Consider the following 40,444-nt stretch of genomic DNA (forward strand, 5'->3'; position numbering starts at 1 on the left):
GTTCTCAAAGGTCTTTGCCTCTCTTAAGACAACTCCTATATTCTAGCAAATCTAGAATAACTTGTCAACACTTTTTTCGAAGTTTTTTCACTTCTCGTGTTCGCCGCCTCTTCCGAAGCAGCTTATTTATAATATCATCTCTGACTTATCTTGTCAATAACTTTTTTAAAGTTTTTTTCAAACTTTTTTCAGTTACTGAACAATTTCCTTGAGACTTTATTAGTCTATCAAGTTTGTGAACCAATGTCAATACTTATTTTCTATCCAAAAAGTGAAAGGAAAAAGAAGATCTCTAGTATCTCCTTTTTTCTATTTTTTATAGAGCTGCTCGCATGCGTGCTTGTGAATTTTCGACATTTCGTATTGAGCGCGGTAAGAACGCACGGATGTCATCTTCTTTATAACCCACTTGCAATCTCTTATCATCAATTAAGATTGGACTTTTCAAGATTCTTGGGTTTTCTTGAATCAAATCAATCACTTCACTAACACTGAGCTCGTCGATATCACAATTTAGAGCTTTAGCATAGCGATTTTTTGATGAAACAATGCTCTCAACACCATTCTCTGTTTTTGATAGGATGTTTAAGATTTCTTCTTTTGTAAGTGGTTCTTTACCAAGGTTTTGTTCTTTATAAGGAAGTTGATGGTTGTTCAACCATGTTTTTGCTTTTTTACAACTTGTACAACTTGAGATTGTATAAATCTTAATCATGTTAATTCTCTCTTTCTGTCACATGATACTATTATCTTATCATTGTCCTTAGTTTAAGAAATCGGTCTAGCGACCTATTTTGAATCTAAGGGGACTTTTTCAATTATCATAGATCCTTTTTTACTTAGATTAAATCAAAGAGAAAAAGAGCTCTTCGGCTCTTTTACGCTTATTCTTCAATTTCAATGGTTGAATCAAGGTCCAAAACAAGTTCATCAGATGTTTCTTCAACTTGTGCTTCTTCAACACCATCCTCTTCATCTGGTTCAATCAAACCATAGTGTACACGTACTTTATGATCAATTTCTTCAAAAATATCTGGATGATCTGCCAAATATTTTTTAGCATTTTCAGATCCTTGACCAATCTTCTCTCCATTATATGAGAACCATGCTCCGGCTTTTTGAATAATTCCTAAATCACTAGCGATTTTTACAAGCTCACCTGTTTGTGAAATCCCTTCACCATACATAATTTCGACAAAGGCTTCTTTAAATGGTGGGGCAACCTTGTTTTTGACAACCTTGATTTTAGTTTCCTTACCAACATTTTGATCTTTTTTATCACCAGTCCCTTTGATTTGCGTATTTCCACGTACATCAAGACGTACTGATGCATAAAATTTCAGAGCACGTCCACCAGGGGTCGTTTCTGGATTACCAAACATAATACCAACTTTTTCACGCAATTGGTTAATGAAGATAGCAATTGTTTTTGTTTTATTAATAGATGCAGATAGCTTACGCATGGCTTGACTCATCATACGCGCTTGAAGCCCAACATGACTGTCACCAATATCTCCATCAATTTCTGCACGTGGTACCAAGGCCGCAACTGAGTCAACAACAACCAAATCAACTGCACCAGAGTCAATCAGCTTACCTGCAATTTCGAGACCTTGCTCACCTGAATCAGGTTGTGACAAAAGAAGCTCATCGATATTAACACCTAGGGCTGCCGCATAAGCAGGGTCAAGGGCATGCTCTGCATCGATAAAGGCAGCGATTCCGCCTTCTTTTTGTGTCTGAGCAACAGCATGGAGGGCTACAGTCGTTTTACCTGATGATTCTGGTCCGTAAATTTCGATAATACGGCCTTTAGGATAACCACCTGCACCAAGAGCAATATCCAAAGCTAGCGAGCCCGAGCTCATAACCTGAACCTTCTGCTCTGCACGCTCACCAAGACGCATAACTGCACCCTTACCAAAATCTTTTTCAATATTCTTCAAAGCATCATCAAGTGCTTTACGACGCTCATCTCCAAATTTCTTTGTAATTTCTTCTGTTTTCTTTGTTTTCTTAGCCACTTCTTTTCCTCTTCTTTCTATAGTTAAAGACAAACTTAAATCAAGTTGTCTCTTGTAATAAAGCTTGGCGAACTAAGTTAAAGGCATAGAGGGTACTAATATATCTAACATCAGAACGACTTCTTCCACCTATAACAACCTTGATTGACCTTACTTGATTCCTATCAGCAATACCAATAAATACTGTACCTGCTGGGTGTCCTTCTAATGAATCTGGTCCAGCTACTCCGGTAAGTGCAATTCCGTAATCGCTATCTGTTTTAGCTCGGGCACCTTCAGCCATTTTTTCTGCAGTAAAATGACTGACAACACCATGTTTTTCTAGTTGCGACAAGGGAATATCCAACATTTTAGATTTTTCTTCAATGCTGTAAGTAACAAAACCGCCTTTAAATACTTGTGAGGCTCCTGAAAAATCAGCAATACTAGCCTGAAATAAACCTGCTGTTAGGCTTTCAGCTGCTGTGATAGTCTTGCCATGGTTCTTAAGCAAACGGAAAGTTTCAAAGGCTAAACTATTAGACTCTCCATATCCATAAATAAAATCAGATAAGGTTTTGCCATCTAGAGTTTTAGTAGAACAAATTTGTTTTTCTAAAACATCTAGTTTTTTATCTGCTTCTTCTCGTGAAGAAGCCTTTGTTGACAAGCGAAGTGTTACTTCCCCCACTTTAGCGTATGGAGCTATGGTTGGATCTGTTTGGTTAACAATAAAATCCTTCAGAATAGTCACCAATTGACTTTCTCCAACGCCAAAGAATCTTAGGACTCTCGAATAAAGACTTGCGTGATTCTCAGTAAGTGCTGGAACAAGTTCCTGATTCACCATAGGTTTAAGTTCACTTGGTGGCCCAGGTAGGACTACATAGGTCACCCCTTGAGTAGTAATGACACCTCCAACTGCAAGACCTGTAGGATTTTGCAAGGGGATAGCCCCCTCAACAATTTGCGCTTGACGTTCATTATTAGGCGTTCGTGTGTGTTTAGGGCGAGTAGCAAAGAAACTGTCCAGCTTTTTACTGGCCTCCTCATCAAAAACAAGTTTTTTTCCTAAGAACTTAGCTAGGGTTTGCTTGGTTAAATCGTCCTCCGTAGGGCCAAGTCCACCACAAAGTATGACTAAGTCACTACGTCTACTAGCTTGGTCTAGAACTGAGAGTAGGCGGTTTTCATTGTCTCCTACTGCTGTGTGAAAATACACATCGATTCCTAGTTCAGCTAGTTTCTCAGATAAAAATTGGGCATTGGTATTGGTGATTTGCCCGGTTAGGATTTCGGTTCCTACTGCAATCAATTCAGCTTTCATTGGTTCACCTATATTACTATTCGTAAAATAATCTCAAAATCATGTTCGTTTATAAACTAACATGTTTTTCTCGTCTTGTCAATCAAATCCACTCATTTATTTGAAGTCACAGTTATTTTCATGATCATTCACAAATCCTGCGGCTTGTAAAAATGAATATATAGTAGTCGGTCCTAAAAATTTGAACCCTCTCTTTTTTAGATTTTTGGCAATCTGTTGGGATAAATCAGTTGATGATGGGACGCCCTTATATGTGGGAACATAATTTATCAAGGGCTTTCCGTCAAAGAAATGCCAAAAATAATGAGACAGGGAGCCAAATTCATCTTGGAGTTTTAGTACTTGTTTGGCATTGTTTACGGTTGCTTCTAACTTAAGTTTGTGACGAATAATATCTGGATTTTGAAGCGCTTCTTCAAGTTCACTTAGGCTAAACTGGGCAACACGCTCAATATCATAGTTATGAAAAACACGATTAAAGGCCTGACGTTTATTTAAAACAGTTAACCAAGAAAGTCCTGACTGATAACTTTCTAAGCAAAGCAGCTCAAAAAGTTTTTGATCGTCACCAATAGGCTTTCCCCACTCCTTGTCATGATAATCACAATATAATTTATTGTTTGTTGGAACCCAACGACAACGATTGACCATTGCTTACCTCATTTCATCAACATCTTAAGAGCTGATTTAATGTATTGCTCTGCCGTTTCATTAGTACCTTCGAAGAAGGCTTTGATTTTCTTAAGTTCTGCAGCTTTATAACCAAGAGCAAGCAAGGCTTCCATAGCCTCATCCAACTGATGATTCCCTTCAGGTTGACTTGGTATCGTCTTGGTCGTTTCTGTTGGTAACTCTGCAAATTTCCCTGCCAAGTCCAAAACCATTTGCTGGGCTGTCTTTTTACCAATCTTTGGAAACTTCATCAGGTACTTGATGTCACTATTATCAATGGCAGCCACCAAGCCTTGATTATCATCTACAGCAACAATGGCTAGAGCAGTCGTCGGACCTATTCCAGAAACTGAAATAAGCTTAAGGAAGACCTCTTTTTCATCTTCAGTATGGAAACCAAAAAGAAGGTGGGCGTCATCCCTAATAACCTGATGAAGGTAGACTTGGATAGTCTGATTCATCTGGTCAGAAAAACTATAGGGGTTCGCTACAGTGACTATATAACCTAAGCCGTTTGCTTCTATAACAATATACTTGGCGGTAATTTTCACTAGAGTTCCCTTGATGTAATCATACATAGCGTGTGATTTCCTTTCTCGTTCGTATCTTCAACGGATTGCTTTGTTATTTTATACTTATAAGATAGTTGTCTTGAGTGTTTATTTTGTCACCTCAAGCACTGCTGTACTATTGTAACAAAAAATCCACTCGAAAGTGGATTATGTTTGCTCTATTTTAAGGATGACTACTCGTCTTTAAAGTATCTGTAATCATCTTCAAGCCTAATAGAATATATGTTACAACGCCTAAAGTAAAGGCAATGCTAGAAACATTTACTAGGGCATTCTCCAAACTTGGTCGACCTAACCAAGCCAAAATATAGAAAATCAAGCTAGTCGCTAACAATGTTAAGCCAACAAGTAAAAAGTGTTTATTAGTTTTTGTTAGGTGTCTCATCACTCTACCTCCTAACTTAAAAATCAGTCAACCATCCTACAATGATGTGCTAAAACATTAGAAGATTCCTTGTCTTCACCACTATTATAAATCTAACATTCCTATTCGTAAAGTAAGACGAAAAAAAGTTTTAATACTTTCCTAAGTCACGTAGACTGGTATGATTTTCTTGAATTCGACGGAACATTTTTTCCATATCAGACTTTGTAAAGTTGACAAGTACAGGACGTCCGTGAGGGCAATTGTAGGGGTTTTTACACTGGGCAAGCTGTACTAGAAGATCACGCGCAGAGTAATCATCGAGAGCATGATTGGCCTTGATTGAACGTTTACAACTCATCATGATGGCTAACTCTGCACGATAGGTCTTGACAGACACTTCATTCGTCAAAAGAAGCATGTCGCACATCTCATAGACTGCAGATTCAATCTCTTCTTCCTTCATCCAGATAGGATGTTCACGAAGAATAAAGGTGTTATTCCCATAAGGCTCTAAATAGATACCAACCTGGTTAAGAAGAGGCATTTTTTCTTGTAAACTAATGTAATCCGAACCTGAAAATTCAAAGAGATAGGGAACCAAAAGCTGTTGTAAACTACTGTCAACCTCACCAATCTTTTCGCGATAGTACTCATACTTGACACGTTCTTGGGCAGCATGCTGGTCAATGATGTAAAGTCCACCTTGTCCTTGAGCAAAGAGATAGGTTCCATGCATTTGACCAAAAAACTCCAACTCAGGGAAGGTTGATGTTTCCTCATTGTCCAGATTTTCAAGCATGCGCTTCATTTTCGACTTGTTTTTATAATCAAGTTTTTCGTGTTCGCTATCACTATCATCTGCTAAACGTTTTGCCTGTTTAACAGTAGGTTGCGGTTTGTTTTCTACCGATGAAACTGAAGACTCTGACTCTAATACAAGAGATTTGATATCTTCTTGGACAGTCTCTGGTTTGACAAAGAAATCATTACGACTGCTATCATAGTAAAGATTGGTCTGTTTGAGTGGTAAACTCGTTTGAACCGGTTTAGATACACCTCTAGTACTTGACTTGGCTAGATTTTCAAGGGCATCTGGAATTAAATCCTGCTCTCTAAGACTTTGAGCAATGGCAGAGCTGATGAGGGCCATAAGCTCCTTTTCTTTAGAGATACGTACTTCCTGTTTTGTTGGGTGAACATTGACATCAGCCAAATAGGGATCAATTTGAATATCAATAACCGCAATAGGGAAGCGTCCTACCATGAGTTTAGAACCATAACCATCAAAAATAGAACGGTTAAGCAGGAAGTTTTTTATATAGCGTCCGTTAATGAGAATTGTGATGTAGTTACGATTTGCACGAGTTAATTCAGGAAGGCTGACATAGCCAGAAACTTCAAAATCAAGGTCAGAATTTGAAATTTCCACCATTTTTTTAGCCGTTGTCAAACCATAAATCCCGGCAATAGCTTGACGGAGGTCTCCAGTACCTGAGGTCTGTGTCAACTGACGACCGTCATTAAGCAAGGTGAAGGCAACTTCGGGATGAGCTAGACTCAGACGATTGACAACATCGACAATATGAGCCAACTCGGCCTGTAAACTCTTCATATACTTGAGACGAGCAGGGGTATTATAAAATAAGTTTTCAACGGTAATCTTTGTTCCAACTGGTGTTGAAATAGGATCCTGACTCTCAATTTCCCCACCCTTGGCAACCAGTTTAGTCCCATAGGCTTCTCCATCAGCCGCCGTCACAATGGTAAGATGACTGATAGAAGCTATCGATGGCAGGGCCTCACCTCGAAAACCAAGAGTTCGAATACGAAAGAGGTCTCCTTGATTTTTGATTTTACTTGTTGCATGACGGCGCAAACTCATGGCTACATCAGCTTGAGCCATTCCTTCGCCATTGTCTGTAATTTGAATTTTTGAGAGGCCTGATTCTTCAACTTCAATAGTAATCTGGGTGCTGCCTGCATCAATAGCATTTTCCACCAGCTCTTTAACTACACTAGCTGGTCGCTCTACGACCTCTCCAGCAGCAATCTGATTGGCTAGAACTTCAGGCAATTCGATGATTTTTGGCATAATTATTTTTTCTCCCTTCTAAAAGGTTGATAAATTCACTGGTGCTGACTGTTACTTATGCTTACTGTAAAGCCACAACTCACACACAACTGTTAGCCAAGATAAGGCTGTAGCTATAACAATCATATCCCCATGACGAAGGTTGAACCAAATGAGCCCAGAAAAAATCAAGAGGTAGATGATTTGGAAAATCCATTGGTAGGTTTTAGGCGATCTTGTAGAATCCATAAACTGCTTAACAAAGAAATAAAACAAGAGCAAGTTCAGTGTTAGTGCCTTTTCAAAAGGTGTAAAAGAGCTCAAAAGCAAGCTAAAAGCAAGAAAAATTCCTGTTAACCATTTCATTATAGATTTCATGTGATTACCTCGTCAGTGCGTTTTCATTAAGTATAGGGGTTTTCTAAAATATTTTCAACCACTTAGACACCATATAGGACCACATAGACAAGTGCTATTGCTGTGGGCTAGTAAATAGTGTTTAATAAAGGTGTGAAAGGGAGGAGGCCTCCTCAATTACAAACAAGAAAGGATCGTTATGAAAATAAAAGTTCAGATTGACTCGGTATTTCAAGAAGAGACGTTGCAGATTCAGGCACCTAGTCGGACGCCAAAGATTCAGCAAGTCGTCGAGTTTGTCGAAAGTTTGGATGACAACCACCGACTCAAAGGAAAAAAAGATGGAGAAACTTATCTTATCGAACCCAAAGCTATTTCCAGAATTTACATCGAAAATCGACAAGTTCTAGCTGAAACTATTCAAGGAGAGTACCCCTTAGGCTTACGTCTCTATCAAGTTTTAGAAAAACTGCCATCTTACTTTATCAAAATTTCACAATCAGAGATTGTCAACCTCAAAGAAATTGAACGCTTCAACATCACCCCTAACGGCCTCGTAGAAATTCACCTTAAAAACAAGGAAACTACCTACTCATCACGCCGTTACCTCAAAGCAATAAAGGAGAAATTACAATGAAAAAACAATTTTTTAAATCAGGCACAAGTGGCATCCTTATTGGATTAGCTGTATCTATGATTATGTCTCTTATCTGGGCGCCAAGCTACATGCCTCTTAATCCTCACTCAGCCATTGGGCAATGGATGACATCACATCAGGTTCACGGATCTATAGTATTGGCCTACTGCCTCATCACTTGGTTTGCTATCGGTATTCTTTTTGAAGTCGCTAGTTATATCTTCCGTAAGGCTGAGTGGAGTTTGCTTCGTGCAACCCTCACTCACTACGCCTTGACCTGTCTAGGTTTCATCCCACTAGCTACCCTCAGCGGATGGTTCCCTCTACGTTTGACTTTCTACTTGGAGCTAGTCATTGAATTCAGCCTTATCTATCTCCTCGTTTGGGTTTTCTCTTATTGGAAAATGAAAAAGGATATTGAACAACTCAACCAAGAATTGAAACACCTATAAAAGAAGCCTGTCAATTGACAAGCTTCTTTTATAGTTTCTGTTTTAAATCTGCTACAGCCATCATGACTTGCATAGGTGTCATGTTGTAAATATCTAAATCACGCAACTCTTGAAGAACTGGATTTTCAGTAAAATCATCAAAGAGAGAGATTTGCTCGTTGACATGCGTTTCAGTGGCAGGTTTCTCTTGAGGCGATACCTTTTCCTGAGGTTGGATGGTAACTGTATCGCCCTCTAGTTGTGTCAAGATGGTGTCAGCACGTTCCAGTAAATCTGCTGGTAAACCTGCAATCTTAGCCACATGAATACCATAAGATTTGTCAGCTGGGCCATCGACAATTTTGTGAAGGAAAGTCACCTCACCATCCTTTTCAAGTGTCGCCACATGAACGTTGACAAGGTGTGTCAAACTGTTTGACAAGGCTGTCAACTCATGATAATGGGTCGCAAACATGGTCTTAGCCCCCACCTTGTCATGAATAAACTCAATAATAGACTGAGCCAGAGCCATACCATCATAAGTGGCTGTCCCACGTCCCAACTCATCAAAAATAATCAAGGAATTAGGTGTCGCCCGCTTAATAGCCTGGTTAGCCTCCATCATCTCAACCATGAAGGTCGACTGGCCTGAAATCAGGTCATCTGCAGCACCAATACGTGTATAGATAGCATCAAAAACTGGCAAATCAATACTATCTGCTGGCACGTAAGACCCCATCTGAGCCATAACTACTGATAAGGCTAACTGACGCATATAGGTGGATTTACCACTCATATTTGGTCCTGTGATGAGCTGAATATTGGTCTGACTGTCAAAGGTAATCGTGTTTGGAATGTATTCCTGAACGCCCATAACCTTCTCAACCACTGCATGACGGCCTTGATCAATAACAATACGATGCTCATCATTGAACACAGGACGAACATAATGATTAGTCTCTGCTGTAACAGCCAGACTCTGAAGCACATCGACTGTCGCAATAGCCTTAGCCAAAGATTGCAAACGGTCAATATAGCGTTCAACCTGTTCACGGACACGCATGAAAATATCATACTCTAGCGTTGATGATTTTTCACGCGCCTCAAGCATCTCACCTTCAATTTTAGCCAACTCAGCAGTTCCAAAGCGCTCTGAATTTTTCAGAGTTGCCTTGCGGAAGAAATGGTCAGGAACCAAGCTAAGGTTAGAGTTGGTCACATGGAAGTAATAACCATCTTTACGGTTATAATCAATCTTTAGTGTTGTAATACCAGACGCTTCACGTTCCTTGGCTTCGATATCTGCGATCCATGACGTTCCCTCACTCATCACCTTGCGATACTTGTCCAAGGTCTCATCAAAACCAACACGGATAATGCCACCTTCTGTAATGGTTGCAGGAGCATCAGGATCAATAGCCGACCGAATCAAACTCTCTAATTCTGGCAGAGCATCTAACTCTTGTAAAAGACGTGACAAGGCCTCATCATTAAAAGACTCCAAAATCGCCTTAATGACCGGTACTTGAGCCAAAGTATGACCTAGCTGAATCAAATCTTTTGGATTAGCCTTGCCAAAGGAAACACGACTGGCCAGGCGCTCAATATCGTAAACACCTTTTAGACTCTCAGTCAAGTCACTACGCTCAAAGAAATTGTCCAAGAAAACTTGGATGATATTCTGACGCTCGGTGATAGTGGCTTGATTCACTAAAGGACGATCAATCCAAGTTCGCAAGAGACGCATTCCCATAGCTGTCTTGGTTTCATCCAAGAGCCAGAAAAGAGATCCGTGTTTCTTGCCCGTCCTAGCATTTTCCAGTAAATCCAAACTTGACTTGGTCGCATAGGACATCTGCAAGTAATCTTTAATCTCATAGTGCTGAGCCTTTTGTAAATGACTGAGCTCTCGCATCTGAGTTCGATGAACATACTGGAGAAGTTTACCCGCCACACTGCTTTCCAAATCTGTCAAACTAGTGTCAATCAAGTGGACATCATCGTAAACCTCTGTTTCCTTGGAGAGAAGCAGGTTGAGTTGCTTTACCAAAACTTGTTCATCAGCTTTAGGTAAATCATACCCAACGACTACTTCACGTGCCTTAAGATTCTGAATTTCACTGCAAACTGAACTAAAATCATCCAACTCTGTCGCAAAAAATTCACCCGTTGATACATCCATATAGGCCAGACCGAATCGACTTCCAACCTTGTCAATGGCTACTAAGAAATTGTTGGCATTATCAGGTTTAGAGCTGTCAACCACTGTCCCTGGCGTGATAACCTGAACCACCTCACGCTTGACCACGCCAACAGCCTGTTTAGGGTCCTCCATCTGCTCAGCAATGGCTACTTTGTAGCCCATCTCAACCAAGACATCAATATAGGCTTGAGCCGAATGATAAGGAACACCTGCCATAGGAATGGGATTATCTGCGTTCTTATTACGACTGGTTAGGCTAATTTCCAATATTTGGGCAGCCTTAACGGCATCATCGTAAAATAATTCGTAAAAATCCCCCATCCGAAACAGCAAAAAAGCATCTGGATAATTTTCCTTGATATCCAAATACTGCTGCATTCCTGGAGATATCTTTTCCTTAGCCATGTCTTAACTCCTCGTTAATCTTTTCTTCGATTGACTTGGTCACATATTGAATCAAGTCACTGGCATCTTGCATCTTTTGACGGTAATCCTGAACAATAGGCAAATTTTCCAACTCATTCTGAATCAAATCTGCCTGCTCACCTGCCTCCTCATAGGCACGTTGTTTCTCAATTTTTTGAAAAAGCACCGCTTCTTGTTGATAAGCCTTCATCTGTCCAGCCATAGAACTAATCTGAGGGATCTGTCCAATAGCTTTCTCAGCCTCTTGAAAAGCAAGAACCGCCTCATGGTGTTTGAGGAGGTCGATTAACTCTTCTTTGGCTTTTTGGAAATCCTGATGGGGAGTCTTCATCAGTGAAACTCACTTTCCAATCTTTCAGCAACCACTGCGTCCTTACAGATTACCAATAGGGTATCTGCGCCAGCAACGGTTCCTAAAATTTCAGGATTGCCGTCACTATCAATCAGGTTAGCCAAAACATCTGCTTCACCCAATTCTGTATGGAGAACCAGCATAAACTGGGCACGGGAAACTGATTTGACATAGTCCTTAACCGTAGGATCCAAACTTGAAAGCACATGCTCAGACAAACTATAGTAAAGTTTACCTTCCTCATCACGAAGCTTCAACAGGCCAATCTCACGCAAATCACGTGACAAGGTAGCCTGTGTAACCGTGATACCTTCCGCCTCTAGGCGTTGCTTAATTTCCTCTTGTGTCCCAATCTTATCTCTTGAAATCATCTGTTTGATAACAGCTTGACGATCTCTCTTCATTATCTTTCCTCTTTTTATGTATATTCCTTGCATATTATAACAGAATTTTTGTATTTTTTCATGAAATACTTCTTGAGAGATACTTTCTTGTCTCTACCCTATTAACTAAAATAATGGTAAAATAGGTATGAATGACAAGATTTGAAATGGAGTACCTATGAATACTAAAGAACTCATCGCAGCAGAAATTGCCAAAGTTGTTCCCGAATTGGAACAAGAAAACATTCAAAATCTGCTTGAAACCCCTAAAAATGCTGACATGGGAGACCTCGCCTTTCCTGCCTTCTCATTGGCTAAAGTCTTGCGCAAGGCCCCTCAAATGATTGCAGCAGACATCGCTGAAAAAATTGATGCTTCAAACTTTGAAAAAGTTGAAGCTGTTGGTCCTTACATCAACTTCTTCCTTGATAAATCAAAAATCTCGGCGGACGTTCTTGGACAAGTCATCGCTCAAGGCAGCCACTACGCTGACCAAAACATCGGTCACGGACGTAACATTGCCTTTGATATGTCTAGTCCTAACATCGCTAAACCTTTCTCTATCGGTCACTTGCGTTCAACAGTTATCGCTGACGCTCTTGCCAACATCGTAGCTAAACAAGGCTACAAACCAGTCCGCATCAATCACTTGGGTGACTGGGGTAAACAGTTTGGAATGCTAATTGTTGCCTATAAGAAATGGGGTAGCGAGGAAGCTGTCAAAGCCAACCCTATCAATGAACTCCTTCAACTTTATGTGCGTATCAATGCTGAAGCTGAAAAAGACCCATCTGTAGACGAAGAGGCTCGTGAATGGTTCCGTAAATTGGAGGCTGGTGACGAGGAAGCAACTGCCCTCTGGCAATGGTTCCGTGACGAAAGCTTAGTAGAATTCAACCGTCTCTATGATGAACTTGGTGTTTCATTTGATAGCTACAACGGTGAAGCCTTCTACAATGATAAGATGGACGAAGTCGTTGACATCTTGACAGAAAAAGGACTTCTCCAAGAATCTCAAGGTGCCCAAGTGGTTAACCTTGAAAAATACGGTATCGAACACCCAGCCCTCATCAAAAAATCAGATGGTGCAACACTCTACATCACACGTGACTTGGCTGCTGCCCTCTACCGTAAACGTACTTACGACTTTGCCAAAGCTATCTATGTGGTTGGTAATGAACAATCTGCCCACTTCAAACAGTTGAAAGCTGTTCTTAAAGAAATGGGCTACGACTGGTCTGACGATATGACTCACGTCGCCTTTGGTCTTGTAACTAAGAACGGTAAGAAATTGTCAACCCGTAAGGGTAACGTAATCTTGCTTGAGCCAACTATCGCTGAAGCTGTTAACCGTGCCCAAGCTCAAATCGAAGCTAAAAACCCAAACTTACCTAACAAGGAAGCTGTTGCTCACGCTGTTGGTGTCGGAGCTATCAAGTTCTACGACCTTAAAACAGACCGCATGAATGGTTATGACTTTGATCTTGACGCTATGGTATCCTTCGAAGGAGAAACTGGACCTTACGTTCAATATGCACACGCTCGTATCCAATCTATCTTGCGCAAGGCTGACTTCACGCCATCTGCAGATGCTACATACAGCCTAAACGACGTTGAGAGCTGGGAAATCATCAAACATATCCAAGACTTCCCACGTATCATCAACCGTGCATCAGACAACTTTGAACCATCTATCGTTGCTAAATTTGCTATCAGCTTGGCACAAGCCTTTAACAAATACTATGCGCACACACGTATCTTGGACGAAAGCCCAGAACGTGACAGCCGTTTGGCTCTTTGCTACGCAACAGCAACAGTCCTCAAAGAAGCTCTTCGTCTTCTCGGTGTTGAAGCTCCAGACGAAATGTAATCTATACTTAAAACGCCTAAGGGCGTTTTTTTAGTAACCAAAAAAAGAACCCAACACGTCAGGTTGAGCTCTTTTGGAGATTATGAAAAAGAAAAGTTCGTTGTTCTACAAAAAGTATAAGCCAACGAGACTTACTGAACAGCGTTCAGTAAAAGTTATTTAGGAGACTTAAAGTATAACCTCCCTACCTTAAAGAAACCTTAAATCGCAGAAAAAAATCCCCTCAGGGATTTTCACAGCAGCCCAGAGACCACTGAAAAGATACGATTGTACAGGCTTCCCAACCTCTTCTTCCTAATCCTCCAAGGTGACCGCTTGTCCAATAGAATCTTTATATAACTATATTACCTTGTTTTGGAAGGGTTTTCAAGTGTTTTCTTAAAATATCCTAATAAAACCTCAAAAAAGAAGAAAAAGCCTAGATTTCTAGACTTTCTTCGGGGAGATTTGTTATGAAAAAATTATGTTTACCTCTAGCTCACAAAAGCTAGCTGCTTTATTAGGATGGTTATAATATATCCTCATAAACTTAAAAGTAGCTTAAGAATAGAAATTCTAAATTAAATTGGTAAACAATACAATGTGAAATTATAATACCACTTTCACAGAGTGATTCTGTCACCTATCGTCCACGTCTAGCTAAATCTGTTCCAAATTTATATCCTGAACTAAATGATGCAACTGCTAGACTTCCTAAACCAATAGCAACCATAATTGGTGCAACACCTCCTTGAATTTCCTGTAATTCTTTTTTACTCAACTCATATTTTTTAGACATCTTTTTCTCCTAGCATTTTCAAAATTAATATAATCAAGATTAAGAGCAACGCTATATTTGGAACATCGATGGATAACATCCATGATGGAACTTTAATATAACCCAAATCGCTCATCATTCGTGCAATATTATAGAGCAGGCTTATTAAAAGAATAATTAACTCTGGTAGATATTTTACAAGCTCTTTAAACATTGTCTGCCTCCAATGATTCTTGAATGTTAAGGACGATTAGCATAATAACCTGCTGCAATCCCTGCAGCACCACTTGCTGCTATAACACCTGCAACGCCACCAATGACCTTCCAACCTACGACAACTCCACCAATTACAATCGGTGCAAGACCTCCGTTAACCATCATCAATTCTTCATCTTGAAGAGTAACACAGTTTACATTTTCTAAATTCAATACCATCCAATTCTCCTTTTCTATTTTTAGAATTATAATAACGAGTGTCATTATTCTTTCCACTCGCTAGCTCGTTGGTATTCTCTCGAGCTATGTTATTATTATAATTTGTCAATCAAACAAAAAATAGTGACATAAATGTCACCATCAAAAAAAGCAGGTCTGCCCTGCTTTTTTACTGTATTGCTTCAATTAGTCACCCAAACCGATGCGTTCGAAGATTTCATCCACACGTTTAGTGTAGTAAACAGGGTTGAAGATCTCGTCGATTTCTTCTTGAGTGAGACGTGAAGTTACCTCTGGATCTGCTTCAAGAAGTGGTTTGAAGTCTACTTGGTTATCCCATGATTGGGCAGTCTTTGGTTGAACAAGGTCGTAAGCTTGCTCACGCGTCATGCCTTTTTCAATCAAAGTAAGCATGGCACGTTGGCTGAAGATCAAACCAAATGTAGAGTTCATGTTGCGGATCATGTTTTCTGGGAAGACCGTCAAGTTCTTGACGATATTTCCAAAACGGTTAAGCATGTAGTCAATCAAGATGGTTGTATCTGGTGTGATGATACGCTCAGCTGATGAGTGAGAGATATCACGTTCATGCCAAAGAGCAACATTTTCATAGGCTGTTACCATGTGACCACGGATAACACGTGCAAGACCTGTCATGTTTTCAGAACCGATAGGGTTACGTTTGTGAGGCATTGCTGAAGAACCTTTTTGACCTTTGGCAAAGAACTCTTCCACTTCACGTTGTTCAGATTTTTGAAGACCACGGATTTCCGTTGCCATACGCTCGATCGAAGTTGCGATGCTAGCAAGAACCGCAAAGTACTCAGCGTGAAGGTCACGAGGAAGGACCTGTGTAGAGATTTCTTGAGCACGGATACCAAGCTTGTCGCAGACGTATTTTTCAACGAATGGTGGGATGTTGGCAAAGTTCCCAACCGCACCAGAAATCTTACCAGCTTCTACACCAGCAGCCGCATGCTCGAAACGCTCGATGTTACGCTTCATTTCGCTGTACCAAGTCGCCAATTTAAGACCAAAAGTTGTAGGCTCAGCATGCACACCGTGGGTACGACCCATCATGATGGTGAACTTGTGTTCTTTCGCTTTGTCAGCGATGATGTTAAGGAAGTTTTCAAGGTCCTTGCGGATGATATCGTTGGCTTGTTTGTAGAGATAACCGTAGGCAGTATCTACCACGTCAGTAGAAGTCAACCCATAGTGAACCCACTTACGTTCTTCACCAAGCGTTTCAGAAACCGCACGTGTGAAGGCAACCACATCGTGACGTGTTTGCTGCTCGATTTCAAGAATACGGTCGATGTCAAAGTCTGCTTTTTCACGAATCAAAGCCACATCTTCCTTAGGAATTTCTCCCAACTCAGCCCATGCTTCGTCAGCCAAGATTTCCACCTCAAGCCAAGCACGGTATTTATTTTCTTCAGTCCAAATGTTCGCCATTTCAGGGCGGCTATATCTATCAATCATGTTTTCTTTTCCTTTCTTTTGATGTTTCACTTAAGTAGGGCGGACGTCAGCAGCTTCCTTCGGAATCTCATGACTAAATCTTGAGCCTGAAGTCTCAAAATTTCCGTCGCTTACGCTTTCCCCACGGCGTGAAACATCGGTTTATCAACTAAAAATTACCTTATTCAAATTCTTCTTTCCCAATCCACACAGATGGATAATGATCCAGTGTATTCAATTCCGTATCTAGCGGGACATCATAGATAGCCAAATAGTTATCAGGATATTGTGCAACTAGCTCTCCATACTTCGCTTTCACTTTTTCGTGATCGCTACTAGCATACAAAATTTCGACGACTGCCCCCGTCTTATCTTTTTCAACAAATGCATTAACGATGAGTTGAATCATAAAACCTCCTAAATCGAAATTCCCTTCATGTTTGCTTCTAGAATGGGCATCTTCACACCTAACTCCTGACCGGTCTGATAAACACTTTGACAACAGTAGAAGATGTCCTGTTTATCATTGTGCAAGGTCATAATTTTTCGTGTCAGCTCATTTTTCGCAAACATGACTTTCATGGCTTTTCCTGCAATCCAAGCGGGAATTTTGTATGGCAAGAGTTCTGCCTTATAAAGCTTCAAATTTACGCCACGCGCATCTACCACTTTCAAAGCTTCCCGAATGGCCTTGATGGCTAATGATAATTCCGAAGAACTATTCATCAAGTTCAAAGCCAATTCTTCTGGGTTTTCCAATTTTCCTGAACGAGCAGCTGTCGAAGTAACACCCGCATTAATCGCCATGTGAATCCAAATCCACTCGACCATATCATGAGGAACTTCCCACTTCAAATCTGCAGAAGTCAATAAATCTGTCAGATCAGCATAGTTAGAAATGTCTGCTTTTTGCTCACCTTCTAGCATTAAATGGTCGAACAAGACACCATCCAAATGGTCCTCCTGCATATGACCGCCCGCTGTCGGAAAAGCCAGAATATAGTCGTAATCTCCTGCCCACTCTTGGACCTCTTTTCGAGTATTCCAGAAATTGCAGAAGAAAACGAGGGTGCCTTTGATATTATTTTTTCGCAAGGTTTCCACAGCTTCTTTGACAAAGCCATGACGCACACTGAGAAAAATAAAATCATATTCCGAATGAGCTTCTGCCACATGAACTTCATAGGTGTCGTGTTTGTTTTCACCCTTGGAATGATAGCGACCATCTAGCAAATCAACCAAGAGGGATTTTGGAGCATTGTTTCGCTTACTGTCTCTAAGTACGTGTTCTACTTGATGACCTGCTTTTTGAAAAGCGTAGGCGTAAGTGGTCCCGATAACTCCGAGTCCTAGGATTGCTATTCTCACCTAAAAATCAATTCCTTTCCCAAACTCAACCACACTGTCTGGCTCATCACTAAACAAAGTCACATGCCCCATTTTGCGGTTGTGCTTCGCTTCTAGTTTACCATACATGTGGAGGTGGGCGCTTGGATTTTCTGTGACATAACGCTCAGCTGCTTCGACGTGTTGGCCGAGGACGTTGAGCATGACAGCAGGCGCATGGAGGTGGATTGCTGGAAGTGGTGCTCCGAGAACGCCCAAGATATGCGTGTCAAACTGTGAAAAGTCGCAAGCTTCGATTGAGTAGTGTCCTGAATTGTGTGCGCGTGGTGCGATTTCGTTGACGATGATGTCATCAGCTGTCGCAAACATCTCCACACAGAGGGTACCAGAGAGGTTAAGTTGCTCAGCAATCTTCACAGCCATAGCTTTAGCTTTCTCAGCTAGACTGTCAGAAATGCGAGCAGGCACGATAGTTTTAGAGAGGATATTGTTGCGGTGGATATTTTCCTGAACGGGGAAAACCGTCACATCCTTGCCGTTACCAGACACGATGACTGAAATTTCAAGGTCGAAGTTGACGAACTCTTCCAAGACACACTCGGCTGAGTTAGCAAGGGCATTTGCCTCTTCCAAATCGTCGGCTGAAGTGATGACTTTTTGACCGTGGCCATCGTAACCACCTGTCGCTGTCTTGAGGACGTATTTTTTAGAAAGGTCAATATCTTCCAAATCAAGGCTAGATGTCACAACCTTGTAAGGAGCAACTGTCACTTTAGCCTTGTTTGAGAGGAAGTCCTTCTCAAAGATACGGTTTTGTGAAATACGAAGCAGGTCTGTCCCTTGTGGAAGCTGACCGTCTTTGATAACAGCGTCAAGGCCGTCAGCGTCGACATTTTCAAACTCATAAGTGAGAACATCACAGCGGTCTGCCAACTGGCGAAGGGCGTCTACGTCATCATAGGGTGCCACGATGACCTCAGACACACGAGAAGATGGACAATCTGCTGCAGGATCAAGGGTAATAACCTTATGGCCCATGTAGATAGCTGAGATAGCCATCATCTGACCGAGTTGGCCACCACCGATGATACCAATGGTTTTAGTTGAGCTCATTTGTAGACTCCTCTGCGATTTTTCCTTGTTCTTCAGCAAAGTTAACGAGTGCATCCGCAATGGCCTTGTCTTCTACTGAGAGAAGACGGAGGGCAAAGAGGGCAGCGTTGGTAGCTCCTGATTCACCGATAGCCATGGTTGCGACAGGAACCCCACCAGGCATCTGAACGATAGAATAGAGCGAATCCACACCGCTAAGAGCACGTGATTTGACTGGCACACCGATGACTGGAAGGGTTGTTTTGGCAGCAACCATCCCTGGCAAGTGAGCAGCGCCACCAGCACCTGCGATGATGACCTTGATGCCACGGCTACGTGCTTCTTCCGCATGTTTGAACATGAGGTCTGGTGTACGGTGTGCAGAAACAACTTTCTTTTCGTAAGCGACGCCGAAGTTGTCGAGGACTTCAGCGGTTTTTTTCATGGTTGCCCAGTCGGATTTTGAGCCCATGATGATGGAAATTACTGGTTTAGTCATAATTTTTCCTTTTCTTTTTTGATAATGGTCTTAAGTGGTGGGGACGGAAGCAAACCTTCGGTTTCATTCCTAAACTTTGAGCCTAAAGTCTCAAAGTTTCCCCCGACCAGAACAGATGCTGTTCTGGTCTTTTCACCACGGCGACCATTATCTTAGTTTGGCTCGCTTTCGCTCGCCTTTTACGACCTACGGTCGCTGATTATTTGTTAGCCTTGCTACCGATATCGTTTCGGTAGAAGAGGCCCTCTGTGTTTTGTTTGTTGAGTTCGTTGTAAATAATGTTTTGGCCGTCTTTGACGGTGTCTGCTGTGGTAACCAACATGTAAACACGTCCTCCGTTTGAGAGGAGATCTTGGTCGTTTTCAGCAAATTTAGCACCAGCATAGTAAGTGATGATGTCGCCTTCTGTCTTGGCTGGAAGCTTGACACCCTTCTCATAAGCCAGTGGGTAACCGTTTGATGCGACAACCACACCAAGTGTCACCCCTTTATCCGTCCAAGTAATAGTTGGCTCTTTACCATCCAAAATGTCAGTGATATTTTGCGCAAAATCAGAAGTCAAACGAGGCAAGATGATTTGCGTTTCAGGATCACCAAAGCGTGAGTTGAATTCGATGACTTTAGGGCCGTCAGCTGTCAAGATAAGACCAGCGTAAAGGACACCAGTGTAAGGACGACCTTCTTTAATCATACCTTCAAGGACTGGCTTGACAATAGTGTCAACCGCTGTGTCAACCACGCTCTGTGGCAAGTGAGGAACCGGCGCATAGGCACCCATCCCACCAGTGTTAGGGCCCTTGTCCCCATCATAAGCACGTTTGTGGTCCTGAGCCGTTGGCATAATGTAGAATTTATCTCCATTGACAAAGGCAAAGAGAGAAAACTCTTCCCCGTCAAGAAATTCCTCGATGACCACTCGCGCACCTGAATCACCGAATTTATTGTCCAAAAGCATCTCGTGAGCAGCTTCGACGGCTTGCTCAACCGTTTCAGCAACGACGACACCTTTCCCAAGGGCCAAACCGTCTGCCTTGACGACGATTGGAGCGCCTTTTTCCTTGATGTAGGCCTTTGCTTCCTCGAAATCTGAAAATGTGCCATAGGCTGCTGTCGGAACGTCGTATTTGACCATGATTTCCTTAGCGAAATCCTTAGACCACTCCAGCTCAGCCGCAGCCTTGGTCGGACCAAAGGCTTTGAGTCCTGCCGCATTGAAATCATCCACGATACCAGCCGCAAGGGCATCATCTGGACCGATAAAGGTCCAAGCAATATCGTTCGCCCTTGCGAAGTCAATCAGCTTAGAATGTTCGGAAATTCCGATATTGATCAAATCAAGACCGTCCAATGTCATCCCGTCATTACCAGGAGCTACGAAAACTTGCTCAACGTCTTTAGACTCCAATAATTTCTTGGCAATCGCATGTTCACGACCACCAGAACCAACAACCAAAAGTTTCATTTGAAAGATACCTCAATATCAAATAAGACTAGGGGCAAATGCCCGTTAACGACAATCATTCGGAAAAATTAGCAATTTTCACGAATTATACATAACCATTATAACATATTTGTTCGGAGATATGGGTGTGTATCCAAATTTGGACATAAAAAAGGCAGCCACTTGGACCGCCTCTTGGGAGATTATGAAAATGAAAAAAGTTATTTAGGATTGATGATAGTATAGTCTAAACAGCTTAAGGGAGGCTTAAACGCAAAAATATCTTCATTTTCCTGAAAAACTGCGAATAGGTAGGTGGAGGTTAAAATGAAGAAAAAATTACTAAATTGTCTCTTACCGCTAGCTTGTCTAGCGACTGTATCGGTTTCGTGTGGCAGCTCTGCTCAGGCGGCTGTCCTCGGAGATGACTATCCTTCCTCTTGGAAATACGGTGGCTTCGGTGTCGATCCATGGACCATGTACTGGCGTCAGTGCACATCCTTTGCGGCCTATCGCCTCAGTAACACCAACGGTTTCACTCTGCCTGTAGGTTATGGAAATGCCATCACTTGGGGCAGTATCGCACGTGCCAATGGTCACCGTGTTGACATGAATCCTGCTGTTGGAAGTATCGCTTGGTTTTCAGCTGGTGTCAATGGAGCTGGTCATATGGGGCATGTCGCTTGGGTTGCGGAAGTTCATGGTGATCAGGTGACCATTGAAGAGTACAACTACGATGCGGGACAAGGGCCTGAGAAATACCACAAACGTAGCTTCCATAAGAGTCAAGTGTCTGGCTATATCCATTTTAAAGACATCGATTCAGGAGCTCAAAATGGAAATCCTACTACCCCTTCTATCAAAGTTGGCGATACGGTCCGCTTCACAGGAACCTTCCGTGTCACGTCTGTGTCAGGAAATACCATCACCAGCCAAGACCTAGCAGGGGGCACACCAACCAAACACAATATCGTTGATCCTGGGCCCGTTCTTGAAGTTGATGGACAAGGCAATCCAACATCAGACCAGTACCTCAATCCTGGTGAGACCTTTACTATTCCAGGTAACTTCAAAGTTCTTGCAATTGACCCACCAAGCGATGGTGTCCTCGTCCAAATCGGAAATCGCAAGACTTGGGTAACCCAGTCTGTTCTTGAAAAGGTTTAAATCTATTGAACAATCGTGAGAACGGTTGTTTTTTTTCATGCACCGAAATAAAAAAGCCCAGCCAGTGCTGAGCTCTTAGGAGATTTATGAAAAAGAAAAGTTTTTTAGGATGGTATTAGTATAGCTTGGGTAGCTTAAAGGAAACTTAAGGCATCAAAAAAACATCCAATTTCTTGGATGCTTTGAAAATTCTTAATGACGGAAGTGACGAACACCTGTAAAGATCATTGTCAAACCATGTTTATCAGCCGCTTCGATTGACTCTTGGTCACGGACTGATCCACCCGGTTGGATGATTGCTTTAATACCTGCTTTAGCGATTTCTTCCACGTTATCTGCAAATGGGAAGAAGGCATCTGAAGCAAGAACAGCACCATCAAGACGGTCTTTAGCTTGCTCAATGGCGATACGGACTGAAGCCACACGGTTAGTTTGACCAGGGCCAACACCAAGTGTCATGTGGTCGTTAGTCACGATGATACCATTTGATTTGACGTACTTGATAGCTTTCCAAGCAAACTCAAGAGCTGTCGCTTCTGTTTCAGTTGGTTGGCGTTTGGTAACCACTTGCCAGTCAGCTGGGCTTTCTTTAACAACGTCTTGGTTTTGAACGAGGAGACCACCAACAACACCAGTGTATTCTGCTTCCACTTCGCTAGCATCTTGAGCGTCAAATGGCAACTCAAGGATACGCAAGTTTTTCTTCTTGGTAGTCAAGATTTCAAGCGCTTCATCTGTATAGCTTGGTGCAATGATGATTTCAAGGAAAACACCATGCATTTTCTTAGCTGTCGCAGCATCTACCTCACGGTTGAGAACGACGATACCACCGAAGATTGACACTGGGTCAGCTTCATAAGCGTAGTCCCAAGCTGTTTCAATGTCATCAGCTTGACCGATACCACATGGGTTCATGTGTTTGAGAGCTACAACTGTTGGACGGTCTTTGAAATCACGGATGATACGGATAGCGGCATCAGCGTCACGGATATTGTTGAATGACAATTCTTTACCGTTAAGCTGTTTAGCTGAGGCAATTGAGTAAGCCGTTGGCAAACCTTTTTGGTAGAAGTCTGCGTCTTGTTGAGGGTTTTCACCGTAACGCATAGGTTGCTTGAGGTCATAAGTCAAAGTGAGTTTTTCAGGTTTTGTTTCACCCACTTGAGCTGTGAAGTATTCTGCAATCAAAGCGTCGTATGAAGCTGTGTGACGGTATACTTTCGCTGCCAAACGTTGGCGAGTTTCGTAGCTTGTTTCGCCGTTTGCTGACAATTCATCAAGAACAACAGCATAGTCAGCAGGGTCTACAACAACTGTCACGCTAGCATGGTTTTTAGCTGCTGAACGAAGCATTGATGGACCACCGATATCGATGTTTTCAACTGCGTCAGCGTAAGTTACGTCTGGTTTGAGGATAGTTTCCTTGAATGGGTAAAGGTTTACCACAACAAGGTCGATAAGTTCGATATTATTGTCCTTAGCTGCTTGAAGGTGGCTATCGAGGTCACGACGAGCGAGGAGTCCACCGTGGATATTTGGGTGAAGGGTCTTAACACGTCCGTCCATCATTTCTGGGAAACCAGTTACATCATCGATCGCAATGGTGTCAACACCAGCATTGTCAAGGGCAACTTTGGTACCACCTGTTGAGATGATATCCCAACCAAGTTTTTTGAGTTCTTGGGCAAATTCAACAATGCCCGCTTTATCTGAGACTGAAATAAGTGCTCGTTTAGTCATTTTCTTTCTTTTCCTTTTTTAAAAAAGTTCTTTATCTGCTACAGTCGAAAATTTTCTTTCAGCTCTAGCACTTCCTTATTTTCGTGCAACTCCCAAACTATCCAAGACTTCTGGATAGAGCTTGTACTCTGTTTCGTGGATGCGAGTTTCGAAAGTATCAAGGGTATCACCTTCAAGGCGTGGCACACGGACTTGTTTGATGACCTTACCTGTGTCCACACCAGAATCCACCCAGTGAATGGTCACACCAGACTGGGCCACGCCAGCATTCCAAGCATCTTCAATACCATGAGCCCCTGGAAATTCAGGGAGATAAGCCGGGTGAATATTGATAATACGGCCTTCATAAGCTGCTAGTAAGGTTGGGCCAACGATTTTCATATAACCCGCCAAACAAACCAAATCAATCTGGTGATCATCCAAGAGTTTGACGATAGCTTCTTCATAAGACGCTTTATTGTCAAATTCCTTGAGTTCAAAGGCATGGCTAGCCACACCAAGATTTTTGGCACGTTCCAAGACATAGGCATTACGGTGATCTGAAAAAACAAATTCTACTGGAAATTGTTCCGCAATCACCTGAAAGTTTGAGCCGTTGCCAGAGGCAAAAACAGCAATCTTTTTAGCCATTATTTAATCACCACACTTGCGCCATCTTTCTTCACAATACGACCGATTTCATAAACAGGTTCGTCAAGAAGTTCTTTGACACGTTCAACATTTTCTGGTTTAACCGCAAGCATGAGACCAATACCCATGTTGAAGATTTCAAACATTTCTTCATGTTTGATTTCACCATACTTTTCAAGGGCTTTGAAAATTGGAAGAACTGGCACTTTGCTTTCGTCAATTTCAGCAGCCAAGTCATCTGAGAACATACGTGGCACATTTTCGATGAAACCACCACCTGTGATGTGGGCAATACCATTCACCAATTCTTCTTTGATGAGTGGCAATGCCGCTTTGACGTAGATACGAGTTGGTTCAAGAAGAACGTCTTTTAGTTTTTTGCCTTCAAGTTCTGGGAGAACTTCTTCACCTGTGTAATCAGCAAAGACACGACGCACGAGTGAGTAACCATTTGAGTGGATACCGCTTGAGGCAAGTCCAAGAAGCACATCACCTTCAGCCACTTTTGAACCGTCAATAATTTGAGATTTTTCTGCGATACCTACCGCGAAACCTGCCAAATCATAGTCGTCTTCTCCATACATACCAGGCATTTCAGCAGTTTCACCACCAATGAGGGCAGCACCAGCTTGCACACAACCTTCAGCCACACCAGCAACGACCTGTTCCAATTTAGCTGGTTCATTTTTACCAGTTGCTACGTAGTCAAGGAAGTAAAGGGGCTCAGCACCTGCAGCGATGATATCGTTAACACACATAGCTACACAGTCTTGACCGATAGTATCGTGTTTATCGTACTTGATAGCAAGCATGAGTTTAGTACCGACACCATCTGTACCTGAAATCAAAACGGGCTCTTTGACACCTGTTTTTGAAAGGTCAAACATACCACCGAAGCCACCGAGAGCTCCCATGACACCTGCACGCTCTGTACGGGCAACGTGTTTTTTGATACGTTCAACAACTTCATAACCTGCTTCAACGTCCACACCAGACTGCGCGTAAGCATTTTTAGACATAATTTTTTCCTCTTTTTTCTTCTGCACTGCTCTTAATAGAAAGAAGTGTGTTCTTTCAAACTTTCCAAATAGCGTTCTTCGTAGTCATACAATGGTGTTGGATATTCACCATCAAAGTAAGCCACACAAAGGCCACCGTTCGGTGCATCTGTGTCAATTCCAATAGAATCAATCAAGCCATCAATAGACAAGTAAGTCAAGCTATCCGCACCAATGATTTCACGTGTTTCCTCAACTGTATGATTGGCCGCAATCAATTCCTTACGTGTTTGAATATCGATACCGTAGAAACATGGATAGGCAAGGGCTGGACTACCGATTGCTACGTGAACCTCTGTTGCTCCTGCTTCTTTTAGCAAATTAACGATACGACGTGAGGTCGTCCCACGTACAATAGAATCGTCAATCATAACCACACGTTTGCCTTTAACAACACCTGATACGGCAGAGAGCTTCATACGAACCCCTTGCTCACGTAATTCTTGTGTTGGTTGGATAAAGGTACGTTGAGTGTATTGGTTTTTAATCAAGCCCATTTCATTTGGCAAGCCTGATTCTTCTGCAAATCCCATGGCTGCGCTAAGTGATGAATTAGGCACACCAACTACAATATCCGCTTCATGTTTGAATTCACGTGCCAATTGAGCACCCATACGTTTACGAGCTGTATGGACATTGACCCCTTGGATATTTGAATCAGGACGGGCAAAGTAAATATACTCCATTGAGCAAACAGCCAATTGGGTGTCCGTTGTATAGTTATCGTAAGTAATGCCATTATCATCGATGATAACAACCTCACCTGGATTCACATCGCGAATCCACTCTGCTCCAACCACTTCAAAGGCACAGGTTTCAGATGAAACCACAATAGCTCCATTGGCCATCTTACCAATAGAAAGGGGACGGAAACCATTTGGATCCAAGGCTGCAATGAGCTTGTCCTCAAGCATGAGGAGGTAAGCAAATCCACCTTTAACAGTGTTCAAGGCTTCTTTCACCTTACCCATGAAGGATGGGTTATGGCTACGACGAATCAAGTGAGCCAAAATTTCTGAGTCAGAAGTCGAGTTAAAGATTGCACCATTTTTTTCCAACTCACGTCTAAGTGACTCTGCATTAGTCAAGTTCCCGTTGTGGGCAAGTCCAAACTGATTATCATAAAACTTAAACAAGAAAGGTTGAATATTGTCTACAGAAGCTTCACCAGCAGTCGCATAACGAACATGACCGATAGCAGCCGTTCCAGTTAGCTTATCCAAGTTGGCTGGATCACGGAAAACTTCTGAGAGAAGCCCCATATCACGATGACGCTTCAATTGACCCGCATCATTTGAGAGAATTCCTGCTCCCTCTTGACCACGGTGTTGGAGACTGTGAAGTCCGAAATAAGTTAATTTGGCAGCATCTGGGTGACCCCAGATACCAAAAACACCACATTCTTCATTAAGAGATTTAACTTCGTATGTCATTTTTTATACCTTTTATTTTTGATATTTTCCTTATGCAAGGCGAACGAAAAACTGTTTCTAGCCTCTCATTTCACTAATTGGAACTCAAGTTTTCAAGCTCTTTATAACCACTGCATATCGAAAAATATCATTACTGAGTGCACTTGGCACTCTATTATTTTCCAGTAAAGTATTTAACCGCTGACGCAAAGAGATGTTGATCTTTATTTCCTGGAATATTTTGGAAGAGACCGTCTTCAAAACGTTCTGAGTGACCCATCTTCCCAATAATTTGACCATTCTTACTTGTGATACCTTCGATCGCATTGACAGAACCATTTGGATTGTATTTTGAATCCATGCTTGGTTTACCTTCGAAGTCAACATATTGGGTAAAGATTTGACCATTGTCACGAAGCTCTGCAAATTCTTCAGCTGTCACGACAAACTTCCCTTCACCGTGTGATACTGGGATGGCATGGATGTCACCGACTTTCACGCCTGCAAGCCATGGTGAGTTCGTGTTGGCAATACGTGTTTCAACCATCTTAGCCACGTGTTGGTTGGCATCATTGTAGAAGAGGGTTGGGCTCGTGCTACTTGCATCTTCAAAGTTACCATATGGAAGAAGACCTGATTTGACAAGAGCTTGGAATCCGTTACAGATACCGATAATCAAACCACCACGTTCGATGAAGTGATCAATGGCTGCACGTACTTTTTCATTGAGCAAGATGTTCACGATAAATTTAGCTGATCCATCTGGTTCATCCGCTGCTGAGAAGCCACCTGCAAAGAAGATAATATTCGCTTTTTCGATGTTGTCAACCATGGTGTCAACAGACTTGACAATCGCTTCTTCATTCAGTGTGACAAATGGTACCAAGTTGACTGTTGCACCTTCTTTTTCAAAGGCCTTAGCTGAATCGTACTCCGAGTTGGTCCCTGGGAACACTGGGATGTAAACCACTGGTGTCTCAACTGTTTCTTTAGCTTTGATAACAGCATTTGTTGCTACAGCAGGTACTTCTTCCAACTCAGTTGCTTGTGCAAATTCCGTTGGGTAAACCTCTTCCAATTTACCTTGGAAGGCACTGTCAAGTTTGTGTCCATCAAGCGTTACACCATTGACAGTAAGTGTAAAGTCAGCTGCTGTTTGTCCGATCTTGGCAACACCTGCAATTTCTTCAGGCGATGTGAAGACGAATCCACCCAATTGGGCTGTCAAGCTGGTGTCAAGGTCAGCTAATTCAACGTTTGCACCAATATGGTTACCGAATGTTGCAAGTGCAAGAGCTTCAAGGACACCACCATATTTGACAGCTGATGCAGATGTGACTTTATGATTAGCTTGGATGGCTTCAAATTGAGCAAAGTTCGACTTGATGAGATCGAAGTCAATTTCTTGTGCCAAAGCTCGACCAGGGATGTAATAGATATTTTCACCAGCAGTTTTAAATTCTGGAGAAAGGACCTTACGGCTATCTGCTGTTGTGACACCAAAAGCAACCAAGGTTGGTGGTACTGTCAATTCTTCAAAGGTACCAGACATAGAGTCTTTACCACCGATAGATGGCAAACCAAGTTGAATCTGAGCTTCAATTGATCCAAGAAGAGCTGATACTGGTTGACCAAAACGCTCTGCTTGTTTATCCATACGCTCGAAGTATTCTTGATAAGAGAAGCGAGCCTTAGACCAGTTTGCACCAGCAGCAACCAAGCGAGCGGTTGCTTCGATGACCGCATAAGCCGCACCATGATATGGAGACCATTCTGCTACATAAGGGTTGAACCCTTGCGCCATGACAGAAGCAGTTGTTGTCACACCATGTTGGACTGGCAATTTCTGTACAGAAGCTTCAGTTGGTGTGATTTGGTAGCGACCACCAAGTGGGTGATTGACTGTTGAACGACCAACTGAGCTATCAAAGATAGTTTGCAACCCTTTTTGACTGGCATGGTTAAGGTCAGCCAAGACTTCAAGAGTATCAGCTTCAAGGGTTTCAGCAGATGTTTGACGTTCTTCTGGAAGCTTGACATCCTTGTCAACTACCTTAGCATCTACAACTACACGCACACCATTTGTATCAAGGAAACGACGTTCCAAATCAACGATGGTTTCGCCATTCCAGTGCATAACAAGATTTGGTTTTTCAGTCACTGTCGCAACGACAACAGCATCAATATTTTCTTTATTACATTCAGCAACGAAGGCGTCTACATCTTCTGGACGAACCACTACAGCCATACGTTCTTGAGACTCAGAAATGGCAATTTCTGTACCGTTCAAACCTTGATATTTCAATGGCACTTTGTCTAGATCAATTTCAAGACCATCTGCCAATTCACCGATAGCCACACAGACACCACCAGCACCAAAGTCATTTGATTTCTTGATCAGACGTGTCACTTCCCCATTACGGAAAAGACGTTGAATCTTACGTTCTTCGATGGCATTCCCTTTTTGAACCTCAGCACCAGCTGTTTCAACAGATTCAACCGTTTGAACTTTAGATGAACCTGTCGCACCACCGACACCATCACGTCCAGTCTTACCACCGAGCAAGATAATCACATCACCTGCTTCAGGTTTTTCACGGACAACATTTTCCTTAGGAGCCGCACCGACCACAGCACCTAGCTCCATACGCTTAGCAACGAAACCTGGGTGGAAGTATTCACGAACATAGGTTGTTGCAAGACCAATTTGGTTACCGTATGAAGAATAACCGTGAGCTGCTGTTTTAGAAATCACTTGTTGTGGCAATTTACCAGCACGAGTCTCGGCAATTGGTGTTGTAATATCACCAGCACCTGAGATACGCATGGCTTGGTAAACGTATGAACGACCTGACAATGGGTCACGAATGGCACCACCGATACAAGTAGCCGCACCACCAAATGGTTCGATTTCAGTTGGGTGGTTGTGAGTTTCGTTCTTGAACATGAGAAGCCATGGTTCTTTCACGCCATTGACATCCACTTCAATTTCAACTGAGCAGGCATTGATTTCATCAGACACTTCCATGTCATCCAAACGACCATTAGCACGCTCATAACGGCCAAAAATAGTCGCCATATCCATCAAGGTTTGAGGTTTTTCTGTACGTCCCAACTCATCACGCATGGCAATATACTTGTCATAAGTCGCTTGCAATTGTTTTTCAAATTTAGAAGCTGAGAAGTCGATGTTTTTCAACTCAGTCTCGAAAGTTGTGTGACGACAGTGGTCAGACCAGTAAGTATCCAAAACCTTAAGCTCAGTTTCAGTTGGCACACGTCCAATAGACTTGAAGTAATCTTGAATGAAGAGAAGGTCATCCACTTCCATTGCCAATCCTTGCTCTGCCTTATACTTAGCAAAATCTTCTGCCGTATAAGTTTCAAAGAAAGCCAAGCTTGGAATGGTCTTGTCAGACTCAGAGAAATCCTGTTTCGCAATGCCAACAGTGATATCTTTGAAACGAGAATCCACTGGGTTCAAGAGGTAGTTTTTAACAGCTTCCAACTCATTCGCATCAATATCCTTGTTAACCAAGTAAAGTTGCGCTGTATTCACCGTTACATCATTTGAACTACCAAGCAAAAGCAAAGCTTCTTGTGAAGATGCCGCACGTTGGTCAAATTGACCAGGCAAACTTTCGATAGCAAAGAAAGCATACTTATCAAGATCAACCTTAACCGCAGCCTCGTCCAAAACAGTATCAGTCACTTGCTCAGAGAAGATGTGTTTTTCCGTACGCGCAAACAAATCCTCTGCTAAATTAAAGACATCGTAAACTTGAACAATACGAAGATCATTCAAAGTTTTCAACTGAAGATTATGCTTTAATTCTTTTACTAAAGAGTGAGATTTCACACGAAAATCAGCTTTTTTCTCAACGAAAATACGTTTATCCATTTTATTTCCTTTATCTATTTCTACTTAAAGATTGTAGTGAAGACCAAGTATTCTATTTGTAAAAGGCTACTTCAATCCTTGCAATTTTTCCAATACAACTTCATAAACATCTGTCAAGCTACCAAGATCACGACGGAAGACATCCTTGTCCATATGGTGCCCTTCTGCATCCCAAAGGCGGCAGTTATCTGGTGAAAATTCATCTGCCAAGATAATTTTGCCATCCTTATCAAAACCGAATTCCAATTTGAAGTCAATCAAACGAAGACCAATTTGTGCAAACCAATCTTTCAGCAATTCATTGATACGACGCGTTTCTTCCTTGATATAAGCAATTTGTTCATCATTGGCAATATCCAAGAACTTCACATGCTCATCATTGATGAATGGATCATCCAAATCATCGTTCTTATAGTAAAATTCAACGATAGGAGTTTTCAAGTCCAAACCTTCTTCCACGCCAAAACGTTTAGAAAAAGAACCCGCAGTCACGTTACGAAGAACAACCTCCAAAGGAATGATTTTCACTTTCTTGTTGAGTTGTTCTGTGTCAGAAATACGTTCGATAAAGTGAGTAGCTACACCCGCAGCATTCAATTTTTCAAAAATAAGAGACGAAATCTGATTATTTAGCACACCCTTTCCCTTAATAGTCTCCTTACGAGCACCATTAAGCATAGTTGCTTGGTCCTTATAGACCGACTTAATCACATTTTCGTCTTCTGTACTATAAATATCTTTAGCTTTACCAGTATAAATTAGTTGGTTTGACATGGTATTGTTCGCCTTTCAAGTTTATTCTTCCTAATTATACCATACCAGAATCCAAAAACCAACATATAGCAAACTTTATTACTTTAGTAAAAAAACAACGTTCGTCTTTTGATTCTTTTTTAGAGTTTCCTAATAAAAAATGTATAGAAAAAAGGAGTGTGACAGAACTAAATCCATATAACATTTAGTTTCTTGCCTCACTCCCACAAAATAACAATCGTATAGTACACAACTATTATCTATCTCTAGCTTTCTTATTCTTTATTCAATTCCTCAGACAAATAGTTCAACAAATCAGCTACCTTAACCATATGGTCAATAGTATCATCGGAAATCTCAAGAGCAAACTCATCCTCCAAATTAATAATGAATTCCATAAGCTCTATTGAATCTACACCCAAGTCATCTAATTTGGTGGCTTCGGTTAAAACAATGTCCTCTTTACCCATCTGCTCTTGAATAACGAGCTGCATTTTCTGAAGAATTTCTACTCTACTCATCAGTTAGCCTCCTCTTTCGGACTAAAGGCTTCAACTAGCTGCTCAACAACCTTAGTATCAAGCATCGTACGAACCTGCTTAATGGTGTAGTAAACTGCCTTAGCATCACTAGATCCATGACATTTTACTACGGGAGCTTTAAGACCAAAGAGAACCGCACCTCCGGCGCTAGAGTAATCCATAGTCTCTTTCATACCTTTTAGACTATCCTTCAATAGGAAGGCACCTAACTTAGCTTTAAGACCACCATTCATGATAGCTGACTTAAGAGTCTTCATGGCACCAAGTCCCGTTCCTTCAATTGCCTTAAGAACTGCATTTCCTGTGAAACCATCAGCGACTACTACATCAGCAGCTCCTGACATAATTTCACGCGCCTCAACATTACCAACAAAGTTAATACTTGGCTCCTTAGATAGGAGTTCAAAAGCCTCCTTACGAAGACTATCCCCCTTTGTTTCCTCAGTCCCATTATTAAGGAGACCTACACGAGGGTTGGCAATGCCACGCACATTTTTAGCATAGAAAGAGCCTAAAATAGCATATTGATGCAAATGACTAGCTGTATTTTCCGCATTTGCACCTAAATCAAGCATATCAAAGGGTTGACCAGTAAAACTTGGCATTGTTGACATAAGACCTGGACGCTCAACTCCCTTAATACGTCCGACCACGAAGAGACCTGCGGCAAGAAGGGCACCTGTATTTCCCGCAGAAATCACGGCACCTGCTTTTTTCTCCTTAACAGCTTGTGCACCTAAGACCATTGAAGCTTTTTTCTTCTTGCGAATAGCTTTAGCTGGCTCATCATCCGAATTTATCTTTTCATCAGTATGCACAATGCTCACACGTTCATTCGCTGTCAAATAAGTCTTGATTTTAGCTTCATCACCATAAAGCTGGATTTCAATATCTTTGAAATCTGCTATAGCTTGGTTGACTCCCTCTACAATTGCTTGTGGCGCATTATCGCCACCCATAGCATCTACTGCAATTACATGCATAGCATTCTCCCTCTCGTCCTCTGCCATAAAAAACAAACTCAGATTTCTTTCAATAAAATATTAGGTAACTAAAATAGACTAGTTCACTGTTTCTAGCAGAGTCTTTCAGCTTATTATCTTATTATTATAGCACGAACTGACCTGCATTTTAACCCCTGAGACTGAAAACCATTACTTTCCTGTTTCACGTGAAACAAAAAGAAGATAATGTCTAGTCAGCACTATCTTCTTTATTCATAATATGGCCCCAAGAATTTAGATTATCAATAAACTTCTTACTTTTAAGATGTATTCCAACATAATTATCATAGAGGTCATCGATAAAATATCGTAGCTTTCGTTTCATGTCATCCTTAACAGATATGCTTCTCAATTCTTCAAAGGAAAGCCCCTGAAAACAATCTAAAAGATAAGGCACATTAGGGTCCAAGTGACTACGCCTTTCATCCTCTGCATAGTGATTTGGACAAAGTAGCCCCGAGAACTTAAACGAGAAATCAAAAGGAAGTCCTACACGATGACAAAAGACACACTCGTGAAAATTCAAGCGTACGCCGAAACGGTCTAAAACCTGAATCTCAAAGATATTAGTCAATATTTCATAATCCAAGCCTTCTTCCATTAATTCAAGCGTCTTCTCCAAGAATACAAATAATTGCGCATCTGTCACACCATCAGCAATAGTAGCATCTGTCAATGCAGCCAAATAAGTCGCATAAGACAGCTTGAAAATATCGCTTGTAATTTCCTTGAAGGATTGTGCCTGGCTATAATCTTCTATGAAAGATAGACCTTCATCATTTACAGTCATCATGAATTCAGCGATGGTCAAAGGTTGAATGACAGCACTTAATTTACCTGCCCCACCACCTCTAACAAAAAACATCCGTTTACCAGCTTGCTCGGTAAAAATTTTAACTAGTTTATCATTCTCACGATAATTACGATTGAAGAGGACAAGCCCTCTACTCTCAAGCTTCTGCATGTTCTTCCATAAACTCTTTCAAACGAGTCATAGCTGTTTCAATAGTATCCATGCTAGCCGCATACGACAAGCGAACAAAGCCTTCGCCATACTTCCCAAAAGCGACCCCTGGGATAATCGCAATAGCTTTTTCACGAGCAAAGTCTTGGCAGAACTTAAAGGAGTCTTGAGTATACCCTTCTGGAATCTTAGCAAAGATGTAGAAAGCACCATCAGGTTTAATAATTCTGAAACCAAGTTCAGTCATTTTTTCAAGAATATAATCGCGACGCTTCAAGTACTCAACTTTCATTGGTTGGGCATCATCCTTACCAGCAGATAAGGCTTCAATAGCTGCAAATTGTGCCATTGTTGCTGCAGCTGTTACCAAATATTGGTGACTCTTAATCAACTGAGCCGTCAAGACTGCAGGTGCGAAAATCAAACCAATACGCCACCCTGTCATCGCATGAGATTTAGACAAACCATTAATCAAAATCGTTTGTTCCGGTAAATACTCAGCAATAGATACATGGTGATCCACATAAGTTAGTTCAGAGTAAACTTCATCACTAACAACAAAAATATCGTATTTTTTCAGAACTTCAGCCAGATCTTTAATCTGTTGACGTGAGTAGGTCACACCGGTTGGGTTGGTTGGGTAGTTAAGCAAAACGGCTTTAAGCTTATCTCCCTGCTCCAAAATTGCCTTTTCTAACATCTCCGGAGTCAAAACAAAATCATTAGCTGTTGTATCAATTTCGACAATTTCAGCACCAACTAGATTTGCAATCGGCTCATATCCAGGATAGGCTGGTGCAGGTAAAAGAATCGTATCTCCTGGCTCCAAAATAGCAGTCAATGTTGCAGAAAGGGCTTCTGTAGCTCCAATAGTCACCAAAATTTCATTATCTGGGTTATAAGTAAGATTGTATTTTTCCTTAACAAACTCCGCAGCTGCCTGACGTAAGGCAGGAAGCCCTGCCATACCTGTATAGTGCGACTGGTTAGCATCGATAGCAGCTTTAGCAGCCTCTTTTACATGATCTGGAGTTGTAAAATCAGGTTCACCAAGTGTCAACTTTTTGATCCCTGGTACATCTGAAATTGATTGGTCAAACTGACGAATCATTGAAACTTCAATCTTATCTAAATTTTTATTAAAACGTTGTGTTAAATCCATCACGGTCACCTCTTTGCAATTATGCCTTACATTATATCAAAAACTCAAACGCATTTAAACACCAAAAAAGCTAGCCTAGGCTAGCTTTAGTCTATTTATGGCCCATTTCAAACAAAGGTGACAATGGACGTTTTTCATGAATACGAATAATTGCCTCTGAAATCAAATCAGCAATTGAAATTTGTTCAATTTTATCAATCAAACGTTCTTCTGGAAGATAAATCGTGTCCAATACGACAAGCTTCTCAATAGCAGATTTTTGAATATTATCAAGTGCTGGACCTGACAATACAGGATGAGTACATGAAGCATAAACATGAGTTGCACCAGCTTCAGCAAGCGCATCCGCCGCATGACAGATTGTACCCGCAGTATCAATCATATCATCAATCAAGATACATGTTTTACCTTCAACGTTACCAATAATATTCATAACCTCAGAAGTGTTCATTTTATCAACACTACGACGCTTATCAATGATTGCAATTGGTGTTTTCAAACATTGAGCAAGTTTTCGTGCACGAGTCACACCACCATGGTCTGGAGAAACAACAACAACATCATCCCCAGTAAGACCAGCACGATCAAAGTAATCTGCGATAAGTGGTGCACCCATCAAATGGTCTACAGGAATATCAAAGAATCCTTGAATTTGAGAAGCATGGAGGTCAACTGTCAAAAGTCGATCAACACCTGCAACCTCAAGCATATTAGCAACCAACTTAGATGTGATTGGTTCACGTGAACGTGCCTTACGGTCTTGACGTGCATAACCATAATAAGGCATAACAACACTGATTGTTTCTGCACTGGCACGTTTTAGTGCATCAACCATAATCAAGATTTCCATCAAGTTATCATTTACAGGGGAGCTTGTAGATTGAAGAATAAAAACGTGATGACCACGGATAGATTCTTCAATATTAACTTGAATCTCACCATCTGAAAATTCACGAACACTTGATTTTCCGAGTTCAATACCCATTTTATCAGCAACTTTTGCTGCTAATTCCTGGTTAGACGATAAAGCAAACAACTTCAAATTCGTATAAGACATGATTTCCTCCAAAATATCTACTAAACCATTCTACCTTTTTTTAGATTGATTTTCAATGCAAAATAAATGGTGTCACAGTAACTTAACAAGACTAAAAAGATTTAACCTTAACCTCGACATTTTCCCGTCTAAAAGCAGTTCCAGAAAGTAAAGACATTTTGCCATAAAATAAAAACGATTCGAGAAAATTCGAATCGCCTTTTTGTATTCATTATGGGTAAATATAGTATACAGAACCACCATGAGCTGATGATGTTGGATCAAATGTACCACGGTAGTTACCGATTGACATGTTACCAGCATAGTTTGATTCCATAACTTGAATTGAATTTGTACCTGATGCTGATGTTACGTAAGCTACGTGACCATAACCACCACCATCATTTGGCCAAACCGCAATTGCACCGGCTACAGGAGTCGTACCAACTGAGTGACCAGCTGCTTGTGCGCTAGCAATCCAGTTTTTAGCATTACCCCAGTAATTACCAACCCATGAAGCTAATGATTTAGCACCCCAAGTACATTGACCAACTGGATATGTATTAGGAGTTGATGCTGCTGATACTTTAGGTGTTTCAGCAGCAGGAGCTGGTGCTTCTGAAGCTACAGGTGCTTGACTTGCTGGTGCTTCAGATGTTGCTGCAGGTGCTTCGCTAGCAGGAGCTTCTGAAGCTGCTGGAGCAGCTGATTCTGGTTGTGCTTCAGATGTTACTGGGGCAGCAGGCTCTTGTTGTGCCTCTGACGCAGCTGATTCTGGCTGTGCTTCAGATGTTGCTGGAGCAGCAGGCTCTTGTGTTGCTTCTGAAGTTGCAACAGTTGGCTCTTGAGTAGTTTCTGAAGTTTCTGATGAAACCGGTTCTTGTGCTACTTCTGAGGCTGTCGCTGTTTCTGAAACAGTAGCTTCAGAAGGTTGAGCTACAGCTTCTGAAGTTGCTGCCGCCTCTGATTGAGCTACAAATGCTGCCGCTTCTGAAGATGCTACTGCTTGTGCTGCTGCCTCTGATTCTGCAATTGCTTGAGACTGAGCAACTGATGCTGCAGTTGAAGCTGCCACAGCTTCTGCAGTTGATTTAGCAGAAACAAGTGATGTTTTTTCATCTTGTGCTGTAGCCAATTCTGCAGCCAAAGTAACTTGTGCTGCTTCTAGTTCAGCTTGTTGAGTTGTCAAACCAGCTTCTGTTGTTTCAAGCTCAGCTTTATTAGTTGCAATTTCATTAATAGCAGCTTGGTTTTGTTCTTGCTTTGCAGCAAGCTCTTTTTGATCAGACTCTTGTTTTGTCAACATGTCATTATTAGCCGTAACAACTTTTGAAATAGCTGTGATACGAGTAATAGCTTCAGAGATTGACTTAGAGTTCAAGATAGAGTTGATGTAGCTAGTCGCAGTATTATTTTGTTGAGCACTACGAGCTTGTTTCGCCAAAGAATCTTGACGAGCTACAATTTTACTTGATAATTCTTGAATTTCAGATTCCAAATCTGCTGACACTTTTTCAAGTTCAGCATTTTTAGTTTCCAATTCTGATTTTTGTGTTCTAAGTGTAGATACTTGAGATTGGATTGTAGCAACTTGCGCTTGTGCAGTCTCTTGTTGAGAAGCAAGGTTACTAATTGCATTATCTGCAGCAGCGATTTGCGAATCATAATCCTCTGCATGTACTGATGCAGCTGCTGATAAGGTTACACCACTTACCAACACTGCTGAAAGAATACGTTTTTTCATAATATAAAATACTACTCCTTTTCGATAAGACCTTCTTATTGTAACAAAAAATGACGCAAACTTTGTTACGCCAATATTACAGTTCTATTTAAATCTATCAACTGACAGATATAAAAATAATTTTTCAAGAATAGGTTTAATAAAGATAAAGATCAAAAGATTAAATACTATACTAGGACTTAGTTGATAAATAATAAAATCAGTCACAGACTCATTGGTGAAACCATAAAATACGGCAAAGCCAAAATTTATGGTATCAAAAAGAAATAAGAATAAAAACATTAACAAAAAATCAACATAGGTATTCCTCTTAACAATTCGAGCTAGCTGAGTTAACAGATAGCATAATAGTGGCAGAGTTAGAATTACTATACCAACTGTTTTGAAATAATAGGTATCATAAAGAAATCCAAAACAAATAAGGTAAAGAAATGCATACTTATTTGGAAAATCAAGAGTTAAGATGAAAATATAAATAATAAAAAGATGAGATGATAGAAAAAATTCAGGGGATAAATAATGATTAAGTATCATAGAAATATGACCATCCCATAGAAAAGGGACAATACTCAGTAAGAAAGGAATAATAGAATACTTGGATAATTTCATATTATTTACCATCTCCAACTAAAGTAACATAAGAAATTTTATCAAAATCAGCATAAGGTTTTACCAAAATCGTACGATTTCCTTCATAATCAATAACAGAGTCTACAGTACCAATTGGAACATCCTTTACTGATACATCATCAAGACCACTTGTGACTACTTCAGTGCCGACCTTAACGTTAGAAGATGAATTAAGTTGTGTCATCTCTAATAGCTTCTTTTTATTATCATAACGTGATATAATCCCGAAAATCTGATTATCGTCCTCTGATTTAACACTAGATGCAAGGTAACTATCACTAGAACTACTAGAAAGTAAAGAAATAGTTGTTGTATCATCATAAACTTTAGTTACAAAGCCAATAACTCCACCATTAGAAGTTGCTAGCATAGATTTACTAACATTCTTAGACTTACCCACATTAATAGTTAACTCTTTTAACCAAGTCACAGAAGGTCTCATAGAAACTTCAGCAGTGAGAACATTATCACGACTTAGCTTGTCCGAAAGATTAAGCGATGCTCTTAAAGAATCATTCTCTTCTTGCAAGTTAGAAATAATAGCCGATTGATTCTCTAAATTTGATAAAGATTTTTTTAAATCACGATTCTCAGAATAAGTTGATAAAAGATCAGAAAGAACATTGTGAGATTTTGATAGTGCAGTAAATGGAACAGAAACCACAGAGTCTACTTTTGTAACTAAACCAGATACATTAAAAGAGATATCCTTCGTTAATTTTTTATTAGTAAAGACAAAAGAAAAAAGCATTACAAAAAATAGAATAATAATAAACCCATAAAGAAGAAATCGATAAAAACTATTTTTCATTTTGTCACCTCAAAAAAAAGAAAACGAATTATCTAAAAGATAATTCGTCATAATACTACGGAGAATGGGGGATTCGAACCCCCGCGCCAGTTACCCGACCTAACGATTTAGCAAACCGTCCTCTTCAGCCTCTTGAGTAATTCTCCAATATGGGCACGAGTGGAATCGAACCACCGACCTCACGCTTATCAGGCGTGCGCTCTAACCATCTGAGCTACGCGCCCAAGCTAATGCTTGGTTATTTGTTTCCAAATAAAGCGGGTGACGAGAATCGAACTCGCGACAACAGCTTGGAAGGCTGTAGTTTTACCACTAAACTACACCCGCTTAACAAAATGGCGCGAGACGGAATCGAACCGCCGACACATGGAGCTTCAATCCATTGCTCTACCAACTGAGCTACCGAGCCAAATTGCGGGAGCAGGATTTGAACCTACGACCTTCGGGTTATGAGCCCGACGAGCTACCTAGCTGCTCCATCCCGCGTTAGTTATAAGGAGGATGTGGGATTCGAACCCACGCACGCTTTTACACGCCTGACGGTTTTCAAGACCGTTCCCTTCAGCCGGACTTGGGTAATCCTCCAAATATTATAATTAATATATGGACCTTGTAGGACTCGAACCTACGACCGCTCGGTTATGAGCCGAGTGCTCTAACCAGTTGAGCTAAAGGTCCAAGAAATCCATATATATAGCGGCGAAGGGGATCGAACCCCCGACCTCCCGGGTATGAACCGGACGCTCTAGCCAGCTGAGCTACACCGCCATAAATCGGGAAGACAGGATTCGAACCTGCGACCCCTTGGTCCCAAACCAAGTGCTCTACCAAGCTGAGCTACTTCCCGATAAAATGCACCCTAGAGGAGTCGAACCTCTAACCGCCTGATTCGTAGTCAGGTACTCTATCCAGTTGAGCTAAGGGTGCTCATTATTATATTATGCCGAGGACCGGGATCGAACCGGTACGAAAGTTTCCTTTCGCAGGATTTTAAGTCCTGTGCGTCTGCCAGTTCCGCCACCCCGGCTCCTCAAGCGAACGACGGGATTCGAACCCGCGACCCCCACCTTGGCAAGGTGATGTTCTACCACTGAACTACGTTCGCATTTTATGCCGGCTACATGACTTGAACACGCGACCCTCTGATTACAAATCAGATGCTCTACCAACTGAGCTAAGCCGGC

Annotated in this window: 38 protein-coding genes and 13 tRNA genes; 4 read left to right on the forward strand and 47 right to left on the reverse strand. The window is 41.4% G+C overall.

Translation table 11 applies throughout. The features are described 5' to 3' along the window. Window positions 1-316: 316 nt before the first annotated feature. The 8 genes from spx to H7U01_RS09160 form a co-directional block, all read right to left on the reverse strand. Complete coding sequence (gene spx / locus H7U01_RS09125; protein ID WP_002886328.1) at window positions 317-715, reverse strand: transcriptional regulator Spx; 399 nt, start codon at window positions 713-715, stop codon at window positions 317-319. A 169-nt stretch (window positions 716-884) separates the two neighbouring features. After that, window positions 885-2,024, reverse strand: coding sequence for a recombinase RecA (recA, locus tag H7U01_RS09130; RefSeq protein ID WP_201041484.1), 1,140 nt, complete (start codon window positions 2,022-2,024; stop codon window positions 885-887). A gap of 40 nt (window positions 2,025-2,064) precedes the next feature. After that, on the reverse strand, window positions 2,065-3,330 hold the full coding sequence (locus H7U01_RS09135) for a competence/damage-inducible protein A (RefSeq protein WP_201041485.1): 1,266 nt from the start codon (window positions 3,328-3,330) through the stop codon (window positions 2,065-2,067). A 96-nt stretch (window positions 3,331-3,426) separates the two neighbouring features. Next, window positions 3,427-3,981, reverse strand: coding sequence for a DNA-3-methyladenine glycosylase I (locus H7U01_RS09140; protein WP_201041486.1), 555 nt, complete (start codon window positions 3,979-3,981; stop codon window positions 3,427-3,429). Window positions 3,982-3,989: 8 nt separating this feature from the next. Next, window positions 3,990-4,580 (reverse strand): Holliday junction branch migration protein RuvA, encoded by a 591-nt coding sequence (gene ruvA / locus H7U01_RS09145; RefSeq protein ID WP_013989915.1) that lies wholly within the window; start codon window positions 4,578-4,580, stop codon window positions 3,990-3,992. 157 nt (window positions 4,581-4,737) lie between these two features. Beyond that, window positions 4,738-4,959 carry a hypothetical protein gene (locus tag H7U01_RS09150; RefSeq protein WP_201041487.1) on the reverse strand — a complete coding sequence of 74 codons (222 nt, stop codon included), beginning with the start codon at window positions 4,957-4,959 and terminating at the stop codon, window positions 4,738-4,740. A 130-nt stretch (window positions 4,960-5,089) separates the two neighbouring features. After that, window positions 5,090-7,033 carry a DNA mismatch repair endonuclease MutL gene (gene mutL / locus H7U01_RS09155; protein WP_201041488.1) on the reverse strand — a complete coding sequence of 648 codons (1,944 nt, stop codon included), beginning with the start codon at window positions 7,031-7,033 and terminating at the stop codon, window positions 5,090-5,092. Window positions 7,034-7,084: 51 nt separating this feature from the next. Then, window positions 7,085-7,390 carry a hypothetical protein gene (locus tag H7U01_RS09160; protein ID WP_201041489.1) on the reverse strand — a complete coding sequence of 102 codons (306 nt, stop codon included), beginning with the start codon at window positions 7,388-7,390 and terminating at the stop codon, window positions 7,085-7,087. Between the two features lie 178 nt (window positions 7,391-7,568). On the opposite strand from H7U01_RS09160, the gene H7U01_RS09165 reads away from it, so the two are divergent. Further along, window positions 7,569-8,006, forward strand: a complete 438-nt coding sequence (locus tag H7U01_RS09165) for a LytTR family DNA-binding domain-containing protein (RefSeq protein WP_013989911.1) — start codon at window positions 7,569-7,571, stop codon at window positions 8,004-8,006. Then, a complete protein-coding gene (locus H7U01_RS09170) occupies window positions 8,003-8,458 on the forward strand; it encodes a DUF3021 domain-containing protein (RefSeq protein ID WP_002889588.1) in 456 nt (151 codons plus the stop codon). Before H7U01_RS09165 ends, H7U01_RS09170 begins: the two co-directional genes overlap by 4 nt. Window positions 8,459-8,486: 28 nt before the next feature. On the opposite strand, the gene mutS is transcribed toward H7U01_RS09170, so the two are convergent. The 3 genes from mutS to argR are packed head-to-tail and all read right to left on the reverse strand — an operon-like array spanning window position 8,487 to window position 11,825. Then, window positions 8,487-11,045, reverse strand: coding sequence for a DNA mismatch repair protein MutS (gene mutS / locus H7U01_RS09175; protein ID WP_201041490.1), 2,559 nt, complete (start codon window positions 11,043-11,045; stop codon window positions 8,487-8,489). Beyond that, the gene (locus H7U01_RS09180) at window positions 11,038-11,397 is read right to left on the reverse strand and encodes a YlbF family regulator (protein WP_060972890.1); all 360 of its coding nucleotides are present in this window, start codon (window positions 11,395-11,397) and stop codon (window positions 11,038-11,040) included. Before H7U01_RS09180 ends, mutS begins: the two co-directional genes overlap by 8 nt. Further along, window positions 11,397-11,825: an arginine repressor gene (gene argR, locus H7U01_RS09185; protein WP_171963598.1), complete on the reverse strand. Its 429-nt coding sequence runs from the start codon at window positions 11,823-11,825 to the stop codon at window positions 11,397-11,399. Before argR ends, H7U01_RS09180 begins: the two co-directional genes overlap by 1 nt. Before the next feature lie 154 nt (window positions 11,826-11,979). Here argR and argS point away from each other — a divergent pair, with 154 nt between their 5' ends. After that, complete coding sequence (gene argS, locus H7U01_RS09190) at window positions 11,980-13,671, forward strand: arginine--tRNA ligase (RefSeq protein ID WP_201041491.1); 1,692 nt, start codon at window positions 11,980-11,982, stop codon at window positions 13,669-13,671. Window positions 13,672-14,293: 622 nt separating this feature from the next. Here argS and H7U01_RS09195 read toward each other — a convergent pair. The 9 genes from H7U01_RS09195 to purD all read right to left on the reverse strand — a co-directional run bounded on the left by H7U01_RS09195 (window position 14,294) and on the right by purD (window position 20,727). Then, on the reverse strand, window positions 14,294-14,449 hold the full coding sequence (locus H7U01_RS09195) for a class IIb bacteriocin, lactobin A/cerein 7B family (protein WP_013989906.1): 156 nt from the start codon (window positions 14,447-14,449) through the stop codon (window positions 14,294-14,296). After that, entirely contained in the window at window positions 14,442-14,642 is a 201-nt protein-coding gene (locus tag H7U01_RS09200) for a hypothetical protein (protein ID WP_013989905.1), read from the reverse strand. The genes H7U01_RS09195 and H7U01_RS09200 overlap by 8 nt, the downstream gene beginning before the upstream one ends. 26 nt (window positions 14,643-14,668) lie before the next feature. After that, window positions 14,669-14,863: a class IIb bacteriocin, lactobin A/cerein 7B family gene (locus H7U01_RS09205; RefSeq protein WP_004181980.1), complete on the reverse strand. Its 195-nt coding sequence runs from the start codon at window positions 14,861-14,863 to the stop codon at window positions 14,669-14,671. 186 nt (window positions 14,864-15,049) lie between these two features. Further along, window positions 15,050-16,348 (reverse strand): adenylosuccinate lyase, encoded by a 1,299-nt coding sequence (gene purB, locus H7U01_RS09210; protein ID WP_070475791.1) that lies wholly within the window; start codon window positions 16,346-16,348, stop codon window positions 15,050-15,052. A gap of 160 nt (window positions 16,349-16,508) precedes the next feature. Further along, window positions 16,509-16,736, reverse strand: a complete 228-nt coding sequence (locus H7U01_RS09215; protein WP_155198558.1) for a phosphoribosylaminoimidazole carboxylase — start codon at window positions 16,734-16,736, stop codon at window positions 16,509-16,511. An 8-nt stretch (window positions 16,737-16,744) separates the two neighbouring features. Further along, window positions 16,745-17,695, reverse strand: a complete 951-nt coding sequence (locus H7U01_RS09220) for a ketopantoate reductase family protein (RefSeq protein WP_173018067.1) — start codon at window positions 17,693-17,695, stop codon at window positions 16,745-16,747. Next, window positions 17,696-18,787: a 5-(carboxyamino)imidazole ribonucleotide synthase gene (gene purK / locus H7U01_RS09225; protein WP_155198559.1), complete on the reverse strand. Its 1,092-nt coding sequence runs from the start codon at window positions 18,785-18,787 to the stop codon at window positions 17,696-17,698. Next, the gene (gene purE, locus H7U01_RS09230) at window positions 18,774-19,265 is read right to left on the reverse strand and encodes a 5-(carboxyamino)imidazole ribonucleotide mutase (protein ID WP_155198560.1); all 492 of its coding nucleotides are present in this window, start codon (window positions 19,263-19,265) and stop codon (window positions 18,774-18,776) included. Before purE ends, purK begins: the two co-directional genes overlap by 14 nt. A gap of 199 nt (window positions 19,266-19,464) precedes the next feature. After that, window positions 19,465-20,727, reverse strand: a complete 1,263-nt coding sequence (gene purD / locus H7U01_RS09235) for a phosphoribosylamine--glycine ligase (protein ID WP_201041492.1) — start codon at window positions 20,725-20,727, stop codon at window positions 19,465-19,467. 306 nt (window positions 20,728-21,033) lie between these two features. On the opposite strand from purD, the gene H7U01_RS09240 reads away from it, so the two are divergent. Then, the gene (locus tag H7U01_RS09240) at window positions 21,034-21,873 is read left to right on the forward strand and encodes a CHAP domain-containing protein (protein ID WP_155213439.1); all 840 of its coding nucleotides are present in this window, start codon (window positions 21,034-21,036) and stop codon (window positions 21,871-21,873) included. A 192-nt stretch (window positions 21,874-22,065) separates the two neighbouring features. Here H7U01_RS09240 and purH read toward each other — a convergent pair whose 3' ends face one another. From purH to H7U01_RS09375, 27 genes are all read right to left on the reverse strand, one after another. Continuing rightward, window positions 22,066-23,613, reverse strand: coding sequence for a bifunctional phosphoribosylaminoimidazolecarboxamide formyltransferase/IMP cyclohydrolase (purH, locus tag H7U01_RS09245; RefSeq protein ID WP_004181944.1), 1,548 nt, complete (start codon window positions 23,611-23,613; stop codon window positions 22,066-22,068). A gap of 75 nt (window positions 23,614-23,688) precedes the next feature. Continuing rightward, on the reverse strand, window positions 23,689-24,243 hold the full coding sequence (gene purN / locus H7U01_RS09250; RefSeq protein WP_073951183.1) for a phosphoribosylglycinamide formyltransferase: 555 nt from the start codon (window positions 24,241-24,243) through the stop codon (window positions 23,689-23,691). Continuing rightward, the gene (purM, locus tag H7U01_RS09255) at window positions 24,243-25,265 is read right to left on the reverse strand and encodes a phosphoribosylformylglycinamidine cyclo-ligase (protein ID WP_290438589.1); all 1,023 of its coding nucleotides are present in this window, start codon (window positions 25,263-25,265) and stop codon (window positions 24,243-24,245) included. The genes purN and purM overlap by 1 nt, the downstream gene beginning before the upstream one ends. Window positions 25,266-25,294: 29 nt before the next feature. Next, window positions 25,295-26,734 (reverse strand): amidophosphoribosyltransferase, encoded by a 1,440-nt coding sequence (gene purF / locus H7U01_RS09260; protein ID WP_073951187.1) that lies wholly within the window; start codon window positions 26,732-26,734, stop codon window positions 25,295-25,297. Window positions 26,735-26,888: 154 nt separating this feature from the next. Further along, complete coding sequence (locus H7U01_RS09265) at window positions 26,889-30,614, reverse strand: phosphoribosylformylglycinamidine synthase (protein WP_201041493.1); 3,726 nt, start codon at window positions 30,612-30,614, stop codon at window positions 26,889-26,891. Window positions 30,615-30,680: 66 nt separating this feature from the next. Then, window positions 30,681-31,388: a phosphoribosylaminoimidazolesuccinocarboxamide synthase gene (gene purC / locus H7U01_RS09270; protein WP_037599463.1), complete on the reverse strand. Its 708-nt coding sequence runs from the start codon at window positions 31,386-31,388 to the stop codon at window positions 30,681-30,683. Window positions 31,389-31,642: 254 nt separating this feature from the next. Next, entirely contained in the window at window positions 31,643-31,888 is a 246-nt protein-coding gene (locus H7U01_RS09275; RefSeq protein ID WP_064525006.1) for a phosphopantetheine-binding protein, read from the reverse strand. Continuing rightward, window positions 31,888-32,892 (reverse strand): phosphate acyltransferase PlsX, encoded by a 1,005-nt coding sequence (gene plsX / locus H7U01_RS09280; protein ID WP_013989885.1) that lies wholly within the window; start codon window positions 32,890-32,892, stop codon window positions 31,888-31,890. The genes H7U01_RS09275 and plsX overlap by 1 nt, the downstream gene beginning before the upstream one ends. 211 nt (window positions 32,893-33,103) lie before the next feature. Next, window positions 33,104-33,877 carry a DNA repair protein RecO gene (recO, locus tag H7U01_RS09285; RefSeq protein WP_064525009.1) on the reverse strand — a complete coding sequence of 258 codons (774 nt, stop codon included), beginning with the start codon at window positions 33,875-33,877 and terminating at the stop codon, window positions 33,104-33,106. Continuing rightward, window positions 33,864-35,039, reverse strand: coding sequence for a pyridoxal phosphate-dependent aminotransferase (locus tag H7U01_RS09290; protein ID WP_049545078.1), 1,176 nt, complete (start codon window positions 35,037-35,039; stop codon window positions 33,864-33,866). Before H7U01_RS09290 ends, recO begins: the two co-directional genes overlap by 14 nt. A gap of 91 nt (window positions 35,040-35,130) precedes the next feature. After that, window positions 35,131-36,096, reverse strand: coding sequence for a ribose-phosphate diphosphokinase (locus H7U01_RS09295; protein WP_002886286.1), 966 nt, complete (start codon window positions 36,094-36,096; stop codon window positions 35,131-35,133). 211 nt (window positions 36,097-36,307) lie between these two features. Beyond that, the gene (locus H7U01_RS09300; protein WP_201041494.1) at window positions 36,308-37,819 is read right to left on the reverse strand and encodes a CHAP domain-containing protein; all 1,512 of its coding nucleotides are present in this window, start codon (window positions 37,817-37,819) and stop codon (window positions 36,308-36,310) included. Between the two features lie 84 nt (window positions 37,820-37,903). Next, entirely contained in the window at window positions 37,904-38,428 is a 525-nt protein-coding gene (gene mreD / locus H7U01_RS09305) for a rod shape-determining protein MreD (RefSeq protein ID WP_064525015.1), read from the reverse strand. Between the two features lies 1 nt (window position 38,429). Continuing rightward, window positions 38,430-39,260, reverse strand: a complete 831-nt coding sequence (gene mreC, locus H7U01_RS09310; RefSeq protein ID WP_049545166.1) for a rod shape-determining protein MreC — start codon at window positions 39,258-39,260, stop codon at window positions 38,430-38,432. Window positions 39,261-39,318: 58 nt separating this feature from the next. Continuing rightward, window positions 39,319-39,406, reverse strand: a tRNA-Ser gene (locus tag H7U01_RS09315). Window positions 39,407-39,410: 4 nt separating this feature from the next. Beyond that, window positions 39,411-39,484, reverse strand: a tRNA-Ile gene (locus tag H7U01_RS09320). Window positions 39,485-39,516: 32 nt separating this feature from the next. After that, window positions 39,517-39,587: transfer RNA gene (locus H7U01_RS09325), tRNA-Gly, on the reverse strand. Window positions 39,588-39,596: 9 nt separating this feature from the next. Further along, window positions 39,597-39,669: transfer RNA gene (locus tag H7U01_RS09330), tRNA-Phe, on the reverse strand. Between the two features lie 3 nt (window positions 39,670-39,672). Further along, window positions 39,673-39,746 (reverse strand) — tRNA-Met (locus tag H7U01_RS09335). A 9-nt stretch (window positions 39,747-39,755) separates the two neighbouring features. Next, a tRNA-Ser gene (locus H7U01_RS09340) sits at window positions 39,756-39,845 on the reverse strand. 19 nt (window positions 39,846-39,864) lie between these two features. Beyond that, a tRNA-Ile gene (locus tag H7U01_RS09345) sits at window positions 39,865-39,938 on the reverse strand. 16 nt (window positions 39,939-39,954) lie between these two features. Further along, a tRNA-Met gene (locus H7U01_RS09350) sits at window positions 39,955-40,028 on the reverse strand. Between the two features lie 5 nt (window positions 40,029-40,033). Next, window positions 40,034-40,107 (reverse strand) — tRNA-Pro (locus H7U01_RS09355). Between the two features lie 6 nt (window positions 40,108-40,113). Continuing rightward, window positions 40,114-40,187: transfer RNA gene (locus H7U01_RS09360), tRNA-Arg, on the reverse strand. Between the two features lie 14 nt (window positions 40,188-40,201). Next, a tRNA-Leu gene (locus tag H7U01_RS09365) sits at window positions 40,202-40,287 on the reverse strand. A 6-nt stretch (window positions 40,288-40,293) separates the two neighbouring features. Then, window positions 40,294-40,365, reverse strand: a tRNA-Gly gene (locus H7U01_RS09370). Between the two features lie 6 nt (window positions 40,366-40,371). After that, window positions 40,372-40,444: transfer RNA gene (locus H7U01_RS09375), tRNA-Thr, on the reverse strand.

This window comes from Streptococcus sp. 21.1, from assembly GCF_016648635.1.
Lineage (GTDB): Bacteria > Bacillota > Bacilli > Lactobacillales > Streptococcaceae > Streptococcus.

Coding starts and splice junctions, on each gene's coding strand:
- H7U01_RS09150 (WP_201041487.1), bottom strand. CDS start 4,959: ATGAGACACCTAACAAAAACTAATAAACACTTTTTACTTGTTGGCTTA.
- mutL (WP_201041488.1), bottom strand. CDS start 7,033: ATGCCAAAAATCATCGAATTGCCTGAAGTTCTAGCCAATCAGATTGCT.
- H7U01_RS09295 (WP_002886286.1), bottom strand. CDS start 36,096: ATGTCTTATACGAATTTGAAGTTGTTTGCTTTATCGTCTAACCAGGAA.
- purH (WP_004181944.1), bottom strand. CDS start 23,613: ATGACTAAACGAGCACTTATTTCAGTCTCAGATAAAGCGGGCATTGTT.
- purD (WP_201041492.1), bottom strand. CDS start 20,727: ATGAAACTTTTGGTTGTTGGTTCTGGTGGTCGTGAACATGCGATTGCC.
- purF (WP_073951187.1), bottom strand. CDS start 26,734: ATGACATACGAAGTTAAATCTCTTAATGAAGAATGTGGTGTTTTTGGT.
- spx (WP_002886328.1), bottom strand. CDS start 715: ATGATTAAGATTTATACAATCTCAAGTTGTACAAGTTGTAAAAAAGCA.
- H7U01_RS09180 (WP_060972890.1), bottom strand. CDS start 11,397: ATGAAGACTCCCCATCAGGATTTCCAAAAAGCCAAAGAAGAGTTAATC.
- purN (WP_073951183.1), bottom strand. CDS start 24,243: ATGGCTAAAAAGATTGCTGTTTTTGCCTCTGGCAACGGCTCAAACTTT.
- argS (WP_201041491.1), top strand. CDS start 11,980: ATGAATACTAAAGAACTCATCGCAGCAGAAATTGCCAAAGTTGTTCCC.
- ruvA (WP_013989915.1), bottom strand. CDS start 4,580: ATGTATGATTACATCAAGGGAACTCTAGTGAAAATTACCGCCAAGTAT.
- mutS (WP_201041490.1), bottom strand. CDS start 11,045: ATGGCTAAGGAAAAGATATCTCCAGGAATGCAGCAGTATTTGGATATC.
- H7U01_RS09140 (WP_201041486.1), bottom strand. CDS start 3,981: ATGGTCAATCGTTGTCGTTGGGTTCCAACAAACAATAAATTATATTGT.
- purE (WP_155198560.1), bottom strand. CDS start 19,265: ATGACTAAACCAGTAATTTCCATCATCATGGGCTCAAAATCCGACTGG.
- H7U01_RS09300 (WP_201041494.1), bottom strand. CDS start 37,819: ATGAAAAAACGTATTCTTTCAGCAGTGTTGGTAAGTGGTGTAACCTTA.
- mreC (WP_049545166.1), bottom strand. CDS start 39,260: ATGAAAAATAGTTTTTATCGATTTCTTCTTTATGGGTTTATTATTATT.
- purC (WP_037599463.1), bottom strand. CDS start 31,388: ATGTCAAACCAACTAATTTATACTGGTAAAGCTAAAGATATTTATAGT.
- mreD (WP_064525015.1), bottom strand. CDS start 38,428: ATGAAATTATCCAAGTATTCTATTATTCCTTTCTTACTGAGTATTGTC.
- H7U01_RS09200 (WP_013989905.1), bottom strand. CDS start 14,642: ATGTTTAAAGAGCTTGTAAAATATCTACCAGAGTTAATTATTCTTTTA.
- H7U01_RS09275 (WP_064525006.1), bottom strand. CDS start 31,888: ATGAGTAGAGTAGAAATTCTTCAGAAAATGCAGCTCGTTATTCAAGAG.
- H7U01_RS09215 (WP_155198558.1), bottom strand. CDS start 16,736: ATGATTCAACTCATCGTTAATGCATTTGTTGAAAAAGATAAGACGGGG.
- H7U01_RS09240 (WP_155213439.1), top strand. CDS start 21,034: ATGAAGAAAAAATTACTAAATTGTCTCTTACCGCTAGCTTGTCTAGCG.
- H7U01_RS09135 (WP_201041485.1), bottom strand. CDS start 3,330: ATGAAAGCTGAATTGATTGCAGTAGGAACCGAAATCCTAACCGGGCAA.
- H7U01_RS09165 (WP_013989911.1), top strand. CDS start 7,569: ATGAAAATAAAAGTTCAGATTGACTCGGTATTTCAAGAAGAGACGTTG.
- recO (WP_064525009.1), bottom strand. CDS start 33,877: ATGCAGAAGCTTGAGAGTAGAGGGCTTGTCCTCTTCAATCGTAATTAT.
- purK (WP_155198559.1), bottom strand. CDS start 18,787: ATGAGCTCAACTAAAACCATTGGTATCATCGGTGGTGGCCAACTCGGT.
- H7U01_RS09160 (WP_201041489.1), bottom strand. CDS start 7,390: ATGAAATCTATAATGAAATGGTTAACAGGAATTTTTCTTGCTTTTAGC.
- purB (WP_070475791.1), bottom strand. CDS start 16,348: ATGATTGATAGATATAGCCGCCCTGAAATGGCGAACATTTGGACTGAA.
- H7U01_RS09195 (WP_013989906.1), bottom strand. CDS start 14,449: ATGTCTAAAAAATATGAGTTGAGTAAAAAAGAATTACAGGAAATTCAA.
- H7U01_RS09290 (WP_049545078.1), bottom strand. CDS start 35,039: ATGGATTTAACACAACGTTTTAATAAAAATTTAGATAAGATTGAAGTT.
- H7U01_RS09205 (WP_004181980.1), bottom strand. CDS start 14,863: ATGGTATTGAATTTAGAAAATGTAAACTGTGTTACTCTTCAAGATGAA.
- plsX (WP_013989885.1), bottom strand. CDS start 32,892: ATGCATGTAATTGCAGTAGATGCTATGGGTGGCGATAATGCGCCACAA.
- H7U01_RS09170 (WP_002889588.1), top strand. CDS start 8,003: ATGAAAAAACAATTTTTTAAATCAGGCACAAGTGGCATCCTTATTGGA.
- H7U01_RS09265 (WP_201041493.1), bottom strand. CDS start 30,614: ATGGATAAACGTATTTTCGTTGAGAAAAAAGCTGATTTTCGTGTGAAA.